General features: G+C 63.6%; 36 protein-coding genes and 1 pseudogene. 13 read left to right on the top strand and 24 right to left on the bottom strand.

Annotated features, from left to right (window positions below; all coding sequences use genetic code 11):
- Together BG57_RS26255 and BG57_RS26250 are read right to left on the bottom strand one after the other, a co-directional pair.
- A partial coding sequence (locus BG57_RS26255; protein WP_035969706.1) for a PLP-dependent aminotransferase family protein occupies positions 1-538 on the bottom strand: 538 nt, incomplete at its 3' end.
- A gap of 200 nt (positions 539-738) precedes the next feature.
- The gene (locus BG57_RS26250) at positions 739-1,503 is read right to left on the bottom strand and encodes a DUF2278 family protein (protein WP_035969704.1); all 765 of its coding nucleotides are present in this window, start codon (positions 1,501-1,503) and stop codon (positions 739-741) included.
- A gap of 169 nt (positions 1,504-1,672) precedes the next feature.
- Between BG57_RS26250 and BG57_RS26245 the strand changes: the two genes are divergently transcribed.
- The 3 genes from BG57_RS26245 to BG57_RS26235 all read left to right on the top strand — a co-directional run bounded on the left by BG57_RS26245 (position 1,673) and on the right by BG57_RS26235 (position 7,017).
- Complete coding sequence (locus BG57_RS26245; protein WP_035969702.1) at positions 1,673-3,343, top strand: purple acid phosphatase family protein; 1,671 nt, start codon at positions 1,673-1,675, stop codon at positions 3,341-3,343.
- A gap of 238 nt (positions 3,344-3,581) precedes the next feature.
- The gene (locus BG57_RS26240) at positions 3,582-5,132 is read left to right on the top strand and encodes a methyl-accepting chemotaxis protein (RefSeq protein WP_035969728.1); all 1,551 of its coding nucleotides are present in this window, start codon (positions 3,582-3,584) and stop codon (positions 5,130-5,132) included.
- 85 nt (positions 5,133-5,217) lie between these two features.
- Positions 5,218-7,017, top strand: coding sequence for a GGDEF domain-containing protein (locus BG57_RS26235; protein WP_035969726.1), 1,800 nt, complete (start codon positions 5,218-5,220; stop codon positions 7,015-7,017).
- 17 nt (positions 7,018-7,034) lie between these two features.
- Here the strand turns inward: BG57_RS26235 and BG57_RS26230 are convergent, their stop codons facing one another.
- Positions 7,035-7,436, bottom strand: a complete 402-nt coding sequence (locus BG57_RS26230) for a low affinity iron permease family protein (RefSeq protein ID WP_035969700.1) — start codon at positions 7,434-7,436, stop codon at positions 7,035-7,037.
- Positions 7,437-8,090: 654 nt separating this feature from the next.
- Between BG57_RS26230 and BG57_RS26225 the strand changes: the two genes are divergently transcribed.
- Positions 8,091-8,936, top strand: a complete 846-nt coding sequence (locus BG57_RS26225; RefSeq protein ID WP_035969699.1) for an alpha/beta fold hydrolase — start codon at positions 8,091-8,093, stop codon at positions 8,934-8,936.
- A 37-nt stretch (positions 8,937-8,973) separates the two neighbouring features.
- On the opposite strand, the gene BG57_RS26220 is transcribed toward BG57_RS26225, so the two are convergent.
- Complete coding sequence (locus tag BG57_RS26220; RefSeq protein ID WP_035969723.1) at positions 8,974-10,230, bottom strand: aromatic ring-hydroxylating oxygenase subunit alpha; 1,257 nt, start codon at positions 10,228-10,230, stop codon at positions 8,974-8,976.
- 164 nt (positions 10,231-10,394) lie between these two features.
- A complete protein-coding gene (locus BG57_RS26215; RefSeq protein WP_035969697.1) occupies positions 10,395-11,324 on the bottom strand; it encodes a LysR substrate-binding domain-containing protein in 930 nt (309 codons plus the stop codon).
- Positions 11,325-11,733: 409 nt separating this feature from the next.
- Here BG57_RS26215 and BG57_RS26210 point away from each other — a divergent pair, with 409 nt between their 5' ends.
- Genes BG57_RS26210 through BG57_RS33930 form a run of 3 tightly spaced genes read left to right on the top strand, consistent with a single transcriptional unit; the run spans position 11,734 to position 14,126 of the window.
- A complete protein-coding gene (locus tag BG57_RS26210; protein ID WP_035969695.1) occupies positions 11,734-12,861 on the top strand; it encodes an FAD-binding oxidoreductase in 1,128 nt (375 codons plus the stop codon).
- Positions 12,862-12,916: 55 nt separating this feature from the next.
- Positions 12,917-13,738, top strand: coding sequence for a M24 family metallopeptidase (locus BG57_RS26205; protein ID WP_229753927.1), 822 nt, complete (start codon positions 12,917-12,919; stop codon positions 13,736-13,738).
- Positions 13,644-14,126: a M24 family metallopeptidase gene (locus BG57_RS33930; protein ID WP_338151985.1), complete on the top strand. Its 483-nt coding sequence runs from the start codon at positions 13,644-13,646 to the stop codon at positions 14,124-14,126. Before BG57_RS26205 ends, BG57_RS33930 begins: the two co-directional genes overlap by 95 nt.
- Positions 14,127-14,214: 88 nt before the next feature.
- Here BG57_RS33930 and BG57_RS26200 read toward each other — a convergent pair whose 3' ends face one another.
- On the bottom strand, positions 14,215-15,621 hold the full coding sequence (locus BG57_RS26200; protein WP_035969722.1) for an MFS transporter: 1,407 nt from the start codon (positions 15,619-15,621) through the stop codon (positions 14,215-14,217).
- Between the two features lie 536 nt (positions 15,622-16,157).
- Between BG57_RS26200 and BG57_RS26195 the strand changes: the two genes are divergently transcribed.
- Genes BG57_RS26195 through BG57_RS26185 form a run of 3 tightly spaced genes read left to right on the top strand, consistent with a single transcriptional unit; the run spans position 16,158 to position 19,083 of the window.
- Positions 16,158-17,279 (top strand): sugar ABC transporter substrate-binding protein, encoded by a 1,122-nt coding sequence (locus BG57_RS26195; RefSeq protein WP_035969693.1) that lies wholly within the window; start codon positions 16,158-16,160, stop codon positions 17,277-17,279.
- On the top strand, positions 17,279-18,289 hold the full coding sequence (locus BG57_RS26190) for an ABC transporter permease (protein WP_035969691.1): 1,011 nt from the start codon (positions 17,279-17,281) through the stop codon (positions 18,287-18,289). Before BG57_RS26195 ends, BG57_RS26190 begins: the two co-directional genes overlap by 1 nt.
- The gene (locus tag BG57_RS26185; RefSeq protein ID WP_035969689.1) at positions 18,286-19,083 is read left to right on the top strand and encodes an ATP-binding cassette domain-containing protein; all 798 of its coding nucleotides are present in this window, start codon (positions 18,286-18,288) and stop codon (positions 19,081-19,083) included. The genes BG57_RS26190 and BG57_RS26185 overlap by 4 nt, the downstream gene beginning before the upstream one ends.
- A 17-nt stretch (positions 19,084-19,100) precedes the next feature.
- On the opposite strand, the gene BG57_RS26180 is transcribed toward BG57_RS26185, so the two are convergent.
- The 11 genes from BG57_RS26180 to bcsB all read right to left on the bottom strand — a co-directional run bounded on the left by BG57_RS26180 (position 19,101) and on the right by bcsB (position 35,047).
- Positions 19,101-19,499 (bottom strand): hypothetical protein, encoded by a 399-nt coding sequence (locus BG57_RS26180; RefSeq protein WP_035969688.1) that lies wholly within the window; start codon positions 19,497-19,499, stop codon positions 19,101-19,103.
- Between the two features lie 16 nt (positions 19,500-19,515).
- A complete protein-coding gene (locus BG57_RS26175) occupies positions 19,516-19,938 on the bottom strand; it encodes a hypothetical protein (protein WP_035969686.1) in 423 nt (140 codons plus the stop codon).
- Between the two features lie 354 nt (positions 19,939-20,292).
- Positions 20,293-20,553, bottom strand: coding sequence for a hypothetical protein (locus tag BG57_RS26170; RefSeq protein ID WP_052006008.1), 261 nt, complete (start codon positions 20,551-20,553; stop codon positions 20,293-20,295).
- Positions 20,550-22,106 carry a cellulose biosynthesis protein BcsG gene (gene bcsG, locus BG57_RS26165; protein ID WP_035969683.1) on the bottom strand — a complete coding sequence of 519 codons (1,557 nt, stop codon included), beginning with the start codon at positions 22,104-22,106 and terminating at the stop codon, positions 20,550-20,552. The genes BG57_RS26170 and bcsG overlap by 4 nt, the downstream gene beginning before the upstream one ends.
- 55 nt (positions 22,107-22,161) lie before the next feature.
- On the bottom strand, positions 22,162-24,690 hold the full coding sequence (bcsA, locus tag BG57_RS26160; protein WP_035969681.1) for a UDP-forming cellulose synthase catalytic subunit: 2,529 nt from the start codon (positions 24,688-24,690) through the stop codon (positions 22,162-22,164).
- On the bottom strand, positions 24,687-25,454 hold the full coding sequence (gene bcsQ / locus BG57_RS26155; protein WP_035969678.1) for a cellulose biosynthesis protein BcsQ: 768 nt from the start codon (positions 25,452-25,454) through the stop codon (positions 24,687-24,689). Before bcsQ ends, bcsA begins: the two co-directional genes overlap by 4 nt.
- Positions 25,451-25,660, bottom strand: a complete 210-nt coding sequence (locus BG57_RS26150; RefSeq protein WP_035969676.1) for a hypothetical protein — start codon at positions 25,658-25,660, stop codon at positions 25,451-25,453. Before BG57_RS26150 ends, bcsQ begins: the two co-directional genes overlap by 4 nt.
- A gap of 2 nt (positions 25,661-25,662) precedes the next feature.
- Positions 25,663-27,570 (bottom strand): cellulose biosynthesis protein BcsE, encoded by a 1,908-nt coding sequence (gene bcsE / locus BG57_RS26145; protein WP_035969674.1) that lies wholly within the window; start codon positions 27,568-27,570, stop codon positions 25,663-25,665.
- A 17-nt stretch (positions 27,571-27,587) separates the two neighbouring features.
- Positions 27,588-31,541: a cellulose synthase subunit BcsC-related outer membrane protein gene (locus BG57_RS26140; protein WP_371875856.1), complete on the bottom strand. Its 3,954-nt coding sequence runs from the start codon at positions 31,539-31,541 to the stop codon at positions 27,588-27,590.
- Complete coding sequence (gene bcsZ, locus BG57_RS26135; RefSeq protein WP_052006007.1) at positions 31,538-32,725, bottom strand: cellulose synthase complex periplasmic endoglucanase BcsZ; 1,188 nt, start codon at positions 32,723-32,725, stop codon at positions 31,538-31,540. Before bcsZ ends, BG57_RS26140 begins: the two co-directional genes overlap by 4 nt.
- Before the next feature lie 3 nt (positions 32,726-32,728).
- The gene (bcsB, locus tag BG57_RS26130; RefSeq protein WP_035969670.1) at positions 32,729-35,047 is read right to left on the bottom strand and encodes a cellulose biosynthesis cyclic di-GMP-binding regulatory protein BcsB; all 2,319 of its coding nucleotides are present in this window, start codon (positions 35,045-35,047) and stop codon (positions 32,729-32,731) included.
- A 231-nt stretch (positions 35,048-35,278) separates the two neighbouring features.
- On the opposite strand from bcsB, the gene BG57_RS26125 reads away from it, so the two are divergent.
- The 3 genes from BG57_RS26125 (at position 35,279) to BG57_RS26115 (ending at position 38,782) form a co-directional block, all read left to right on the top strand.
- Positions 35,279-35,719, top strand: a complete 441-nt coding sequence (locus tag BG57_RS26125) for a diacylglycerol kinase (RefSeq protein WP_035969667.1) — start codon at positions 35,279-35,281, stop codon at positions 35,717-35,719.
- A gap of 379 nt (positions 35,720-36,098) precedes the next feature.
- Positions 36,099-36,821, top strand: coding sequence for an arsenical resistance protein ArsH (arsH, locus tag BG57_RS26120; RefSeq protein WP_035969664.1), 723 nt, complete (start codon positions 36,099-36,101; stop codon positions 36,819-36,821).
- 395 nt (positions 36,822-37,216) lie between these two features.
- Positions 37,217-38,782 (top strand): outer membrane protein assembly factor BamB family protein, encoded by a 1,566-nt coding sequence (locus BG57_RS26115; RefSeq protein ID WP_081850991.1) that lies wholly within the window; start codon positions 37,217-37,219, stop codon positions 38,780-38,782.
- Positions 38,783-39,075: 293 nt separating this feature from the next.
- Here the strand turns inward: BG57_RS26115 and BG57_RS26110 are convergent, their stop codons facing one another.
- From BG57_RS26110 to BG57_RS26085, 7 genes and pseudogenes are all read right to left on the bottom strand, one after another.
- The gene (locus tag BG57_RS26110; RefSeq protein ID WP_152562706.1) at positions 39,076-40,734 is read right to left on the bottom strand and encodes a hypothetical protein; all 1,659 of its coding nucleotides are present in this window, start codon (positions 40,732-40,734) and stop codon (positions 39,076-39,078) included.
- Between the two features lie 653 nt (positions 40,735-41,387).
- A pseudogene (locus BG57_RS34345) lies at positions 41,388-41,525 on the bottom strand (IS5/IS1182 family transposase); the annotation flags it as partial.
- A gap of 349 nt (positions 41,526-41,874) precedes the next feature.
- Positions 41,875-43,677 carry an acyl-CoA dehydrogenase gene (locus tag BG57_RS26105; protein ID WP_035969712.1) on the bottom strand — a complete coding sequence of 601 codons (1,803 nt, stop codon included), beginning with the start codon at positions 43,675-43,677 and terminating at the stop codon, positions 41,875-41,877.
- A 79-nt stretch (positions 43,678-43,756) separates the two neighbouring features.
- Positions 43,757-44,578 (bottom strand): poly(3-hydroxyalkanoate) depolymerase, encoded by an 822-nt coding sequence (gene phaZ, locus BG57_RS26100; protein ID WP_229753924.1) that lies wholly within the window; start codon positions 44,576-44,578, stop codon positions 43,757-43,759.
- Between the two features lie 30 nt (positions 44,579-44,608).
- Positions 44,609-46,288 (bottom strand): alpha/beta fold hydrolase, encoded by a 1,680-nt coding sequence (locus BG57_RS26095; RefSeq protein ID WP_152562705.1) that lies wholly within the window; start codon positions 46,286-46,288, stop codon positions 44,609-44,611.
- 28 nt (positions 46,289-46,316) lie between these two features.
- The gene (locus tag BG57_RS26090) at positions 46,317-46,781 is read right to left on the bottom strand and encodes a MaoC family dehydratase (RefSeq protein WP_035969709.1); all 465 of its coding nucleotides are present in this window, start codon (positions 46,779-46,781) and stop codon (positions 46,317-46,319) included.
- A 20-nt stretch (positions 46,782-46,801) separates the two neighbouring features.
- The coding region (locus BG57_RS26085; RefSeq protein ID WP_035969658.1) for an AMP-binding enzyme at positions 46,802-47,150 on the bottom strand (349 nt) is incomplete at its 5' end.

Below are 47,150 nucleotides of genomic sequence, written 5' to 3'. Positions count from 1 at the left end.
GCGCAAACGCCGACGCGCCCGCGACGATCAGCTTCGGCTTGTGTTCCTTGGCGAGCGCTTCGGTCTTTTCGTAATCGATATCTTCCGCTTCGTTCAGCCCGTAGCTCACGACGTTGAACCACTTGCCCGACATGTTGACCGGCGAGCCGTGCGTGAGGTGGCCGCCTTCGGCGAGGCTCATGCCCATGATCGTGTCGCCCGGCTTGAGCATCGCGAAGAACACGCCCTGGTTGGCCTGCGAGCCGGAGTTCGGCTGCACGTTCGCGGCTTCGGCGCCGAAGAGTTGCTTGACGCGATCGATCGCAAGCTGCTCGACGATATCCACGTACTCACAACCGCCGTAATAGCGCTTGCCGGGATAGCCTTCGGCGTACTTGTTCGTGAGTTGCGAACCCTGCGCAGCCATCACCGCGGGCGAAGTGTAGTTTTCCGACGCGATCAGTTCGATGTGATCTTCCTGACGGCGGTTCTCTTGTTCAATGGCTTGCCAGAGTTCCGGGTCGACGCGCGAGACAGTACCAGACGAATAATCAAACATGAACGGCTCCGATGAAGTGGGCGATTAAACCTGGAAAGCAACGCTTGCCGACGTGTTCGCGAGGCGCGCGACCGCAAATCGGCCTTGCAGTGACGCAAGCATCGCCAGATCATGCCGCGACTGGTATCGCCGGGACTAGGACGTTTTCGCCATCTTTCGTGGATAAAAGCGTCACCCTCGACACGCGCGGCCAAGCATCATCAACCGTGGCTCGCGCTCTTGCCGGTTTGCAGAATCGGATGCGACTCGCCGGGAATCGGCCTGCCGCGATTGTCGGTCGGCACGAGCTGCGTCTGGAACGCGACGAATAGCGCCTGAAACTTGCCGTCGACTTCGATCATCACCGCGCCATCCTGAAACACGCCGTTCTCGTTCGAATGGTCCTTCGTATGGCTTCCCGGCGGCGGCTTCGGATTGCCCTGATTCATGTGCGTTTCGTGCAACCCGTCCTTGCCCGGCTCGAACAGGAAGCCGAAGCCATACACCGTCACGTCTTTCCGGGGCTTCCATCCAAGCCGGTTGTCGCGATAGCTCGGTGTCGGATAAACATAGTCGACGCCATCGACGGACATGTCCAGTTGCAGCATCTCATTGATGAGCGCGTTGATGTCGTTGTGCTCGTCCTTCGTGTCGAGCGGAATGGGGCGCATCGCAGTGAGATCGACGAGGCGCTTGTCGTGCACGTAGTCCAGTTTTGGAAAGCCCGTTGTCAATACGCCTGCCGCAAGCGTGGCGAGATCGGCGGTCATCGGATGCTTGAAGTACTGGTCCCATAGATAAAGCACGAGATAACCCGCTGGTCCAGTGAGCGAGCTGTCGGACTTCACGTTCGTGACGATGCGAAACTCATTGCCGTTCTGGTCCTCACTGACGATCACGTAATGCGGATCGCCTTTGTAACCGTCCAGAAAGGGAACGCCGAGTGTGACCTTGCCCTTGAATACGACATAGGGATTACGTGCCATGCGCCTCTCCTTTACGTGAAACGTCACGGTATTTTCAGCTTTGGAATACCTTCGTGCACAGTAGTTGAAACCTTCGAGTCTTCTGTCACGGTCCCGTCATAAGCCTGACCATAATGTCTTGCAGACGCAATTCAAAGCATATCCCTTCCCCAAAAGGAGCTCGACGTTCATGGTCACGAAGAACCAGCAGGATGGTGCATCGATCGCATCGCGCCGTGGCTTTCTCAAGCTTGCAGGCGCGTCGGGTCTCGCCACGGCCGCCAATGTGATGAGCGGACCCGCGCTCGCACAGACATCGAATCCTGATGGAACGCCCGAGCAAGTGCACCTCACGTGGGGTGAAGACCCGACGAGCGAAGTGATCGTGAGCTGGGCTTCGCTCGCACAAGCGATCAAGCCGCGCGTTCGCTTGAGCAGAGATGGCGGTCACGCGCACGAGGTTCACGCAATCCAACGCACGTACACCGATGGTCTCAACGGCGAGACCGTCTTCACCTATCACGCACGCTTGCACGGGCTGCGTCCCGACACGGCCTACCGCTATGAAGTCACCGCCGACAACGACAGCCGAGCCGCGCAACCCTTCAGCGCGATCTTCACGACCGCGCCGCACGGGCGCCGTAAGTTCCGCTTTACGAGCTATGGCGATCTGGCGACGCCGAACACAGGTTGGGTATTGTCATCGCCGCAAAGCCGTTTCGCGGTGCAAGCCGTCGAACGCTTTCAGCCGCTCTTTCACCTGCTGAACGGCGATCTCTGCTACGCGAACCTCAACCCGTCGCATCAGCCGGAAGTGTGGCGTGACTTCGGGAACAACGCGCAGACATCGGCCGCGAATCGTCCGTGGATGCCCTGCCCCGGCAACCATGAGATCGAGTTTCACAACGGCAAACAGGGCTTCGATTCGTATCTGACGCGCTACACACTGCCCGACAACGGCACCCACTTTCAGGGACGCTGGTACACCTTCAAGATTGGCTCCGTGCGCTTCATTTCGCTCGATGCGGACGACGTCGTCTATCAGGACGCCGCCGCGTTCGTTGCCGGCCCCGCGCCGCTCGTGCCTGCCGCGAGCACGGGTCACGCCGCCATTCCGCCCGGCACGTCGTTTTACGTTCGCGGTTATAGCAACGGCGAACAGACACGCTGGCTGGAACGCACGCTGCGCGAGGCATCACATGACGACGATATCGACTGGATCATCGTGCAGATGCATCAGGATGCGCTCAGTTCATCGAAGACGGGCAACGGTTCGGATAAAGGCATCCGCGAGGCATGGCTGCCGCTCTTCGACCGCTATGGCGTGGACCTCGTGTTATGCGGCCACGATCACGACTATGAGCGCAGTCATCCGGTGCGCGGCTGCAATCATCATGCGGGCCGCGACGTGCTGACGGGCGAGCGCGTCGATACCCTTCAACCGCGTCCGGTAACGACAGCACAGCGCGCAAACGATCCGATCGACACGACGAGCGGCACCATCCACCTGATTCTCGGCGGCGGCGGCACGAGCGCCCCGCTCGACGTGTATGGCACCGATCCGGGTAACGGCTTGCCGCAAGCGCAAGTGTTCACGAAACGCAATGCGCCGGCCCCGGGCGCGACTGCGGGCGCGTTCGTCCGCCCCGGCGCCGATGCCGTCGAGGATGCAATCTGGTCGGCGCAACGCGATACCGGCACGGGCTATGGCATCGCCGTGTTCGATGTCGATCCCGGTGAACACGGCGGCAAGACCTCCCTCACGATGAGTTACTACCATGCACCGGGCGCCGATCAGACGCCGACGGGCGAGTACGATCTGTTCGAAACCGTCGTGCTGGAGAAGCAGTCCCGCCGCTGAACTGAGTCAAAGACATAGCCCCGGTGACGCATGGAACCGGAGCTGTGTTTATTTCGTCATCCGTATTATCACTGCAGAGCCGATGCACCATGGCGATGCATCGCGTCACAAATAATTCACTCAACTCAGACGTCTGAAGGCCGTTAAGCCGTGCATGCGACGCATGCCCGCAATCCTTCGCCGATGCGAACACGAAGCAACGGCATGCGCCTTCGTCAAACTGAGCAGCAGGAGCTTCATGCGCACTATCACGGTTCGAACTCATCTACTTATCGTCAGCATCGTTGCGGCTTTGGCGCTCACTGCGGTCGGCGCGGCGGGACTCGTGGCCGCATCGAGCGGCACTGCCGCACTCAAGCGCATGTTCGAAGGACGCGCGCAGTCATTGCAGAACATCTCGATCATCAACGAGGCAACGACAGAGACGACGTTCGCCATCAGCGACGCCATCCTCGACCCGTCGGCGGACAAGACGAAGCGTGTCGTCGAGTCGGCGGGAAAGCGCATTGACCAGATCGACCGCATGATGCAGCAGTATCTCCGTCATGATCTGGATGCGGAGGAACGAACGCTTGCAAGCCGCTTCGCGACGGACTGGCACGCGCTGCGCGACAAGGGCTTCACCCCCGCGACGAAACTGCTTGCGTCGAACAATCTCTCGGAAGCCCAGTGGATTCAAACGCAGAGCATCGAGCCGATGTCGAAGAAGCTCCAGGACGATGGTCTTCAGTTGAGGCAACGCCAACTCACGACTGCGCGTGACGAATACAACCGGTCGATCGTCGATGCACGGGTTCTGCAGATCATCGTTCTCCTAGCGAGCGGCGTGGGACTCGTGATCGTCAGCGTGTTGTGCGCGTCGCTGTTTCGCAAGTTGTTGCGTCAGCTCGGCGGCGAACCCGCGGTCGCGGCGCAGCTTGCCAATCAGATCGCCTCAGGCGACTTGTCCGCCGAAGTGCCGGCAAAACACCCCGGCAGCCTGCTATCCGCAATGGAAGCGATGCGCCAGCAACTCGCGACGATGATCGGACAAGTTCATGCGTTGACCGCCACGATGTCCGAGACGACCGCAACGTTGGCAAGCGGCAATACGAGCCTTTCGGTTCGCACCGAGCAACAGGCCGCGAGCCTGCAACAAACATCGGCCAGTATCGACGAACTCGCCGCAATGGTTCGCGACAACGCCGGTCATGCGTCGCGCGCACGTTCGCTCGCTAACGCAGCTTCCTCACAGGCGAAAGATGGCGATACGGCGGCAAAGGAAGCGGTCGCCCGCATGCGAGGCCTCGTCGAGAATTCCACGCGCATCCGCGACATCACGTCCGTCATCGAAAGCATTTCATTCCAGACCAACTTGCTTGCGCTCAATGCTGCCGTCGAAGCGGCGCGCGCCGGCGCGCAAGGCCGTGGCTTTGCGGTCGTCGCGCAGGAAGTGCGCAGCCTCGCGAGCCGCACGGCCACCGCTGCGCAAGAGATTGCATCGTTGATCAAGGGCATGACGTCCGAAGTCGACAGCAGCGGCATCGCAGTCGAGAAAGCGGGCAGCGCGACGTCGGGCCTCATCGGCACGATGGACGGCCTCGTCGGTCTGATCGAATCGATTGCGAATTCATCGGCGGATCAGAGCCGCGATCTGGATGAACTCAACGGCGCCATGTCGATGCTCGATCGCACCACGCAAGAGAATGCAGCGTTCGCGCAGGACGGCGTGCAGGCCGCTCAAGGTCTGCGCAAGAAAGCCGAAGCCCTGACCTCGGTCATGCAGGCGTTCACGCTGGAAACGTGCTGAGCGCAACATCTGCCGGAACAGTCCCTCAACTCTTGCGCCATCGCTCGCGCTAGAACGCGTGCCGATGTGCGAATCGACGGTGGCCATGCTTTCTTTAGTAGCGGAATGTGAAACGAACAGCGAGCCCATCATCTCGCGGCTCATCGAATCGTGCGCGCTGAAGGCGCTCTTTCAGCCGATCGTGCGGCTCTCGGACGGCGCGGTGATCGGCCACGAAGGGCTCATTCGCGGACCGGCAGGCGGAGCGCTCGAATCGCCGGTCGCCCTCTTCGCTCGCGCGCACGACGAAGCACTCGCCGTCGAGCTTGAACAAGCCGCAGCGCGCGCATGCATCGAGGCTTACTTCAACGGTCGCCGGGACGGCGACGCGCTCCTCTTCGTCAACTACAGTGCGGCCGCGATCAGCTTGGAGCCGGATCGCGAAGCCTCGTTGCTGCACGTCGATCGCAAGCGGATCGTGATCGAGCTGACCGAGCAAAGCCAGATTCCCGACCTCGATGTCTTTGTCGATTCAGTCAATGCATTGCGTGCAAGCGGCTTGCGCTTCGCGCTGGACGATTACGGCGTCGCTAATGCGTCGCTGAGTCTGTGGACACATCTTGCACCGCACTACGTGAAGGTCGATCGATACTTCGTTCATGGCATCGCGCAGAATGCGGTGAAATTCGAAGCCGTGAAATCGATGGTGTCTTTCGCGAACGCGACCGGCACGTTGCTGATCGCGGAAGGCGTCGAATGCGCAGCGGACCTCAGAATCGTGCGCGATCTGGGTATCCCGTTCGCGCAGGGCTTCTTGCTTGGCCGTCCATCGCAGACTCCGGCGACGCACGTGTCCGAATCCGCCGCTACGCTGCTGCGATCGCAGCAGATCGCGGTGTATCCGGCGACGAAGCATCGTCGCGCCGATGTCAACGAAAGCGCGAATCAACTCGAATCCATGTTGATCGAAGCGCCCACGCTGAAGCCCGAAGCGCGCAACGACGACGCCGTGCATCTCTTCAACGCGTTTCCGTCCCTGCACGCGCTCGCTGTGGTGGATCGCCAGGGCACACCCGTCGCGCTCATCAACAGGCGTTCTCTGATGGACCAGTTCGCGTTGCCCTATCATCGCGAGCTCTTCGGCAAGCGTGCATGCATGCAGTTCGCAAATCGGGAGCCGGTGTCCATCGAGCGCACGACGAGCATTGAAACGATCGCCACGCTATTAACCGATGACGAACAGCACGCGTTATCCGACGGCTTCATTGTCGTCGACGACGGCAAGTACATCGGTCTCATTGCAGGCGCAAGCGCAGTGCGGGCCGTGACCGAGCTTCGACTCGACGCTGCGCGTCACGCCAATCCGCTGACGTTTCTGCCCGGCAATCTGCCCTTGGGCGCGCATATCGAACGCCTCATTGATAGCGGCGTGGCGTTCGTCGCGTGCTATGCGGATCTGGATCACTTCAAGCCCTTCAATGATCGTTACGGCTACTGGCAAGGCGACGCCGTCTTGAAAGCGGTTGCGCACGCATTGTCGTCGGCGTGCGATCCTCATGGCGATTTCCTCGGCCACATTGGTGGCGACGACTTCCTGATCCTCTTTCAAAGTGACGACTGGTACGAGCGGATCAGCCGGGCCGCAGGCGAATTCAACGATCGGGTACGCGGCTATTACTCCACTGAAGATCGCGCCGCGGGCGGTATCATCGGCGAAGACCGATTCGCGAGGCAGGCGTTCTTCGACTTCGTGAGACTGTCCGTCGGCGCAGTCACCGTCAAGCCGGGGCAATTGCGCGCAGCGGCGCAGTTGAGCAAGGTCGCGTCAATTGCGAAGCAGCGCGCGAAACGCGACACCATTGGCATCGTCGTGATGCAGTTCTCTGTCGATGGCGACGTCGTCTGACCGTCTGCTGCGACTGCTCATTCGTCATCCGCGCGTCTACCAGTCGAACGCAAGTCATCGCGCGCTTGCTGCGCGAGCGCTTCATAATGCTTTCGAAACTTTGTCAGCTCTTTCTGATCGAGTTCCTCGAGATCGAGTAGCGCGTTATGTGCGTTGTCCAGCGCCCGGATGATTTCGTCGAGCTTTATCTGCATCGCAGCGGTGTCGCGGTTCTGGGTGTTCTGGATCAGGAACACCATCAGGAAAGTGACGATGGTCGTCGACGTATTGATGACGAGTTGCCACGTGTCGCTGAAGTGGAAGAACGGTCCGGATAAGCCCCATACCACCACCAGGCCCACAGCGACGACGAACGTCGATGCACGGCCAGCCAACTGCGCAAGCGTGTTCGAGAACTTGAGGAACCAGGAAGTATTCATGTCGTCTCCACATCATTCGATGCTGGCTTGCTTGATTGCTCTTGGCATCATCGGAGGAAAAGGCGCTCAATGTCCCGGTCCGCTTTCCTCGATACAAGTCAACACTAGCGTGCTATCCGCATTGGCTCCGGGACTTAGCATCGCCGTGTGCAACTCGGAACTGCTGCAGCGCCAGTCGGCTTGTAAATCGCTTCTACACGACGGCGCGGAGTGACCTAGGCTTCTCTGATCCGGCATGTACTGGCATGTGTCGCGGCCATCGCATTGACGCACGAGGTCTCCGGTTGCGTTGCCGGCCGGCGCGCCGCAGTTCGCGCCATAGGTCGCGGTTATGACGGTAATCGTCCGCGCATCCGCATGCGAAGCGCACATCAGCATGAAGATCGCCGCCATGGCGCGAGCGCGTGGATAAGGTCCTAAGTGCGCAGCCGCGCCGCTATTGTTCATGGCGTCCTCCGTCCACTGACACCGTGAAGAACGCGATAGCACGCGCCCCACGGCTATCTTCGATATTAGACATTCTGAAGCCAGTGCGAAACCGTCCACTCGCGGCGTCTTGCGCAAAACACGTGGACGATAGGTCATTCCCTCACGCGAACGACGCGCCGATACTCACACTCATTCGATGCCTTCTTCAAAAAGGACGCTTGAGAAATGAATACCCCTGACGCACAAACCATTTCATCCGCAAGACCGGTTATCGCACTGCATTGCTCTGGGTCCGGAGCCGCTCAATGGCGAAAGCTCGGCGAGGCCATCGGCGGGCGCCACGCATTCAGCGCGCCCGAGCATTACGGCTGCCAGAGTACGGGGGCGTGGAGCGGCGAGCGCGCATTCACGCTCGCCGACGAGGCCGCGAGAACGGTCGGCATCATCGACGCGTCCTCGGACAAGGTCCATCTCGTAGGCCATTCATATGGCGGCGGCGTCGCATTGCGCGCTGCGCTCGAACGGCCCGAGCGCATCGCAAGTCTGACGCTGTACGAGCCGTCGGCGTTTCATCTGTTGAAGACGATGGGCGCACACGGAATGCATGCGCTCGCAGAGATCGTTGCGATCTCGAAGCGCACCGCCGATGGCGTCAGCTGTGGTGACTATCGCGGCGCTGCCGCTTCATTCGTCGATTACTGGGGCGGTCCGGGAGCATGGGACGCGCTGCGGCCCTCGGTGCAGGCGGCGCTTACACGTTGGGCTCCGAAGGCGCCACTGGATTTCTGTGCGCTGCTCGACGAACGCACGCCGGCCAGTGCTTACGCCGCGCTGCGCGTTCCCGCGCTCATCCTGCTCGGACAGCACGCGCCTCTTCCAACGCGTGCCATCGCGGAGCGCCTGCCCATGCTGCTGCCAGCCGCGCGGCTCGCAGTGGTAGAGGGCGCAGGACACATGGGGCCGGTCACGCACGCTGACGAAGTCAATGCGGCCATCGCGCGGCACATCGCTGAAGTCGATGCGAACATCGAACGGACAGAGTCGATTGCAATGTCCACCGAAACGCTTTGATCCGCTGCGGTGGACCCCGCTTTGCGCGCCTTCTGACTTAGTAACCGTGCGCCTTCAACCGCGACGCATACCAGCCGACGAACTGGTCGACATACGTCTCAGTGGTCGGTGAATAAGGCCCCGGAATATAGCCGGGATCTCGCGCGCCACGATGATTGATCGCAACGAGGCTCGCATCCTGCGCGTTCGTCGCGACCCAGACTTCGGTCAGCTTCGTCAGGTCATAGTCGACGCCTTCCACTGCGTCCGCATGAACGAGCCACTTCGTACGGACCAGCGTCTTCTCGGGCGTAAGCGGGATGATGTACGTGATCATCGCGTGATCGCTCATCACGTGGGACCATGAGTTATGGGTCCACAGGTGCGTGTCGCCGAGATCACGGCGAGTCAGATTGCCAAGCAGTTTCCGGCACGCCACCTTGGTATCCATCGTCTGCGACTCGCCATTGCCTCCGATAATCAAGCGTTGCGTGCGGAACTGCGTGACGACGTCACCGCTGAGCGCTTCCACCGGTGAGCAGATATAGCCTTCGCTTTCCCAATCGCTCTGGCTTTCAGCGTTGACCTTGTTATATGCATCGAGCGCCTTTCTTCCTTCTTCGTCCATGTCGTCCGCGCTCGCACCCGTGGATTCCGGCACGAAGGACAAGGTCAACTCCGGATGTCCCGCCTCGCAGTGATAGCACTCGCGATTGTTCTCCATGACGAGCTTCCAGTTGCCGTCTTCGATGATCTCGGACTCGAACGCGATCTTCGCGTTCTGCAGCTCATAGGGAGCGAAGCGCGGAGTCATCGTTTCTTCGAGCGTCGCGATGTCGGCAGGCGGCTCGTCCGCCAAGCACACGAAGATATGCGTGCCGACGACCTTGATATGCACCGGCAGCAGACTGCGGCACGTCGCATCGAAGTCGTGGCCCATATGCTTCGCATGACGCAGGCTGCCGTCGAGATCGTAAGTCCACTGGTGATACGGACAGACCAGCATGCCGACCGTCGACTTGCCGGCTTCTTTCAGCCGCGAGCCGCGGTGACGGCATACATTGCGATACGCGCGAATGTTCTCGTCGTCATCGCGCACGATGATGACCGACGCCTTCCCGATGTCGACCACCGACACGTCGCCCGGCTCCGGCACATCCGCCGTCACGCCAGCCACGATCCAGTGTTTATGGAAGAAGACATGGACGTCGGTTTCATAAACATCTGGCCGGCTGAAAACCTCTCCCGGCAATCCGCAACCCGGCTCGCGGCTCCGAACGAGTTCACCGAGGGGCTTCAATACGAACTCAGACATCGTCTTCTCCAACGTTTGGGGGATAACGGGAAGTCGAATGTTCCCGCATTGGCGCCAGTATTGGAGTGTCGAAGAATCGCGTCAATGCGTTTAATTTTCTGCGATGTATTACTTTGGATTATGCGTTCGCGCGTGCGTGAAGCCGCCTGCGAAATGCCGTGGCCTCAAGCAACGCCCGCCGCCTCGCGTAGTAGATCGATGAGACTCTCAATTGTCGGAGTAATGCTTCTGCCGTGAGGCACGACGACATAATAAGCATCGCGCAAGGTGAGCGTTGCGTCGGTCAAGCGCACGAGTTCGCCAGAGACGAGACGTTCGTGCAATAGCCTCGACCAGCCGAGCATAATGCCTTGTCCATCGATGGCTGCCTGTACCGCGTCCGCGTAGAGGCATGTCCGCAGGCCATATTTCAGCTTGCCAGGGCGGCCTCCGAGCGCTCTGAACCATTGCTCCCAAGTGAGCCATCCTTCGGACGTCGGATCGTCTGCAATGAGCGAGCAATCGGCCAGTTCATCCAGCGTCTCCGGCATGCCGTGCTTCTCTATCCAGCTCGGGGAACACACCGCGAATACCTGCTCTTCGAACAACAGATATGAGGTTCCATCTTTCCAGGTGCCATTTCCGAATCGCACGACGGCGTCTACTTCGTTCTGACGCAAGTCGGCAGTGAACATGGTCGTCGTCAGGCGCACGCGCAGATTCGGGTACATCTGCTTCAGTGCTCCGATGCTGGACATCAGGCGAAAATGCGAGAAAGCCGCGGTTGTCGCTAGCACGAGTTCTTCATCATCGATGCCAGTGGATAGGCGATCGAAGACGCCCGCGATCCTGCCCATCGATTCCGACACGACCGTATAAAGGACCTCGCCTTCCTTCGTCAGCTTGAGATTCCGGTGCAGCCGGTCCAGTAAGCGAACGCCCAGCATTTCTTCGAGAAGCCGTACCTGACGACTGACCGCCGCCTGTGTGACGCCCAGCTCCGCAGCGGCATTGGTGAAGCTGCGCAGCCTCGCCACGGCCTCGAATTCGACCAGTGCGGTCAGCGAGGGAACGAGCCGGCGATACCCTTTCGCGCCATCTGTAGCAGCTTTCATCGTTAGCTCATGGAAGAAATCGTTTCTATGATCACGCCTTCAAACGGGCGACGATGTTCGCCGCTAGTTCGACAGCGAACGATAGCGAACTGCTGCGCGCCCTGCAACGAGGCATTAATGTTTTCCGCCGCGTCTTTTAGACGAGCCGCAAGCCGGCCGGCTTCGCGTTGCCTCAGCCGCAGCCACGCATAATCTAATGTAATAGCGCCCTGAAAATTAAGCGCGTTGACGCTGCCATTTCGTGAACCAATACTCCACGCAAGCGAAGACCCGCAGCAACACTGTCAACGAACTGGCTCGGTCGCCGGTGATCGTCTTCGTCGTCGCCTCACATCACCCAGCACGTCCATCCGTTCGCGCGTCACGACGCAACCGCACAAACGCAGGGCGTTTCAACCGATCCAATGCCATGAACTCGCTAGACAAGATATTCGACGTTGCGCCCGATGCGGACCGGTTTTCGAATCCGGGTACATGGGAAAGCGGTGGCGCACCGTGGGCAAGCGGCGAACAACAGACGCTCACCTGCTGCCGAGTGATCGATGAAACGCACGACGTCAGGACGTTCGAGTTTCGCGTCGGCGACGGTACGCCGGTACGTTTCGAACCGGGCCAGTTCATGACCGTCTCGGCAAACGTGCACGGTCAAACGGTCGAACGTTGCTATACGATTTCGTCGCCCCCGACGCGCCCCTACCTAATGTCCATCACCGTCAAGCGCGTACCCGGCGGCACGATGTCCAACTGGCTCCATGATCATATGACGCCCGGACACACGCTTCGGGCATATGGCCCATCGGGAACGTTCACGTCGACCGCCGCGCGGTCGAACAAGTCCCTGTATCTCTCTGCGGGTTCCGGCGTCACACCGCTGATGTCGATGACGCGCGCAGGCATCGATCTTGGCCTGAACCGCGACGTCGTATTCGTTCATAGCGCACGCACGCCCGCCGATATCGTGTATCGAAAGGAGCTTCATCGGCTTGTCGAACTTTCGCCGGGCCTGCACACGTACTTCGTCTGCGAAGGCATCGGCGATGAAGCCGAATGGCACGGACCAACGGGCCGCCTGAGCCTCTCGCTTCTATCGGAGTGGGTGCCCGATTATCGAGAGCGTGAAGTCTTCACATGCGGTCCGGCGGGCTATATGCACGCCGTTCGCGAGCTGTTGCGCGAAGGCGGGCACGATACGGCTCGCTATCATCAGGAGAGCTTCGATATCCCGTCAGGAGTCGCGCACGAGCCGGTTCACGAGAAAGAGCCCGCTTTTCATGAGACATTCACCGTCAGGCTGTCGCGGTCATCGAAGAGCTTCGTGATGGACGCCTCGGAAACGGTGCTCTCTGCCGCAAGAAAGGCAGGTGTCGCGATTCCATCGTCGTGCAGCCAGGGCGTGTGCGGCACCTGCAAGACCAAAGTAGTCGACGGAACCGTCGATATGAAACACAACGGCGGTATCCGCGAACGAGAGATTCAGAAGGGTTTCCGTCTGCTGTGCTGCAGCCGGCCGACTTCCGACCTGACGCTCGAACTGTAGCGGCACGAGGATCGTTTATCGCAGCCCCACATCACAACGAAGAACGGAGCAGTCGATGAGTGCGAGCATTGCTGTCGATAACGGAGTGGAAGACAGCGTTCTTCGTGAAGTCAGGGCGTATCGGCTGGCGCGGGTTCAAGAGCAATTGCGCAAGCGCGATTGCCCGGCGATCTTGCTGTACGACCCGGTCAATATCCGCTATGCAACCGATACGTCGAACATGCAGGTATGGGCGGGTCGCAATCCTGCCCGCTATGTGCTGGTCTTCGCAGATGGCCGCATCGTTGCCTGGGAGTTTCATAGCAGCGAGCACGTATGGGACGGACTGGACCTCAACGTCGAGTTGCGCGGCGCGCTAAGCTGGACTTTCTTCAACGCAGGTCACGAAGCGGAGCGGCGTGCGGAAACGTGGGGCGCCGAGATCGTCGACGTCTTGCGCCAACATGCCAGCGGCAACCGTCGGCTGGCCGTCGACCGTCTCGATCCTTTCGGCACCGCGTACCTGGAGAAGCACGGCATCGCGCTTCTGGACGGGCAAGCGCTGATGGAAACCGCGCGCATGATCAAATCACCGGGCGAACTCGTGCTCGTCGGCGAGTCCTTGCGTACCGCGGAGAAAGGCATCGAGCGCATGCGGCGAGAGCTTCGTCCGGGAATGACCGAGAACGAACTCTGGGCGCATTTGCACTTCGAAAATATCAAGCATGGCGGCGAATGGATCGAAACGCGACTGCTCGCGTCCGGCGACCGAACGAATCCGTGGATGCACGAGTGCTCGTCGCGTGCTTCAAAAAGGCGATCTGCTTGCATTCGACACCGACATGGTGGGTCCATATGGTTACTGTTCCGATATCTCACGGACATGGCTCGTCGGTGACAGCCGCCCCTCGGACGAGCAACGCAAGCTCTATGAGCTTGCCTATTCGCAGGTCCACTACAACATGGACCTGCTACGTCCCGGCATGACGTTCAAGGAGTTCGCGGATCGGGCATGGACGATACCGGACCAGTACATCAAGAACCGCTATTGCTGCCTCGCGCATGGCATCGGCATGGTGGACGAGTATCCGTCGATCGCACATCAGGCAGACTGGGACAGTGCGGGATACGACGGACGATTCGAAGCCGGCATGACGGTTTGCGTCGAGAGTTATATCGGCGCGGAAGGCGGAACGGAGGGCGTCAAGCTCGAACAACAGGTCGTAATTGGTGAGCGAGGCTGCGTATCGCTCACCGGTTGCGGCTTCGAGACGGACTGGCTTTGAACTTCATCGAATTGGAACGTCGAGACGTACTCGTCGCGACGACGCGCAAGCCATATCGGTTACTCCGCGCGCAAAGCAAACCACAGCGCTATATGCCCGCCGCCGATGTTTCCGTCCCCAAACGAAGCGCACGCCTCGCGCTCAGCGCCAACAGTACGCACGAAAGCGCATTGAACAGGAACAGTCCGCGCGGACCAGTGAGCGTCATCAGCGCCGAAGCCAGCGTCGGACCGATCATCCCTCCAAGCGAGAAGAGCACGAGCAGCATCGCCGACACCGCGACTCGCAGATGCGACTCGGTGCGATCCTGCACATGCGATACGATCAGCCCATATTGCGTGAACGTCACGGCGACATAAGCCAGTGTTGCGCACCACGTGACGATCCGAAAGTTCAGGGTGAACAGCAAGAGACTCAGCAACGCCGAAATAGCCGCTGTGTAATAAACGAGTCGCCGCCGGTCGATCCGATCCGAAAGACGACCCATCGGGAACTGCGGAAGGAGCGCACCGATGAGCGCGACGCCCATGAATGTCGCGAGATCATGTGTCGAAAAGCCGGTTCGATCCAGATACACCGGCATGAGCGAATAAAAGTTGCTATAGATGAACCCCGCAAGAATGCAGCCCGGCACGGCAAGCGGCGTCGCTACCATCATCTCCTGCAGGCTCTCTTTCCAACTGCGCGCCGGCACGCGATCGAGGTTCGAGTCGTCGACCTTGACGGGCCACCCTTCCATGAGCGTCACCGGCATGACGGCCGCCGCGAAAAGCGCTGCGGCGATCGAGAACTGATGCGCCGCCGATCCGCCACCCACGTTCAATAGAAACTGGCCGCTGCCTACCGCGAGGTAGTTGATGGCCGCGTACAAGCCGAAGACCTGACCGCGCTTTTCATTCTCGACGGTGCCGTTCAGCCAGCTTTCGACGGACGTGTACAGTCCCATGAACGCCATGCCTGTGAGCAGGCGAATGAAGCCGAGCGTCCACGGCGATTCTGCGGCGCCGAACGCAAGCGCGAGGATCGACGCTGCCGCCGAGAATGCAACGAAGGTCCGATGCTGGCCGATGCGATCGATCAGCCTTCGATTGATGAACGCACCCAATATGAAGCCCGCGTAATAACCCGACTGGATCAGGCCAATGACCAGCGTCGACGCGCCTGATTGCAGCACGCGCAGCGGAATAAGCGTCTGAAAAAGACCATTCCCCACGATGAGAAACGCATAGCCGACCAGCAGACCGGCAAGCGCGCGCACCACGCTTCGCTTGCCGCCAGGCGCGTGATGTCCCGGATTCGCCGCTGCGGAATCCGGCCACGGCGGGGTCTTGCGACCGAGAAGCGCCGCTTCGTTCAGCGGCCCTGTGCGGCCGACTGCGGACGCGTCATGCTCTTCATCTATCGCTGATTCGCGGTTTTCGTGGGCGAGGCTATCGGTATGTTGGGGGCGGTATGTCGCACTCCCGTTCGCTTTCTCGTCGTCCAGTTGTCGCATGGCACCTTCGGGTTGGCTCGGCATTTCATGCACGCGTCGAAGGAGCACTTCGATCGCGCGCACGCCTTGCTTATCGCTACATATAGAACGCATCGTAACGCAGTTGCGCTTCTTGCCCCGACTCGCCGGCTTCCATCAACCCCGGCTCGCCATCCGATCAGGAATCCATATCGTTTCGTTTGACGAAGTCCGCCGGAAGATGCCCTCTGGCCAGCGCAGGCTTTCACTTCGCTACAACCGGCAGCGTGAGCAGCCGAAAACCCAGCTACGCCCTACTCAGAACGTAATCGATTAGCAAGACTATTGCCCTCTCCTGTACCGGGAAAACGCTAATCGAAACGCGCAAACGCCCTGCATATAGTTTGCCTAATTCAAGTTCAGGCGCTGCGTCGAGTCGATTCCGAAGTGTGGGATTCAGACGGAAATCGCGATCTTAAACGCCCGCCGAAGCAGCCGTTGCAGCACGAATCCGATTGCCAGCCAGTGCATAGCAAGTTCGACGAAGGACCTAACCAGAAACAGGACCGGAGGAAGACATGGCGCAGAAGCAGGACGATTCACAAGAAGGCAACGCAACCGGCACCGGACCAGTCAGCACGGCGCGACGCGGCCTGATGCAAGGCGCAGGGCTCGGCGCCGCGCTCTCGCTTCTCGGCGCGGCCGGCGGCGTCTCGGGCGGCTTGATCTCCTCGGCCCAGGCCGCCGAAGCGGCGTTCCCGCAGCACAAGCGCTGGAAGATCGTCTTCGTGAATCACGTCACGACGAACCCGTTCTTCGTTCCGACGCAATACGGCATTCAGGACGCGTGCTCGATGTTGGGCATGGACTATCAATGGACGGGTTCGGCGAATTCGGACGCGGGCGAAATGGTCCGCGCGGTGAACTCCGCCATAGCGGCAAAAGCCGACGCCATCGCCGTGCCTATCGTCGATCCGAACGCATTCGACAAGCCGATCCAGGCTGCGCTCGACGCCGGCATCCCGGTGTTCGCATACAACGCCGACGCCCCGCGCGGCAAGACGAACCCGCGCCTCGCTTACATCGGTCAGGACCTGTATCTGTCGGGCTATCAGATGGGCGAGCGCATCGTAAGCCTCGTCGATAGCGGCCTCGTTGCGCTGTTCATCGCGACGCCCGGTCAGCTCAACATCCAGCCGCGTCTCGACGGCGCGAGCGACGCCATCAAGAAGTCCGGCAAGAAGATCGACATTCAGACCGTGGCCACGGGCGCGACCGTCAACGAAGAACTGTCGAAGATCAAGGCGTTCTTCCTCGGCCATCAGGACCTTAAGGGAATGTTCGCCGTCGATGCCGGCAGCACGCAAGGCGTCGCGCAAGTGATGAAGGAATCGAACCTGCCGTCAAAGGGCGTGCACGGCGGCGGCTTCGACTTGCTGCCGCAGACGACCCAGCTCATTCACGAAGGCTTCCTCGACTTCACCATCGACCAGCAACCGTACGTGCAAGGGTTCTACACCGTGATGGAAGCGTTCACGTTCCTTGCTTCGGGCGGACTCGTCGGGCCGGCAAACGTCAACACCGGTCTCAAGTTCGTGACGAAGAGCACCGTCGAGCCGTATCTCAACACATCGACGCGCTATGAGGGCAAGACGACGAAACCGCAAATCGTGCCGATGAGCGGCGCCATCAAATCGTAATGAACACGGTCAAGCAATCCGGCGAAGCTCGGACGCCCGCGCGGCTCGACCGGCCGCGCGGCGCGTGGACATCGCACTGGGCGGCGGAATTGCGCATCCTGCTCGTGGCGATCCTGCTCGCAGCGTATTTCCAGATCGTCAATCACGACTTTCTGTTGTCCAACGCGAGCCTCGTCAACCTGTCGCAGTTCATCGCGCCGGTAGCGATCATCGCGTTCGGCGAGATCATGCTGATGATCGGTGGCGACATCGATCTTTCAGCGGGGATGGTGTTCGCATTCACCCCGTTCATCATGGTGTTCGCCAACGAAGCAGGCGCGCCGATGTGGCTTGCCGTCATAGCAGGACTCGTCGCCGCCGCTATCATAGGATTCCTGAATGGTGCGGTGACGGTGTTCCTGCGTTTGCCCTCCTTCGTCACGACGCTCGGCACGCTGTTCCTGATCAACGGCATCACGCTCACGATGTCGCGCGGCACGCCCGCTGCCACGCCGGGTTCACCGGGGTTCGCGGCGGTTATGGGCTCATGGGGATACAGCGAAATCATCTGGACGGTCGCGCTCGCGTCCATCATGCACGTGTTGTTGCGTCATACGCGATGGGGCCTGCACACGCAGGCGGCGGGCGCCAACCCGCTCGGCGCGAGCGAAGCCGGCATTCACGTCAATCGCCTGCGCCTTGGTAACTTCGTGCTCGCCGCGGTGCTTGCAGGATTCACCGGGATTCTCGAAGGATTTCGCATCACGTCCATCGATCCGCAAGCGGGCGGCAATCAGATCATGTTCCTCGCCGTGGCCGCGGCGGTGATCGGCGGCACGCCGCTGACGGGCGGTTCGGGCACGATCGTCGGCGGCCTGCTCGGCGCGGCCGTGCTCGGCATCCTGAGCGATGGCTTCACGCTCATCGGCATCAACGCGTTCACGTTCAACATCATTCTGGGAGCGGCCATTCTTGCCGCGATGATCTTCAACATACACGTCGGACGCATCCGGCGCAGAGGAGGACGATGATGGATGCATCGCAAGTCGCGCCCTCCTCACTTGCGCTGCGCGGCGACACGCTCGTGAAGCGCTTCGGCGCGGTGACCGCACTCGACGGCGTATCGTTCACGCTCGGCAAGGGCGAGATTCTCGGCATACTCGGCGACAACGGCGCGGGCAAGTCCACGCTCGTCAAGATACTCACGGGCTTTCATCAGCAGACGAGCGGCACGCTGCACGTGCACGGCGAAGAGACGCTGCTGCGCAACGTCGATCACGCGCGCGCGCTCGGCATCGAATGTGTGTATCAGGATCTCGCGCTCGCGAACTCGTTGTCGATCTATCACAACATGTTCCTCAATCGCGAGATCGTGCGGCAGGGGCCGGGGCGTCTGCTGCGTCTCGTCGACCACCGGCAGATGCGCGAGCGCGCGGCGCAATGTCTCGACGACATCGGCGTTCACGTGCCGTCAGTGGATCTGCCGGTCGAGCGGCTGTCGGGCGGGCAGCGTCAGGCGATCGCGGTGGCGCGCGCAGTGAATTCGAACGCGAGGATCCTGTTGCTCGATGAACCGCTCGCCGCGATGGGCGCGCGTGAAGCGGCGCTCATCATCGATCTCGTCATGCGGCTCAAGGAGAAAGGCGGGCTCTCGATCATCATGATCATGCACAACTACGCGCAAACGCTCGACATCGCGGACCGCATCATGTTGATGCAGCGCGGCCGCGTGACGTATGAGCAGCGCAGCGCGGAAACGTCGGTGGCGGAGCTGATGGATATCGTGCGGCGCGAATATCGTGCGATGCGGGCGACGACCGGATAGCAGTCGCACGCATCGCCTCACGCGCACGCGAGTTCGCGCTGAGCCAGCGATCCGCTCGACTTTATCCCATAGCGCCGGGCGAGCGCATCGAGTTGGACCGGCCACGCGTCAACTTCGGCGGCATCGTGCAGGTCTTCGAGATCCTGCAGCATCGCCGCGACGCGCGGTTCGTACGCATCCACACCGGACAGGGCGAGCGCCTGCAGTAGTGGGCCGTCCTGCCCTGCCTTGTAGTAGCTGATTCCCAGCCCTTCGAGCCGCTCGCTGTAGTAACGATCGTCGATCAGCACGCCGATTGCGCAGCGGCGTCCGTCGCGGCCTCGCAGGCGGCAACTTCCGCCATCGTCTTCGGAAATGGCTGCCTGCGAAAGCAGATGCGACCGCACGGTGGCGAAGATTTCGTCGTTGCTCCTCATCGTCCGCTCCGCGCGCTCAGGCTGCTCGCAAGAGGCTGTGCGTCGACAGTCCGAACTGTCTCGCGATGGACCGCAGGCGGTCGTTCCATTCCCAGATGCCGAAGACATCGTGCACGTTCTGAAGGCAGCTCAACAGTTCGATCGTCTCTTGCGAATAGATGTTGATGCGTGAGCGCAAGAGTGCGCGCTTGAGCGCGGCGACGCCCGCGTCCATATAGCCGGGAATGCGCACCGTTTCAGCGATGACGAAGCGGACCGGCACGCCTTCCATCGACGTGCGGTAATCGTTCGGACGCACGAGCGCGCCGACCGGGCAGCCGCCGCATCGTCCGCGATACGCCCCGCCTCCGCGCGGCAAAAGCGACGCGCCGCCCTGGCTCAGAAGGTGAGCGACGCCTTGATCGAAAATCTGCTGATGAGTAAGAAATGCTCTTGCCATCGTTTGCTCCGGTGAATTAGGTCTGTTGAATGAGTATCGGCGGATAGAACGCTCGATCGCATCCATATAAACCCTGTTTTTACCGGAAGGGGCGAGGGGTGACGGTAACTTTTCCTGACGGCGACTAAAAGAGCTCACTCGGCCGGAAGGTTCCGTCGGAAGATCATTGGCAGACGCGGTATGTAGCATGGCTAGGGCTAGCCTCGCGGCGCAACGTCGCGCTGAGATCGTGACCGGCGAAAACGGTCTGCCGATGCACGTCGAACATGCCTATGGAAGAGACGATCCGATACGAGCGCGATCCTTAGACGATCCGCTTCGTGACCGAAGATACCCGCGAGGGACGCGAGCCGTTCAAGGAGAAGCGGCAGGCGCGTTTTCGACGGCGATAAGCGGCTCCGCGACCTCGTCCGAAAAAACCGTCTCGCAAGGCGCGAGCTTCATCAGGCGCGCCATCACCGGCCAGCGCGTGAGTGCGGCGCGATATTCCTCGTCGGCTTGCGAGTCGAAGTAGCGCGCGGCGTCGAGCCCCGGCAGCTTTTGCGCCAGCGCGTCGACGTCATGCACTGCGCGCGCCGCCTTCGAAGGAACCGAACGCCTCATCGTGTCGCTCATTTCTGCTCCACCCACACGCCATCCGGGGTCTTCACGACATAACCCGTGGCTGTTTTCATCGTCACGGTGCTTTCGTTCTCGCCGATCATCTGCGTCTCGGGCAACTTCGACGCGTACTGCGACAGCGTCACACCCGGCTTGAACGGACTATCCGCTACCAGATTCGACAGCAGTTGCGCGACCGCGAGATGCCCGGTCGGCTGATCGATGACGGTCGTCGGCCCATGATTGCCCGCGAAGCCCACGAGCCGCACGCCGACGGGACCGTGAATCACGCTCGGGGTCGGAATCTCACGCAGGCCCGCGACCTGATTGTTGTCGCCGCGCAGCGCCGCGCCATGCTCGGGCACGAACACGATCACCGCGCGACGTCCCGATTGCGCGATCAGGTCCGCGAACTTGTCGAAGTCGCTCATCAGCTTGTTCACGCGGACGGGATACGACTCGAGACTCGACAGCTTGCTGTTCGGGAGCCGGTTGCCGTCGTGCAGGCTGATCGTGTTGTAGTACAGCGCCACCGGCCCCGGCGTCTGCGCGCGCTGCGCATACCAGTTCGCGAGCGTGCCGTAGTCGTCCATGATCGGCGAGCCGTCGAATGCGTGCATCGCGACGGGCGCGGCGGCGTTCGAGACGAACGGCACGTTCGGCACGCCCACGTTGTCCTTCACGAGTTGCGTGAAGTTGTCGAAGTGGCCGTCGTGATTGAACGTCACTTGCGGCGTGTAGCCCGCCTGCGCCAGATCGGCCATCAGATGACATTGCGCGGGCGCATCCTTGTACAGGTCCGCGTGCGCTTCCTGACCGCAGGACGCACGCAGCACGCGAATCGCCGCCGGGCCGCTGTAACTCGCTGCCGTGCTGAAGTTGGTGAACAGATAATCGAAGTGCGACAGAAACGGATGATTGCGCGCCTTCGATACATCGAGGTCGTCCCACGACAGCGAGCAGATATGCAGCACGATGACATCGAACTGCTCGCTCGCATTGGCCGACGCATGGCCGAAGCTCACCTGCCGCTGCGATTCTTTCGCCCGGAATGCCGCGAGCGTCGCGTTGTAGTCCAGCGGTCCGGCGGACGGACCATTAGTTGCAACGGCGCTTGCCTGCACCGGCGCGGCATGGATGCGCGCCAGCACCGCATTTGCGCCTTGCCACACCGGCAGCACGAAGAGCGCGAGCATCACGAAGGTCGCGACGCGCAGCCATCGATTGATGATCATGTACACCAACAGTCCGCACAGCGCGATGCCGACCAGCATCGGCGGAAGAAAGCGCGGCAGCAATTCGAGCCAGTAGCCGAAGCTGAACGTGCTCAGGTTGCCGAACTCCGCGACGATGCGCCCGAACGGCGGCACGTTCGCCTCGCGATACATCAGCGGCAAGCCGACGGCCAGCCCCGCGATCAGCCGCACGGCGCGCCACAGCCGCGAACGCAGCGGCGCGCTCATCGCGAGCGCCAGCGCGAAGCCGATGTTCGCGAGCCACAGCGGCTTCAGGTGGCCGGTCGAGAACAAAGCCAGCTTGCTGATGAAATACAGATTCCAGAACGTCATCGTGTTTGAGAGTGTGCGATCGCTGCATCATCTACGGCACATACGCGGCAAAGCTTTAATGCCGCTCGGGCGCGAGTCCGGAAATTAGCGCCCGGCGCGCTCCGTCGAAAAGGCGCGCATAGCCTTCCACCCCCATCAACAGCACTTCCTTCAGGCCCTTGAGCGGCGAATCCTTTTCGGTGCGCTCGTCCCATTCGATCCACGCATCCGCGCGGCCAAACGTGCATTGCATGAGACGCCGCTCCTCTTCGAGCGTCAGGGAATCGAAGCTGACGCCCAGATGCGCGCCGGCCAGCCGCGTCACGCGCACCGGAAAGTGGAATTGCCGCTCGCCCCGGCTCACGACGACGCCGAGCGAATCGCCTGCATTGAGCGCGAGACTGCCCGGCTCGACGACCAGCCCGAGGCCGCCCGTCGAATAGTCGCTGGTCGTGCACGCGGCCATGCTGCCGTCGTTCATCACGAGCGTCGCGGGCATCGTCATTGCGATGCGATGCGTCGCGCGCACCTGCCTCGCCTCGCGTGCGACGCTCACCGCCGCGCCGAGCATGATGAGGTTGTAGATCGTCCAGAAGACGTTCATCAGGATGGTCGCGGCTTCGTCGCCCGCACCGAACACGAGGCGCACGATACCGACCGACATCGCCACCGCATTGAGGCCGAGCAGGAACAGGTACGGCTTGCTCATCGCCCAGTCGATATACGTCTCGTCGATGCGCCCGCCCTTGTCCGTCACGTTGAACTTGCCGTGCTTCGGGCTGATGAACGCGATGGTCGTCGGCAGCGCGATATACCACGCTAGCACCGACTCATAGACTTCAGCCCAGAACGAATGCCGGAACTTGCCCTGCATCCGTGAATTCGCGATGTTCGCGATCACGATGTACGGCAGCACGAAGCTCGCGATCGTCGTCGCCGCCGCGTTGATGAAGTACATCTGGAAGAACAGGTACCACATCGGCATCGTCAGGAAGACGAGGCGCGGAATGCCGTAGAAGAAGTGCAGCATCGCGTTGCCGTAGCACAGGCGCTGAAAGAAGTTCAGCCCGCGCCCGAGAAACGGATTGTCGATGCGGAAAATCTGCGCCATGCCGCGCGCCCAGCGCGTGCGCTGCTTGATGTGGCTCGCGAGGCTTTCGGTGGCGAGACCGGCTGCCTGCACGGTCGGCAGATAGGCGGTCGTGTAGCCGCGCCGATGCAGCTTGAGCGCCGTATGCGCGTCCTCGGTCACGGTTTCCACCGCGATGCCGCCTACTTCTTCGAGCGGCCCGCGCTTGATGACCGCGCACGAGCCGCAGAAGAACGTCGCGTTCCACAGGTCGTTGCCGGCCTGCACGAGCCCATAGAACAGGTTGCCTTCGTTCGGCACGCGGCGGAACGTGCCGAGATTGCGCTCGAACGGATCGGGCGAGAAGAAGTGATGCGGCGTCTGCACCATCGCGCATTTGGCATCGGCGAAGAAGATGCCCATCGTCGTTTGCAGGAACGAGCGCGTCGGGACGTGATCGCAATCGAAAATGGCGATGTACTCGCCCGTCGTCTTCGCGAGCGCCCGGTTGATGTTGCCCGCCTTCGCGTGCTTGTTGTCGTCGCGCGTGATGTAGCCGATGCCCGCCTCGCGCGCCAGCGCCTCGAATTCCGGGCGATGCCCGTCGTCGAGCAGATACACGCGCAGCTTGTCCGCGGGCCAGTCGATGCCTTGCGCGGCGAAGAGCGTCGGCTTCACCACGGCGAGCGGCTCGTTGTACGTCGGGATATAGATGTCGACGCTCGGCCAGTCCGCGGGATCGTCGGGCAGCTTCGAGACCGTGCGCTCCAGCGGCCATGCCGTCTGCACGAAGCCGAACAGCAGCACGATCCACGTATAGGCTTCGGCTCCGTACAGCGCGTAGCCGACGATCGCTTCCGTCGGCGTGCGGAAGTCGAGCGTCTGCGTGGTGCGCCACCAGATATAGCGCGCCGTCACGAGCATCGCCAGCGTCGCTAGCACCAGCACCGGCAGGCGTCCCGGCAGACGGCGGATCACCAGCGAGAAGATCGCGAGCACCGCAAAGAATGCGAACTGCCCGCCGGAGCCGAGCGGCGACGTGCCGACCATCAGCCAGATCAGCGCGCCGAACGCGGTGATTGCGGGCAGCGCCCAGCGCACCTGGCCGATGCGCGTCGCGCCGCCTTCCAGACGCGCGCCGACACGCGCCCACGGCAGGCGGTCGATGCGTGCGTCGACCCTGCGCTTGACAGCGACGATCGCGGCGGCCACCGGCGTCAGCATCCGTTCGACGGCATCCAGCACGCGCGCCGCGCTTTCGGTCACCGTCCGGCCGCCTTCGCGCGGCGCGCGCACGAACGCGCGCAGGAGCCACGCCCGCGGATCGCGCACGTCGATCACGCCCCACTCGTGCGCCCACGCGAGCAGGAACGCGCGCAGCAGTTCGCGGGCGATGTCGCGCCGGCCCTCGCGCGGCGGCTTGAAGAAGAGGCGCACGCACCAGTCGAACGGCGAGCGCCGAGCGGGCAAGCCGAGCCCTTGTGCGATCCAGTCGACGGCGCGCTCGCGGCGCGTCTTCACGTTCGTTGCATTCATGCCGCGATACTCGCTTCGATCTCGGGCAGCCGCGCATCGACGTGTTGCGCGAGACCGTGCAGGTCGTGCGAAGCCTGCGTATGGGGCGCTTCGTCGATGACCCAGGCGCCCCGCGCGAACGCCTCCGGCAACGCCGCTTCCATGTGGATGCGCTGCGCCACCGGCAGGCCGCCCGCCGCCGCACGCAGCATCGCGAGGACATCGCGCTGCATTTCGCGCGCCGGATTCAGGCGATTCACGACGACGCGGACATCGCCGCACGCTTCCCGCAACGCGGGCAGATGCGCGACGAAGGCCGCGCAGGCGGCGGGATCGGGCGGACACACGCACAGCACGAGATCGGCGGCACGCGCGGCCTGTTGCGCCTGACGCGACGGATAACGCGGCGTGTCGATCACCACGACGCCGCTTTCCGGCAGCGCGATTTCCGCGATCGCGTTTTCGAGCCATTGCGGTTGCGCGGCGAGTTGCGTATCGCAGGCGGCGGCTTCGTCGAGCGTGACTTGACCGTGCGGCACGAACAGCACGCCGTCGTCGTTGCGCCACGTGTGCGCGTGCCACGCGTGCGATGCGCCCGTCAGCGCGTGTGCGATGCCATGCGGCGCGAGGGCGTCCAGACCGAGCCACGCGCCGAGCATGTTCTGCGGATCGAAGTCGATCGCGACGACATCGCGGCCGCGTCGCGCGAGCAGCACCGCGAGCGTGGCGGCGAGCGTGGTGCGGCCCGCGCCGCCTGTCGTCGAAATCACGGCGATGGTCTTCATGCTTTGGCCTCGGCGCGGGCGGCATCGGCGTCCGGCAGCAGACGCCCGTTGAGCGCGACCGCTTCGATGCGGCACGGCACGGCGTCACGCGGATCGAAGCGACGCGCGGCGATCAGGCCGCTGCGCGCACTGCGTCGCTGCCAAACGATCCACACGGGCACGCCCGCGAGCGCACCCATCACCGCGAAAATCAGCAGAGTGTCCATTCTCAGTTCCTCGATCCGGCGACCGGCATACGGGCCGGCACCGCGCGACGCACGCGCGGCATGGCTTCGGCCGCGACGGTCAAATCCGCGCGATGCCCGCGCGCCTCGTGTTCCAGCACGTCGTGCAGCGCGTCCAGTTCGGCACGCACGCGTCGCACGGACTCCGGTTCCGCCGCTCTGGCAGCCGGTGACGCAGCCTGGTCGGCGGGCGTCGGGCCCGCGAACAGATCGCTGTAGTCCGCCGCCGGGGTGCGGCGGTTCGCGGCGTCGAGCGCGTCCAGTTCCGCCGCGATGCCCTCGTTCGACAGATACGTGACCTTCTCCGCGATGCCGTCCACCGGCGCGGTGAAGATGCGCGCGAGCGCGGCGTCGGCGTCCGAGCGCCGGCAGCCGAAGAGAAAGACGTAGAGATGCGCCGCATCGGCGGTGAAGACGTCGCCGGCGCGGCGCGGACGGCACTGGCCGAGCGCATCGACGTGAGCGAGCGCGGGCGGCAGCGCGAGCTTCGCGAGCACGTGCGGCAGACGCAGCATCGCGCCGCGTGCGAGCGCCGCCTGCGCCTGCGCGCAGAACGCGGCGACGTTCAGATAGCCGAGCGCGGCATCGGCGAGCGATGCGGCGAGCGCGGTGCGGTAATCGGGCATCAGCGGCCGCGTGTAGAGCTGGCCCTGCACCGACTGCAGCATCGATTCGAGCCGCGAAAACGGCGTGTCGCGGCCAACGACCGCGTTCGCGCCGAGGCTCAGCATCAGCAGTTCATATTGATGCCGCAGGAATTCGCCCCGCTCCACCACGACGATCTTGAGCGCGCGCCCGCTGCGGCGCCGCAGCGCATGCACCGCTTCGCACAGTTGTTCCAGTTGCGCGCCGTTGTGATGCGCGAGCACGACCGTCGCGGCGCGCGCATCGCGGCAGGCGGCGACGACGGCGTCTCGGTCGTCGAGCAGTTCCCAGTTGCGCGGCACCCACGGCTCATCGCCGGTCACGGCCCGGCACACGACGACGCGGTCTTCGTCGTGCGCAATCCGCATCGCTGCGCTTTTCGATTCCGGCGACGCGACGCTCAGCCGGCCCTCGGCGGTGAAGCGCAGCGCGCGCGTATCGCCGGTGACGAGCGCCTTGCCCGCGCGCCAGAAATCGACTTGCCACGACAGTTCGCCGTCCGTGCGCCGCACGCGCGCGACGCCCGCGCACGCGCCGTTCAGTTCGCGTCCGCTCGGCTTGTCGCTGGCTTCGTCGAAATCCGGCGATACATCCGATTCAGGCGCGGCGGCATCGTCGCCGAGCAGCAGAAGCATCGTGATGCGCTGTGTCGCGCACCAGTCGGCGAGCAGGCGTGCTTCACGCGCGAGCGCCGCCGGATCGGTCCACGTGAACCAGCGTTGCGCACCTTCGACGATGAAAAGCGCATCGCGGCGCAAGCCGAAGCGTCGCAACGCACGCAAGCCGCCAAAGAGGCGCGCGAGCGCAGGCGGCGCTTCGCGGTTCGGAGCGGCATCGTCGCGGGAAACCGGCTCGTCGGGCATCGCCAGCACGTTCAGCCGGCGCGGCCAGCCCGGCGTGGCCGATCCCGAGAAGCCGAGCTCGCGAAGACGCGCGGCGGCCTGAGCGCGTTCGCGCGCCAGCACGACGGTCACGGGGCGTTCGCCCGCCGCGCGCACCGTTTCCCAGATCAGCGCATCGCATTCGGGCGAGCGCGGCGCGAGTTGCACCGCGTACAGCGCACCGTGTTCAAGCGTGGCGAGATCGTCCGGCAAAGCATCGATGCCGAGGCGGGCGGGCGTATCGGCAGCGCGGGAGAGACGCGCGCGCGCGAACTGTGCGAGCGCCGACAGCACGCCGGGCGCACGCGGCGATGCGGCATCCGGCTGCACGGCCGCGCTTTTCGGTGGGTTCAAGTCAGTGCTCATTCGTTTTCCGCCGCCGGTCAATAACTCGAATACAGCCGCACCGGCGACGGGCTGATGCGGTAATCGTCCTTGCGCGCCGAGAAGGCGAAGCGCGCGTAGACCATGCCGGAGCTGGGCGCGTAGTCATGCGAATGATCGATGCTCACGCGCGCCCCGATGGCCAGTTGCGGATTCAGCCGGTACTCGACGGTCGCGGCAACGCCATACGAGAAGCTCACGCCCTGCGTCGAGCCGCCCGTGAACTTGAGCTGGCTGATATCGACCGGCGAAAGTCCCGCCACCGTCGGCAGCCCGTTCGGGAAGTACGGGGAATCCTTCTCGTACGAGTTCGAAACGCCGGCCGTCACGGTGACGTCCCACATGAAGCCGTTGCGCTTGCCCATGAATTCCAGCGGCACGCCGAGCGACAGATACCGCTGCGGGCTGTAATAGCCGCCTTGCCCGAACGTGTAGTAGCGCAGGTTGTTCGTGTAGTGCCACGCGTTGCCGACGAGACCGGTCCGCACGCGCATCGTCGCGCGCTGATACACGGGCACGGTGAAGCCGGTGCGCAGCGTGAATTCCTGGTTGCTCGCGACATTGCGCCCGGTCAGCACGCCGACGCCGATATCCGCGAAGGTTTCGATCCTGCCGATGTCCGCGCCCACATGAAAATCCACGCCGTCGCGCCTCACGCCGCCCCAGACGGTATGCGTGAGCGGATCGGTGAGTCCCGCGTAGGCGAGTTCGCTGCTCGTCACCGCTCGGCGCGACGCCGACACCGAGAAGCTAGCCGGACCCGCATCGAACCGGTAACGCGCGCCGCCGACGAGGTAATGCACCGGGAAGCCGAGCGGTGTCGAGCCGAGGTCGAAGCGCCACGTGTCCGACACGTAGCCGACGCCGCCGCCAAGCCCATTCGCGTGCTGATGCAGGTCGCCGGACGTGACTGCGCCCGCGGCATAGCTGCGCAGCGCCGCCGCATCGCTGAAAAAGCCCGCCGTCGTGCCGAACGTGTTGACGGCGAACGGCACCGTCGATCCGCCGAGGCCGCTGATATCGAGCGTCCCCGCGTCCAGATGCACCGCATCGGCATGAACGAAGAAATGGCCGTCGTAGCGATACGGAATCTGCACGTACAACGGCACTTGCTGCGCGTGATACTCGGACACGCCCGCATCGCCGGACTTGTACGCGGGAATCCAGCCCGTCTCCACTTCCGGGTTGCGGCGCTGGCCGAGGTCGTCGAAGGCCGATTGCGCGGGCGTCGGGCGGATTGCGCCTGCGGGCGTGCCGAACGCGGGCGCGATGCCCGCCGCACGCTCCTGATCCATCGACAGCCGGTAGAGCGACGCCGCATCCGCGTAATCGCCGAGGTCTTCCGCGACGCGTCCCGCCTGCAAGGTCACGTCCGGCCGCGCCGGATACGCGGTGCGCAGCGGTTGCACGATGCCCTGCGCGTCCTGCGGACGGCGCAGCGCCGACAGACGGCGGGCGGCGGACAGGCGCGTGTCGATGTCGTCGGGCGGCGCGGCATCGACCACGCGGCGCACGATCGCGAGCGCGTCCTTGCGCTCGCCGCTGCCGCCGCTGTCGCCCAGCACGCGTGCAAGCGAAAGCTGCGTTTCGGCATCGTCGGGCGATGCGGCCAGCACCGGCGCGAGCGCCGCGCGCGCCGCCGCGAAGTCGCCCTGCACGCGGGCAAGATCCGCCACTTCGAACGCATAGCGTTTGTCGCGGCGGCCAGTGTCGCTCACGGTGGCGAGCAGCGCGCGGGCCCGCGCGTAGTCGGCCGCGGCGATTGCGTCGTCGGCCTGGCGCAGCACCATCCGCAGCGACTGATCTTCGAGCCGTTCCGATTGGCGCGGCGTCAGCGTAGCCGCGCCGCGCACTTGCGCCAGCACATCCGCGAGTTCCGTTTCGCGCCTCGCCGCGCCGAGCAGATCGCCGTAGCGCAGGCGCACATCGGCGTCGGTCTCCTCGGGATGCGCCTTCATCCAGTCGCGCAGCAGCGCGAGACCGCGCGCCGTCTCGCCGTGATCGATATACAGCGAGCCGATCGACGCGAGCATGTTCGGATCATCGGACGCAGCGGACTGCGCGCGATCGAGCGATGCCTGAGCCGTGGCCGCATCGTTGCGCGCCCAGGCGGCGCGGGCATCGATCAACGCCTGCTGGGCGTCGAGATTGCGGGCGAGCGCGCGCATCGCGTCGGTGCGTTCGGTGTCCGGCACGGATGCGAGCGCGGCGCGTGCGCCGGCGAGATCGTCCGTCGAATTGCGATACAGCGCGCTCGCGTAACGCATCGGCGTGGTCGGCGTGCGCGCGAGGCCGTCGTCCATGACGGCGCGGCCCAGTTGGGGCAAGCCCAGGTTCTGATAGATGCGTGCGAGCGCGAAGCGCGTCCACGGCTGATCCGGCGCGACGCGCAACGACGCTTCGTACTGCTGCGCCGCCGGACCGTTCAGGCCGCGCTCGGCGAGTTGTTGCGCGTTGGCCGCGATGAGATCCGCGCGCATCGCGACGAGGCTCTGGCGATCGCCGGCATCGGCGAAACGGCTTTGCAGGGCTTCGATGAGCGGCGCGACCTGATCGCCGCGGCCCGTGCTTTCGAGCAGCGTTCGCGTGCTGCGCAGCGCAGGAAGGCTCGGCGCGGGGCCGTCGAGCTGGGCGCGCAGCATCGGTTCGGCGGCGCGCCAGTTGCCTTGCGCGAGCAGCGCATCGGCGAGCATGAGTTGGGCGTCGGCATTGCCGGGCTGCATCGCGAGGGCTTCGCGCGCGTAGCGTTCGGCATCGGCCGGCTTGCCCGCGCTCGCGGCGTCGCGGGCGTGTGCGAGCGTGCCCCAGAACTGCGCGGTGCGCGCGAGACTCTGCCATTTCGCGCGGTTGTCGGGCGCGAGCGCGGCTGCGCGTTCGAACAACGCGCGTGCTTCGTCGCGCTGGCCCGCGCGCATGCGCACGAGACCGAGACCGCCGACGGCTTCCGCATCGCTCGGGCGGGCGGCGGCAGCGCGCGCGAGCAAGGGCTCGGCCGCCGCGACATCGCCGCGCGTCAGCGCCGCAAGACCGCGTTGTTGCGCGATGTAATCCGGATCGCGTTCCAGCTTCTTCTGCGCCTCGATGCGCGCGTCGAGCAGGTCGGCGCGGTCCTTGAATTCGGCGTCGTCGGGAACGAGCGCGAGATACGCGCGCAGCGCCGGCAGATACGCGGTATCCGCGCCCGCCGATTGCAGCACGTGACGCCACGCGTCGAGCGCCGTTTTGCGGTCGGCGTCGGTGTGCGTCGCCAGCTTCCACGCGATGCGGTTCGCCTCGGCGCGCGTCGCGTCGCTGGCGCCCAGCAGCCGGGCGAGCGTCAGCGCGGCGTCGACGTCGTCGGGATCGGCGGCGACCCGGCGATGCAGCGCATCGAGCGCCTCGTTCCGCCGCGCGGGCGTCGCGGCCATCATCTGATAGTACTCGGCGCCCAGCGCCCCGGACGGCGCGCCGTTCGGAAACAGCGTGCTCAGGCGGCGCGCGGCTTCTTCCGACTGGCCGCTGCGCGACAGCAGGCGGATGGTCGCCATCTCCTGACGCCCGCTCACCGCGACGCGGTATTCGTCGTCGACTTGCCGCGTGAGGACAGTGCCAGGCGCGGCGGCTTTCAGGCGCACGATCGTCGCCTGCGCTTTCTGCGCCTGGCCGAGCCGCAACTGAATGCGCACGAGTTCCGCGAGCAGACGCGGCTCGTTCGGCGCGATCAGCAACGCCTTCTCGATGGCCTGCAACGCGAGATCGTCGCGATGCCGGTTCGCCCACGCGCGCGCGGTGCCGTAGAGGCGTTCGGCCATCGGGGGCAGCGCAGGCGCATCGGCTTGCGCCCCGGCATGGCGCCCGGCCTCGGGAATCGCGGCGTGCGCGGTAAGCGCCGGCAGCTGCGCCGCGCACACGGCGCTCGCCGACATCAGCGCGGCCCGCAACCGGCCCGGTTTCGTGCGAAGCGCGCGCATCAGCGGATGCCTCCGCATTGCGATGCCGCCGTCTGCAACGCGCCGTCCGCCGCGAAGCGGTAACGTCCCTCGCGCCAGCCGAGGCCGAACAGCGTCAGCACGCTCGTGTAATAGCCGGGCGCGGTTTCGGCTTGCGCTCGGGCGGCCTGAGCGTCCGCGAGACGCGTCTCGCCCAGCGCCGTGAGGAACGGCACGGCGGCGGCGGAGAAGCCCGCGTTGCCGTCGTTCGGACCGGCGCGGCCCGTGCGCGTATCGACGCGCTCGGGCGGCGCACCGTGCTCGCCGATGTAGGCTGCGAACGGGGCGAAGCGTTGCAGGAGACCGGCGCGCGCATCGTCGGACGAGGCCAGCATGCCCGCCCACAGATAGACGCGGATCGCGTTGTAGGCGCTTTCGGCCTGGGTATCGCCGTCCGGCTCGAAACCGTGATTGGCCCGATACAGCGCCCAGTCGGGCGAGAATCCGCGCGGCGCGGAATCGATCAGCATGCGCGCCGACGATGCGGCGAGGCGCGGCCAGCGCGCATCGTCCGCAAGCCGTGCGCCGATGCCGCGAATCACCTGCAGCGGCGCGTAGCTGGGATTCACGCGCCACACATCGGCTGACGGATGAAACCCTGCCGGGCCGGGCAAGAGCGTGAGGCCGAGGCCCGGCGCCATCGGGCTTTCCTCGTCCAGCACGCGCCGCGCGAGCGCTGCGCCGCGCGCCGTATAGCTGCGCTCGCCCCACGCGCGGCCCGCTTCGAGCAGCGCGTAGGCGATCCACAGATCGGCGTCCGAGGCGGCGTTCGTATCCAGCACACGCAACGCGCCCGACGCGTCGCGGCCCCACAGCCACGCGGGCAGACGCGCGGTGAGGTCGCCGGCGGCGAGCTTGTCTTCGGTCCAGTGGAGGATCGTGTCGAAGCTCGCGCGGTCGTTGGCGACGAGCGCGAAGAAGAGCCCGTACGACTGCCCTTCCGACACCGTGCGTTCATCGGCCGAGCCGACGTCGATCACGCGGCCGTCCTTCGAGACGAAGCCGCGCTTGAAAGCATCCCAGCGCGGCCACGACGGCTGACAGACGAGCGGCGCGCTCGCGCCCTCGCCTTGCGCGGCGAGTTCACCCGCGCTTGTGTTCGCGGCGAGAGCCACGCCGAGCGCCGCCATCGCGATCACGCCGGCCAGACAGCGAAGAACGGAAGTCATCGCTCAAAGCCCCTTGCGGCGCGAGGCCAGTTCCTGAAGCGCGGCGAATGCGGCGACGGCGAGCAGCAGGCCCGAGAGCGCGCCGAACAGACCGAGCAGCACCGGATGCTCCACCGCGTGGCTCCACAGCTTCGCGTACCACGGCACATAGCCGACGACATAACTCTCGCCGACGCGCATGCTGTCGACGCCGCCGCGCCGCACGAGCGACACGTCGCCCTGCACTTGCGTGATGCGCTCGGACCGTTCGAGCACGTCGAGCAGGTCGCCGAGACGGCCGTGGTCGGTCGCGGCCAGCGCGATCACGCTGCGCCCTTCCGCGCCCGGCGACTGGAAGCCCATGAGCGCGGCGAGCGGTCCGCTCTGATCGAGCGATGCGCCGCCGTGCGTGACACGCTTGCCGTCGCGCCACTGCTCCTGAATCGAGAACGCCGCCCGCGCGAGCCCGTCCTTTTGCGCGGCCGGATTGCCGATGCTGAGCGGCAGCGCATCGCGCCAGCGTGCGAACACCGGCGACGACGGCGCACCGCCGATCACGAGCAGATCCTTCTGCGCGAGCGCGGGCACGTCGCCGGGACGCGCGATCGTCACGCGCAGGCTCGGAAAGCCGGTCCATTGACCCATGTGACCGAGCATCGTCAGCATCGCTTCGAGTTCGCTCGGAGCGGGACGGTCGGGAATCACGATGGCCGTTTGCGAGAGATCGGCGTATCGCGTGAACGGGAAGCCGCTGTTCGCGAAGTACGCGAGGTTCGGCATCTGCGCGTAATGCACGAAGCCGGAGAAGTCGATGGTCGAATCGGGATCGACGGCCGCACGCGCCGGATTGGTCGGCACGCCCGCGCACAGACCGGTCTTCTGCGAATCGAGGTTGAAGCGCAACTGCAACTGGTTCGAGCTCCCGACGCGGAACGCGGGAATGTCGAGCGCGTTGGCCGCGCCGCTGTTCGCGCCGGACAGCAGCGGCAACTGGATGCGGCCCTCGCTGTCGTCGGCTTTGGCGACGGGCAGGCGGAACGACTTCACGAGCTGGTCGTTGATATCGACGGCGAGCGCGGAGTTGTTCTGCACGGTCGGCGCGGTATAGCGGTACTTCAGATTCAGCGGCACGCCCGCGGAGTTCCACGAGAACAGATCGGCGGGCACGCGCAGATTGAGGCGGATCGCGTCGGGCGCGCTTCCCGACACCTGCAGTTGCGACGTATCGCTGACGAGCTCCTTGAAGCTCACCGGGCGGTTGGTCGGCATCCAGCGCGGCGCGTCGTAGGGCTCGCGCGGCTTGCCGATGTCGACGCGCTCGACCTTCGCGGACGCGCCCGACATGGCGGTGCGGCCGAGCACGAGCGCATAGACCGCCTGATCGACTTCCGTTGCGTTGCGGCCGGTCACGATCAGCAGCTTGCGATCGGCGGAGCCGGGGTTATCGGCGACGAGGATCGTCGGCCCGTCGATGCGCGGCAGGTCGAGACCAGCCGGCAAGCGGTCGCGCGTACCGATGACGACCGCGTGCTCGTTCGCGGGCAACGCGCCGAGCGCCGGGAAGCGCGCCTGCCGGTAATCGGCGAGCGAGCCGAACCAGGATGCGAGCACGCCCGCGCTTTTGAGCGTCGCGGTGTCGGGCGATGCGGGCAGCACGAACGGGAGCGTGAGGCGGTTGACGTCGCGGGCATCGAAGAACGGCGCGGGCAACAGGGCGAGATCGTTCGGCAGCTTGATCGGCGCGGTATCGAGGATGAATTCGCTCGCCGGGCTGACGTCGGCCCACAGCGCGGTGTTCGCGGGATCTTCGCAGTGATCGAGCGTGTAATGGCCGATGAAGCGCAGCCCGAACTGGTTGTAATCGGTGAAGAGGCGCGGATCGAGCGGGATGTCCTGCGTGACGACCGAGCCGGCGTGCTCCTTGTCGAACGGCACGGTGGCGATGACTTCGTTGTTGATCGACACCTTCACGTGCGACAGCGGGAAGAGCAGCGCGGGCGAATACGTATAGCGAAGACGCAGGCGCGCGCCGGTGACGACGCGGTCGAGCCGCACGCCGAGCGCCACTGAGCGCGCGTCTTCAAGGCCGCGCAGCTGCAGCGGCTGCCACGCGCCGAGCGCGGAGAACGGGACGTGGATGGTCGTGGCGCTGGCGTTGGCGTTGGCGTTGGCGTTGGCGTTGGCGTTGGCGTTGGCGTTGGCGTTCCCGTTAACGGCGACGGCGGCGGCACTGGCGCTGGCCGGCGCTTCGGGCGATGCGGGAACAGCGGCGGGCAGCGCGGCGGCATCGAGCGCGCGGGCGGCCATTGCCAGCGACAGGCAGAAGCGTACGGCGAATTTCATCGGCAGATCGGGGAGGAGTCGGGGGCGCGCGCCGCGCGGCGGATGTGTGGCATCGTGGCGACGGTTGCCGGCGAGCGGCTGGCTGGCCGGCGCGGCTGGCTGGGCGGAGCTGGCGCTTCGGGATGAATTTCCGCGCCCGTGCTGCCGAAGAGCGGGCGGAACAAACGCATAATGTCGGACAGTTCGGTTCAACTCGGGCATCCTTCAAACAAATAACCGCCACGTCGCGTCATGGTCCGGCCAACTCCATCATCCAAGTCACCGTCTTCCGCCACCGGCAGCGCCATCGTCAAACGGCGCGGGCTGCTGCGCGGCCTCTTTGCGCTGCGTCACTCGTGGGACGGCATCGCCGTCACCTGGCGCGAGGAAAGCGCGTTCCGTCAGGAAGCCTGCGCGGCCATCGTGCTGCTGCCGATCGCCTTCTTCGTCCCGGTGAGCACGGCGGAGCGCGTGCTGCTCGCGGCGTCGGTGCTGCTGGTGCTGCTCGTCGAGCTGATCAATTCGAGCATCGAGGCGACGATCGACCGCATCTCGCTGGAACGGCACGAGCTCTCCGGGCGGGCGAAGGACTGCGGCAGCGCGGCGGTCACCGTGTCGATCGTGATCAGCGCGATGACCTGGGGCATGATCTGCGGCCCGCATGCGTGGCGATGGCTGAGCACGCATCTGTGACGCGCGCGTGTCGACGTGACTGATCTGTATGTCGGCGGGGGATGGGGAAACTTGAGGGGGCGTGGCGGGATGATGTGCGCGGGCAAGCGTCATCATGTGCAATGTGGCTCGCTGAGCCGCAAAGTGCCTGGGCCTGTGACTACGTCCGATTTCAGTCAAGCCGCACTGTTGCGTCCGTTCGAAGCGCGGAAGTACCTTGCAAGCCTTTCCCGAAATGCGAAAAAGCTACGCATTATCCGCGCAGATGGCTCGTGTAATGTCTCTCTCCGGTATACACCGATCGTTGCCCGTCGACTCTTGATACGGCAGCCAACGGCGCCTCGCTCCGGACTGGTACAAGCGCGCCCGAGCAATACGGAAATAATCACAGAGGGAAAACGTGTCCGATCTCACCAATGATCTCCCGCAGGTCGATCCAGCGCTGTTTCGGGTACCCGACATCAATCGCCTGCAGCCTGTTGAAGCCTCGCGCCATCCTCCGCGCTTCCTGCTGCTCTACGGTTCGCTGCGCGAGCGTTCGTTCAGCCGTCTGCTGAGCGAAGAAGCCGCGCGCTTACTCACGGCGATGGGCGCCGAAGTGCGCACATTCAATCCGAGCGGCTTGCCGTTGCCGGACGACGCGCCGGAGACCCATCCCAAGGTGGCCGAGCTGCGCGAGCTGGTACTGTGGTCGGAAGGGATGGTGTGGTGCTCGCCCGAGCGGCACGGCGCAATGACCGGCATCATGAAGGCGCAGATCGACTGGATTCCTCTTTCGGTCGGAGCGTTGCGGCCGACCCAGGGCAAGACGCTCGCGGTGATGCAGGTCAGCGGCGGCTCGCAGTCGTTCAACGCCGTCAACCAGATGCGCGTGCTTGGACGATGGATGCGCATGCTGACCATTCCCAACCAGTCGTCGGTGGCCAAGGCGTTCATGGAGTTCGACGAAGCGGGCCGCCTGAAAGCTTCAGCATATTTCGACCGCGTCGTGGACGTCATGGAGGAACTGGTCAAATTCACGCTGCTGACGCGCGACATTGGTCCGTACCTCGTAGACCGGTATAGCGAACGCAAGGAGAGCGCCGAGGCGTTGATGAAGCGGGTAAATCAATCGGCCATCTGACCGCAGCGTATCCGTGTTTGCCCTCAAGTTCAGCGTCGTTCCGTGATTCACGGCTCGCCTGTGTGCCGCGTGTGCAGCCTTCGAAGCTCGCTCGCTAAGCGGCATCTTCATCTCCGACCAGCGGTTGCATCGAACCTCGCCGCGATAACGGCATGAGCCAGGACGCAAATCCGCGCACGTTCGTTTTATCGACGAATGTCCAGACCTGAAGCGGTCAACGCATCGCCGTAAGACCTGCTATAACAAGGTGACGCGCTTGCACGCCGTTGCTCGCGCGGACATCGACCGTCCCGCACAGCCGACACGCTGAACCTGTGGCGCTCGTGCGCGCGCTTTGCTCTTTCATATCCCACAGACCGTTGCATCCGGGTACTGTCTCGCTCGAGAGGTGTGGCATGAAACGAATCGACTGCGCGCATCGCGTTTTCGCGGTGCTTCTCGGCATGGCGTCCACTTTATCGATGACTGCGGCGTTGGCCCAGGGTGCCGGAAGCGGAAGTGCGCCTCGCAGGGACCCACCGTTCGTCGCGAGTCCTGAATTAAGCAGGAACACGGCGTCGACGATTCCAGGCGCCGCCGCGCTCATCGATGCAACGGACTGGCCGACATTCGGAGTGGATCGTCAGCGCTCCGGGTTCAACGCGGTCGAGCGCGTGTTGAACACAGGCAACGTATCGCAATTACGCGCGCACTGGGCCACCGACATAGGCGGTCCCATCACCACGCAGCCGACGCTCGTCACGGGAGTCCAGATCAACGGCAAACCGACCGATGTCGTGTATGCCGCGACGTGGTCGGGCCGAATCGTGGCCCTGAATGCAGCGACCGGCGCGATCATCTGGAGCGTGCAGGCGCCTACGGTGCAAACGAGCTGTGGCAATTTCGACGCGTCGCAAGGCTTCGTGGGCACGATCGGCACGCCGACGCTCGACCGGAACACCAACCGGATGTACGTGGTCACGGGCTACGGCTTCCTGCACGCGCTCGACCTGTCGACGGGCGCCGACGTCATGCCGTGGACTCAGTTGCTCGACGCAGCGAACGCTTCGCCGCGGACGATCGTCTTCGGCAGCCCCACGCTGAGCGGCTCCGACATCTACGTCACTACCGCCGGCCCATGCGACAGGCGGCCTTACCACGGTCAGATCGTGCGTGTCTCGACCGCGAACCTCGCGGTACTGCAAAGGTGGTACACGACCGGCGAGACCGGTCCCGATGGAGGCGGAATCTGGGGTCCGGGCGGTGTATCCATCTCGCCGAACGGCCTATGGATCTACACGGCCACCGGCAACGCCTTTGCGGATACGCAGAACTCTTCTTACGCCGAACACGTCGTCAGGCTCACGCCCTACCTGACGATCGATGCGGCCAATGCGCCGCCGCTCTCGACGACCGTCGACGTGGACTTTGGCGCAACGCCCCTGCTCTTTCAGACCCCCGCATGCCATCCGATGCTGGCCGCGATGCAGAAGACCGGCATACTGCACATCTACGACCGCAATACGCTTGCCGACGGTCCCATCTATTCGTTTCAGATAGGCCGCAGCACCCCGTCGGGAGGTTTCATCGGCTTGCCGGCATTCGATCCGGCGCTCAATCGAATTTATCTGGCGAATCCGGTCGATTCGAGTACGGGCCTCGTCCGGCACGGCCTCGTTGCGTTGTCGATTCAGTCGGACTGCTCGGTCGCGATCGCATGGAATCTGCCCGTGGGCGTGAACTCGGCAGGAGCGAACCCGGCAATCTCACCGATCGTCGCGAACGGCGTTGTCTATTACGCCGACGGCATTGGAAGCGAGGTCTTCGCCGTCGATGCACAGAGTGGCTCACAGCTGTGGAGTACCAACAATCTGCCCCAAGCGGATCGTGTGACGGGAGGTATCTTCACGTCGCCGACAGTCGTCAACGGACAGCTCTTCGTTGCGGGCTTCGATCACAAGATTCGTGCTTATGGCTTGTAGCCGGAAACGTGATGGATTTCGTGTTTGTGGACATCGCGGGATTCATCGTGTCTGGTGCTTCTGCAGAACACTACGCATCCGATGCACAGGTGGCAGGTACGTGCATAGTTCACTGATTCAGTGACGCTAGCATGCCTCGAGCAGATTGCCGGCGACGGCAAGATCCTGCTGCCTCGGACGCGTTGAGCATATGACGCGACTTTGTCGCTGGTGCTGCCTGATGCGATCGGCGGCAAGCGAATCGTTGCGGCCTTCCGCCTCGACTACGAAGGCTCCCATCTGCCCTCGCTCATTCACCGTTCTGCATGATTCGATGCAAAGACACAGAGTTTTCCCGACCGATAGACTGGAACATTGCTGCCCGCCGCACCGCAATCGTCCACCACCATGCCGATAACATTACTGCGGGCGTAGGTCAGGCGTTCAGACAGGCTCGTGGCAAGGAGACTGCCCACCATGCGCTCGTGCCAAATTGGGTAGTAGCTGGGCAGCCACTGCGCCGCCGCGCCATATTTGCCCATCACCCATACCTGGCGGTGAGACATCGCGGGAAACACCTCGCTGCCGATCAGCAGATCCGTCATGCGTGCGGGTGCCGTCGGCAAGGGGCTGCGGTCGTGAAGCCGCATCACCGGCAAAAGGAAGACCGTATCAGGAGGCGTGTTGGCTTTGGCCCAGCTAGCCAGGGCCAGCCAGTCCGCCCGTTTTGCGGCGGCGTATGAATCCCGACGATATTGCTTAACGATCAGGGCCACGGTTGCAGCGCTACTCAGCGTTAGAAGCAGTGCCGCCACGATCGGGCTGGCGAGCCGCGTGCCGGGGCGCCAGGCCTTCCGCATCGCTAGCACCGGAAATAGCGCCGCAGCGCCGATGGGTTTGACCACCACCGATAGCACCAGGATAGGCGCCCATAAAAAACGATCGGCCTCATTCGCCGAGGTCATCCACCGCGTAATGAGGGCCGCGAGCGCAAGTCCGGCCAATATTTGCAGATACGTCGTCGAGCGCAGCAAGTGAAGGTTGAACAGTGTGGGCGAGCTAGTGAATAGGGGCAGAAGCGCGCCGATTGTCCAGATTGCCAGCATCACACCCGTCAACGAACATATCAGCCGCGCCTGGTCGCGCGGCAACTGCAATGCCGAGCCGATGGCCGTGGCGACAACGATCACGAAGCCAACGTATTGCATGACAGCCAAGTGCATCGCCAGGAAGTGATCAGGCCAGTGCTCGAGCAGAAACACTCGGTAATCGTACTCCGGCCTTTTCCCCAATTCGGGATTGAGCGCGAGGCTGGTCAACACTGGGACGCCCGGCACGACACAGGCTAGCAAGCCAGGCCAGCCTTTTCGCATCAGGAGGCTAAGGCTCAGCCGGTGTTCTCGCCATTGCAGCACGACCATCGTCGCGATCAGTGGAGCGAGCCACACAGCCATGAAGACGTTGAGGAAAAATACCAGCCCCGCGAAGGCCAGCGCCCAGCCATAGCAGCGGCGCCACACCAGCGCGAGCGCGATCAGGCTCAAGCCGTTGCCCAGTTCCGAGTGGGTGAATTGACCGATAGCGATTCCGCCATCTCCGGCGAAAGATTCGCCGCGCAGCAAGCTGATGACCGCGCTCAGCAGCATGAAAATCACGATCTGCGTTCGCCTCTTCAGCCCCAAGACCGCGATCCAGGAGCCAATGCCAGCGAAAAAGACCAGTCGGGAAATGAACAGCCATGGCAGGAAATATTTCAGCACATTGCTGTCGTCAGCGATCCCCGCCTGCATCAGCCAAAAACCGGAAGAAAAATAACGTAGCGACTGCATGAAGGCATCATGCGCGAATTGAGGTTCGCGCCACGAGCCCTCCAGGATCGGTATATGGAAGATGTTGTTATTGCCGATCGTGAAGCCGGTAATCGCCAAGGACAGGGTACTTAGTCCGATTAGCAAGGCGGCCCAGTTGCGCAAACTGAGTCCATCTTGCGCGGACGGACGCTCACGAGTGCTCACCCTTTGCGCTGTCTCCACTTGTTCTACTGGCACTATATTTGTCCTTGCAGAGAACGTGGCCAACCTGCAGCACCGTGGCGACACTTGCTTCCGTTGTTGAGTTGTACCTCTGACTTATTTCTTATTACCGAATGGAATCGTCGTGAATTGCGGCATCTTGCAGATCCGCCTTACCTAAAGGTATCGCCTGAGACCATAAAAATCACTAACACGAAGATTGGTACGGTCGGATTCAATCAGAGCTTCATGGCTATAGATGAAGCCAGGCGACCAGCCGCGTCGAGTCATGTCAGCCGGCACGTCACGACCTCTGATCTCGGCGTTATAGACGGAATGGAGCGGCGAAGCCAGTCTGTTTGAACCGCCTCACATCACATTCAGCTCTGCCACAAGCAAGAGTCCTGTCTCAACGTTGTGCAAGCACTGGCTTGGCGAGTAGCGCAGGGGCGAATCGTTTCTCAGCACGGCGATTGGAACAATGCGCCGCGTCCGACGCATCGTCGAGCGCCCACTTGTCGAAGGGCCACCGGCCGACGTCTACCGATTCAGTTGAGAAACGCTACTTCTCGGCCTAGATGGTTGGACGAATCGAAGGGACGGCCCACCACATTCATGCAGCGACGCGAAGCCGACTCGAATGCATGCCGCAAGGCGTCGCTGTCTCGGAACCGGCCATGCCGGTCCTTCGAAAAGGCCGAATAGTTAGGCACGGGATCTTGAAGACCGAGCCGACAAAACCAGCGATACGCGTAGTGAGGTCAGAGATGCTCCCTCAAGCCGTGAAGCTAGAACTCCCGCTCAATGCCGCGCAATAAGCGCGTCTGCGGCACGTGATCGCCAAGGTTGAGCGACTAGAAGCGTTTGTCTTGCACGCCGCCTTGACGACCCATCATGCGATGCGCTCCGTAACCCAATGTATCGAGGGCAAGCAACCGACATCCGATTCGGCGAGTCTTTCAACAGAATCGGCCGGTCTCGGACACTTGCGCATCCTGCCTGTTCCGCCGACGCACCGGTCAGCTTATTCATCACCCGTCCGAGAGCCACCTTAAATCTAGCCCAACGAGCCCGCTTCCCGCCAACAGAGCACTTGGCCCCTTAAATGTCCTCCGCCGCCATCGCAAACACCGCATCATCCCCTCGCGCGGAAACAATCGCCGACTCCAACCCACGAGCCTGCGTCAGCACATACTCCGCGAAGCAGTGCGCAGTCGCGATCTTCGCCCCGTAAAACCCCGGATCATCCGCGCGCTTGCTATGCGCAACGATCAGCGCCCGCGCCATCTGCCACCCCGACAGCACGATTCCCGCGAGCTTCACATACAGCACGCCGCCCCCGAACACCGCACGCGGATCCCGCTTGCCCGCCTCCAGCACATACGTCACGACGTTAGCAAGCGCGTCCCGCCCGTCCGCCAGCCGGCGATGCATCGCGTCGAAAACACGCGCAGCGTTCCCCGCATCGATCGTCCTCAACGACGCAAGCGTCGCGTCGATCTCCGTCAGCAGCGCCTGCGCCGCCGCGCCGCCGTCGCGCATCGTCTTGCGGCCCACCAGGTCGTTCGCCTGAATGGCCGTCGTGCCTTCATAGATCGACAGAATGCGGGCATCGCGATAGAACTGCGCCGCTCCCGTTTCCTCGATGAACCCCATCCCGCCATGAACCTGCACGCCAAGGCTCGTCACGTCGATCGCCATTTCGGTGCTCCAGCCTTTCACGATCGGCACGAGGTACTCATGGATCGCGAGATGCCGGGCGCGCGTCGCCGCATCGTCGTCGTGATTGGCGATATCCGCGTGCGCCGCCGCGACGTACGCCAGTGCACGCGCGCCCTCGGTCATGGCGCGCATCGTGCCGAGCATCCGCCGTACATCGGGATGATCGATGATCGCCACAGCCCGTGCGCCGCTGCCATCGACAGGACGGCCCTGCACCCGTTCCCGCGCGTAGGCGGCGGCTTTCTGATAGGCCGCATCCGACAGCGCGACGCCCTGCAGCCCCACGCCAAAGCGCGCGGCGTTCATCATGATGAACATGTACTCGAGGCCGCGATTCTCTTCGCCCACGAGATAGCCGATCGCGCCGCCGTTGTCGCCATACTGGAGCACGGCGGTCGGGCTCGCCTTGATGCCCAGCTTGTGTTCGATCGACACGCACTGCACGGCGTTGCGCGCGCCGAGTGAACCGTCATCGTTCACTAGAAACTTCGGCACGACAAAGAGCGAGATGCCCTTTACGCCCTCCGGCGCATCCGGCGTGCGCGCCAGCACGAGATGCATGATGTTCTCCGCCATATCGTGCTCGCCCCACGTAATGAAAATCTTGGTGCCCGATATCCGATATGTTTCGTCATCCTGACGTTCCGCGCGTGAGCGCACCAGCGACAGGTCCGAGCCCGCTTGAGGCTCGGTCAGATTCATCGTGCCCGTCCACGTGCCTTCGATCAGCTTCGGCAGATAGCGCGCCTTCAGTTCGTCCGATCCCGCGATCAGCAACGCCTCGATCGCGCCATCGGTCAGCAGCGGGCACAACGCGAACGAGAGATTCGCCGCGTTCAGCATTTCGATGCACGGCGACGCGATCAGCTTGGCCAAGCCCTGTCCGCCGAATTCGGTCGGATGACTGATGCCCTGCCAGCCGCCTTCCGCGTACTGGCGGTATGCATCGCCGAAGCCTGGCGTGGCCTTTACGTGGCCGTCATGCCACGTGCTCGGCCGCTGGTCGCCCAGCGCGTTGAGCGGAGCGATGACTTCGGCTGCGAGCTTCGCACCTTCGTCGAGGATCGCGCCGGCGGTGTCGAGATTCGAATCGGCGAGACCGGGTAGCTGGCTCACGCGTGCGATATCGGCCAGATTCTCGATCACGAACATCATGTCCTTGACGGGAGGGGTGTAGCTCATCGTTGTCTCCGTGTTCGCAGCGCGCATCGCGCCGCACTTGCAAATGTTCAGTGGTTGATTTCGACGATTCGATGAAGGCCTAACGTCCTTCGATCTGCGCGCCCAGCAGGAACTCGCGCACGAGCGGCGCAATTTCCTCCGTCCTGGTGATGAGAAACAGATGCCCGTCCTCGATCACATGAAGCGTCGCCCGCCGGATGCGGCTCGCGATCACCCGTGCGTTGACGAGCGGCACGATCGGATCGTCATCGCCATGCATGACCAGTGTCGGCTGGCGCAACGCGCCGAGCCAAAACAGGCTGCTCCATCCGCATGTCGCCAATAGCTGATACAGGTAGCCGCGGCCGCCCGGCGCCTGAATATGCCGTCCGTGTTCTTCGAGCAAAGCCGGGTCGCGGCGATATGCGCCGCCGTAAATCTCCGCGCCGACTTCACGCAGATAATCTGCATCGCGGTAGCGCCGTGCACCGACCAGCTTCGACAGCACCGACAGCCGCCCCGGCACCATGATGACGCCCGGCGATGTCGCGGCCAGCACGAGCCGCCGGCATCGGACCGGATACAGATACGCGAACTGCTGCGCGAGCGCCCCGCCCCACGACACGCCCAGCGCATCGACCGGGCCGTCGTAGCCGAGCGTCGAGAGCAGCTTGTCGGTCAGCGCGGCGAGCGTCGAGAAGCGATACGGCATGAGCGGCGCAGGCGATCCACCCACGCCGGGAATATCGAAGATCACGACTTCGACATCGCCGAGCGCCTCGGCAAACGGCCGGATCAGTTCGAGATTTGCGCCGATGCCGTTGAACACCACGAGCGGCGGCGAAGCATCGCTGCCACCCCAGATGCCGACGCGAATGCGTTGTCCGTCGATATCGACGGTCCGTATGTTCATCGTGCGCATCGTTGTTATCCGTGTCATGAGCTTCCTGGTTCACGCTTCGAGAACATAGCGGCCCGGCGCATCGTCCAGCCGCCTATGCCGCTTGTTGCCGAGCGCCTTCGGCGCCGCGCCGCGTTCGCCCGACCGTTCGGCAAGCCAGTCGCGCCAGTCGCTCCACCACGAGTCCGCTTTCGCCGTCGCGCGGGCAAGCCATGCGTCGGCATCGTCGGGAAGCGCATCGTTATGGAAGAACTTCGCCTTTGCATTGCCGGGCGGATTGATGAGGCTCTGGATATGACCGCTCGAACTCAGCACGTAGCGCGTTTTGCCGCCGAACGCGCGAGCCGTGTCGTAGACGCCTCGCCACGGCGTGATGTGATCGGTCATGCCGGCCATCACATAGGTGTCGCACTCGACCTTCGACAAATCAACCGGCGTGCCGAGCACGGTCAACGCGCGTGGCTTCGTCAGCAGGCCTTGCGTGAAGATATCGAGCAACTGGCCGTGCAGCTTCGCCGGCACACGCGTCGCGTCGTTGTTCCAATAGAGGATGTCGAAGGCAGGCGGCGCTTCGCCCATCAGATAGTTGTTGACCCAGAAGTTCCACACGAGATCGTTGGGACGCATCCATGCAAAGACGCGGCCCATGTCGTCGCCCGACAGCACGCCTTTCGCCTTGCTGTTGCGCTTGGCGAGTTCGACGGCTTCCGGCGTCGTGAAGAGTCCGAGCTGCGACGGCGATGCGTTGTCCAGCACTGCAACCATCAGCGTGGCCGCATGAACCGACGTGTCGCCACGGCTCGCGAGATGGCCGAGCAGCGCGGAGATGGTCATCGCGCCGGAGCACGCGCCGTGCAGATTCACGTCCGCCTGTCCGGTGATGTCGCGCACCGCGTCGATCGCTTCGATGAGCGCCGCGACGTAGGTATCCATGTCCCAATCGCGGTGCGCTTCACGCGGATTGCGCCAGCTCACGGCGAACACCTGAAACTCGTTGTCGACCAGATACTCGACGATGCTCTTCTTCGCGGCCAGATCGAAGATATAAAACTTGTTGATCTGCGGCGGCACGATCAGTTGCGCACGCGCGTGAACCGTCGGCGTCGTCGGCTCGTACTGAATGAGTTCGAGCACTTCGTTGCGCAACACCACGGCGCCGCGAGACGCGCCGAGATTGCCGCCGACCTTGAACGCGCGCTTGTCGACCTGCGACGGCATGCCCTTGTTGCGGAGCGCATCGCCGAGCATGTTCTTCATTCCGGCGACGACACTCGCACCGTTCGATTCCACCAGCTTCCTCATCGCCGCCGGATTGCCGGCGAGCGTATTCGTCGGGGCCAGTGCGTCCGTCATGAGCGACAGCACGAACTGCGCGCGCTCCTTGCTCGCCTGATCGAGCGCGGAACCTTCGACCAGGCCGGTCAGCGCATCGCGCCACGCGAAATAGCCGTGCATCGTGGTGCGATACACCGTCTGTTCACGCCAGGCGGAATCAGCGAAGCGCTTGTCGCCGGGCTGCGGCGCGGGCGCTGCATTGCCGCTCACCGCCAATGCGAGATCCCGGATAAACGCCGTGGTCTGCCGCATCATCAGCGCGGGATGAAGGACCGCCTGCGCGCCAATCTGTCCTGCCGCCGCGAGCATGTCGACGGGCCGCAGCCCGACGAACGGATTCGGTCCCGGCATGCCATCGGTTGCGCGCGCGGCGATGTCGTCGTTCAAATTCGTCATGTCTGATGCCATTTCTCTGCGCACTCCATCATGCAAGGATCATGACCAGCGTCTCTGCGATAAGGGCGGGCTTGTCCTCGCCTTCAATCTGCAACTCGTTGCCGGTCTTCAAAAGAATGCGACCACCGCCTTTTCTTTCGACGGACGTCAGCACGACTCGGCTTCGCACGCGTGCGCCGGATCTAACGGGCGTCATAAAGCGCACCTTGTCGATGCCATAGTTCAGCGCAGCCGATGCATCCGTGGGCACGACGCCCACTTCGATCGCGAGCGCCGCCAGCAGCGAAAGCGTCAGATAGCCGTGCGCGATGGTGCCGCCGAACGGGCTCTCGCGCTTCGCACGCTCTTCGTTGAGATGAATCCACTGCGTATCGCCGGTGCATTGCGCGAAGGCGTCGATGCGGGCCTGATCGACGATCACCCATTCCGACACGCCCAGTTCCTGCCCGACGAAGTCTTCGATCGTCGCGACGCGATAGCCGCGCGTCGTCATGCTTGTGGCCGTACTCATGCTCATGCTTCCCGTTCGAGCGATTGCGCAAACTGTTCGCGCAGCCGCTTCTTGTTCAACTTGCCGACGCTCGTCTTGTCGAGCTGATCGACGATCTTCACGATTTGCGGCACCGCATACTTCGAAATTCGCCCGGTTTCGCTGAACGCGAGCACGTGGTTCCGGATGTCATCCCCCGATGCAGCGGGCGTAATGCCGGGCTTCAGCACCACGAGCGCCACCGGCCGCTCGCCCCATTTCTCGTCCTTGACGCCTATCACCGCGACTTCTGAGACTGCCGGATAGAGCGAGATCAGGCTTTCGATTTCGAGTGACGACACCCACTCGCCGCCCGACTTGATCACGTCCTTG

This window comes from Caballeronia grimmiae (assembly GCF_000698555.1).
Taxonomy (GTDB): Bacteria; Pseudomonadota; Gammaproteobacteria; order Burkholderiales; family Burkholderiaceae; genus Caballeronia; species Caballeronia grimmiae.
Note: the sequence above shows the minus strand (reverse complement) of the source record. Positions and strands in the feature narration are given on the sequence as shown.

What these genes read in the sequence shown, in the direction of transcription:
- BG57_RS26250 (WP_035969704.1), bottom strand. Translation starts at nt 1,503, where the DNA reads ATGGCACGTAATCCCTATGTCGTATTCAAGGGCAAGGTCACACTCGGC.
- BG57_RS26245 (WP_035969702.1), top strand. Translation starts at nt 1,673, where the DNA reads ATGGTCACGAAGAACCAGCAGGATGGTGCATCGATCGCATCGCGCCGT.
- BG57_RS26240 (WP_035969728.1), top strand. Translation starts at nt 3,582, where the DNA reads ATGCGCACTATCACGGTTCGAACTCATCTACTTATCGTCAGCATCGTT.
- BG57_RS26235 (WP_035969726.1), top strand. Translation starts at nt 5,218, where the DNA reads ATGCTTTCTTTAGTAGCGGAATGTGAAACGAACAGCGAGCCCATCATC.
- BG57_RS26230 (WP_035969700.1), bottom strand. Translation starts at nt 7,436, where the DNA reads ATGAATACTTCCTGGTTCCTCAAGTTCTCGAACACGCTTGCGCAGTTG.
- BG57_RS26225 (WP_035969699.1), top strand. Translation starts at nt 8,091, where the DNA reads ATGAATACCCCTGACGCACAAACCATTTCATCCGCAAGACCGGTTATC.
- BG57_RS26220 (WP_035969723.1), bottom strand. Translation starts at nt 10,230, where the DNA reads ATGTCTGAGTTCGTATTGAAGCCCCTCGGTGAACTCGTTCGGAGCCGC.
- BG57_RS26215 (WP_035969697.1), bottom strand. Translation starts at nt 11,324, where the DNA reads ATGAAAGCTGCTACAGATGGCGCGAAAGGGTATCGCCGGCTCGTTCCC.
- BG57_RS26210 (WP_035969695.1), top strand. Translation starts at nt 11,734, where the DNA reads ATGAACTCGCTAGACAAGATATTCGACGTTGCGCCCGATGCGGACCGG.
- BG57_RS26205 (WP_229753927.1), top strand. Translation starts at nt 12,917, where the DNA reads ATGAGTGCGAGCATTGCTGTCGATAACGGAGTGGAAGACAGCGTTCTT.
- BG57_RS26200 (WP_035969722.1), bottom strand. Translation starts at nt 15,621, where the DNA reads ATGCGACAACTGGACGACGAGAAAGCGAACGGGAGTGCGACATACCGC.
- BG57_RS26195 (WP_035969693.1), top strand. Translation starts at nt 16,158, where the DNA reads ATGGCGCAGAAGCAGGACGATTCACAAGAAGGCAACGCAACCGGCACC.
- BG57_RS26190 (WP_035969691.1), top strand. Translation starts at nt 17,279, where the DNA reads ATGAACACGGTCAAGCAATCCGGCGAAGCTCGGACGCCCGCGCGGCTC.
- BG57_RS26185 (WP_035969689.1), top strand. Translation starts at nt 18,286, where the DNA reads ATGATGGATGCATCGCAAGTCGCGCCCTCCTCACTTGCGCTGCGCGGC.
- BG57_RS26180 (WP_035969688.1), bottom strand. Translation starts at nt 19,499, where the DNA reads ATGAGGAGCAACGACGAAATCTTCGCCACCGTGCGGTCGCATCTGCTT.
- BG57_RS26175 (WP_035969686.1), bottom strand. Translation starts at nt 19,938, where the DNA reads ATGGCAAGAGCATTTCTTACTCATCAGCAGATTTTCGATCAAGGCGTC.
- BG57_RS26170 (WP_052006008.1), bottom strand. Translation starts at nt 20,553, where the DNA reads ATGAGCGACACGATGAGGCGTTCGGTTCCTTCGAAGGCGGCGCGCGCA.
- bcsG (WP_035969683.1), bottom strand. Translation starts at nt 22,106, where the DNA reads ATGACGTTCTGGAATCTGTATTTCATCAGCAAGCTGGCTTTGTTCTCG.
- bcsA (WP_035969681.1), bottom strand. Translation starts at nt 24,690, where the DNA reads ATGAATGCAACGAACGTGAAGACGCGCCGCGAGCGCGCCGTCGACTGG.
- bcsQ (WP_035969678.1), bottom strand. Translation starts at nt 25,454, where the DNA reads ATGAAGACCATCGCCGTGATTTCGACGACAGGCGGCGCGGGCCGCACC.
- BG57_RS26150 (WP_035969676.1), bottom strand. Translation starts at nt 25,660, where the DNA reads ATGGACACTCTGCTGATTTTCGCGGTGATGGGTGCGCTCGCGGGCGTG.
- bcsE (WP_035969674.1), bottom strand. Translation starts at nt 27,570, where the DNA reads ATGAGCACTGACTTGAACCCACCGAAAAGCGCGGCCGTGCAGCCGGAT.
- bcsZ (WP_052006007.1), bottom strand. Translation starts at nt 32,725, where the DNA reads ATGACTTCCGTTCTTCGCTGTCTGGCCGGCGTGATCGCGATGGCGGCG.
- bcsB (WP_035969670.1), bottom strand. Translation starts at nt 35,047, where the DNA reads ATGAAATTCGCCGTACGCTTCTGCCTGTCGCTGGCAATGGCCGCCCGC.
- BG57_RS26125 (WP_035969667.1), top strand. Translation starts at nt 35,279, where the DNA reads ATGGTCCGGCCAACTCCATCATCCAAGTCACCGTCTTCCGCCACCGGC.
- BG57_RS26115 (WP_081850991.1), top strand. Translation starts at nt 37,217, where the DNA reads ATGAAACGAATCGACTGCGCGCATCGCGTTTTCGCGGTGCTTCTCGGC.
- BG57_RS26105 (WP_035969712.1), bottom strand. Translation starts at nt 43,677, where the DNA reads ATGAGCTACACCCCTCCCGTCAAGGACATGATGTTCGTGATCGAGAAT.
- phaZ (WP_229753924.1), bottom strand. Translation starts at nt 44,578, where the DNA reads ATGCGCACGATGAACATACGGACCGTCGATATCGACGGACAACGCATT.
- BG57_RS26095 (WP_152562705.1), bottom strand. Translation starts at nt 46,288, where the DNA reads ATGACGAATTTGAACGACGACATCGCCGCGCGCGCAACCGATGGCATG.
- BG57_RS26090 (WP_035969709.1), bottom strand. Translation starts at nt 46,781, where the DNA reads ATGACGACGCGCGGCTATCGCGTCGCGACGATCGAAGACTTCGTCGGG.